64 protein-coding genes, 1 tRNA gene, 1 other RNA gene and 1 riboswitch (1 of these 67 running past the window's edge) are annotated in these 57,671 nt (G+C 28.5%); of the genes, 56 read left to right on the top strand and 10 right to left on the bottom strand.

The annotated features are described in order from the left end of the window. Positions 1–644, bottom strand: partial view of a pirin family protein gene (locus CLPU_RS13250; protein WP_050356154.1) — the 5' portion only. It extends 55 nt beyond the left edge of the window; only the first 644 of its 699 coding nucleotides appear in the window; it begins with the start codon at positions 642–644; the stop codon falls past the left edge of the window. A gap of 247 nt (positions 645–891) precedes the next feature. Between CLPU_RS13250 and CLPU_RS13245 the strand changes: the two genes are divergently transcribed. From CLPU_RS13245 to CLPU_RS13170, 18 genes are all read left to right on the top strand, one after another. Then, positions 892–1,527: an FMN-dependent NADH-azoreductase gene (locus CLPU_RS13245; RefSeq protein ID WP_050356166.1), complete on the top strand. Its 636-nt coding sequence runs from the start codon at positions 892–894 to the stop codon at positions 1,525–1,527. A gap of 194 nt (positions 1,528–1,721) precedes the next feature. Further along, positions 1,722–2,174 (top strand): tRNA adenosine(34) deaminase TadA, encoded by a 453-nt coding sequence (tadA, locus tag CLPU_RS13240; protein WP_050356153.1) that lies wholly within the window; start codon positions 1,722–1,724, stop codon positions 2,172–2,174. Positions 2,175–2,264: 90 nt separating this feature from the next. Further along, a complete protein-coding gene (locus CLPU_RS13235) occupies positions 2,265–3,314 on the top strand; it encodes a hypothetical protein (RefSeq protein WP_050356152.1) in 1,050 nt (349 codons plus the stop codon). A gap of 472 nt (positions 3,315–3,786) precedes the next feature. Further along, positions 3,787–4,623 carry a DUF3100 domain-containing protein gene (locus CLPU_RS13230; RefSeq protein ID WP_050356151.1) on the top strand — a complete coding sequence of 279 codons (837 nt, stop codon included), beginning with the start codon at positions 3,787–3,789 and terminating at the stop codon, positions 4,621–4,623. Next, complete coding sequence (locus CLPU_RS13225) at positions 4,613–5,059, top strand: hypothetical protein (RefSeq protein WP_050356150.1); 447 nt, start codon at positions 4,613–4,615, stop codon at positions 5,057–5,059. Before CLPU_RS13230 ends, CLPU_RS13225 begins: the two co-directional genes overlap by 11 nt. Positions 5,060–5,167: 108 nt before the next feature. Continuing rightward, positions 5,168–6,511, top strand: coding sequence for an amidohydrolase (locus CLPU_RS13220; RefSeq protein ID WP_050356149.1), 1,344 nt, complete (start codon positions 5,168–5,170; stop codon positions 6,509–6,511). 21 nt (positions 6,512–6,532) lie between these two features. Next, entirely contained in the window at positions 6,533–6,961 is a 429-nt protein-coding gene (locus CLPU_RS18070; protein WP_050356148.1) for a sulfite exporter TauE/SafE family protein, read from the top strand. Beyond that, positions 6,940–7,308, top strand: coding sequence for a TSUP family transporter (locus tag CLPU_RS18065; RefSeq protein ID WP_050356147.1), 369 nt, complete (start codon positions 6,940–6,942; stop codon positions 7,306–7,308). Before CLPU_RS18070 ends, CLPU_RS18065 begins: the two co-directional genes overlap by 22 nt. A gap of 400 nt (positions 7,309–7,708) precedes the next feature. Next, entirely contained in the window at positions 7,709–8,404 is a 696-nt protein-coding gene (locus CLPU_RS13205; protein ID WP_050356146.1) for a Crp/Fnr family transcriptional regulator, read from the top strand. Positions 8,405–9,061: 657 nt separating this feature from the next. Continuing rightward, positions 9,062–9,451: a pyrophosphohydrolase domain-containing protein gene (locus tag CLPU_RS13200; RefSeq protein WP_050356145.1), complete on the top strand. Its 390-nt coding sequence runs from the start codon at positions 9,062–9,064 to the stop codon at positions 9,449–9,451. Between the two features lie 135 nt (positions 9,452–9,586). Next, positions 9,587–10,147 (top strand): nitroreductase family protein, encoded by a 561-nt coding sequence (locus tag CLPU_RS13195; protein ID WP_050356144.1) that lies wholly within the window; start codon positions 9,587–9,589, stop codon positions 10,145–10,147. A 410-nt stretch (positions 10,148–10,557) separates the two neighbouring features. Continuing rightward, positions 10,558–11,097, top strand: a complete 540-nt coding sequence (locus CLPU_RS13190; protein ID WP_050356143.1) for a hypothetical protein — start codon at positions 10,558–10,560, stop codon at positions 11,095–11,097. Between the two features lie 159 nt (positions 11,098–11,256). Beyond that, on the top strand, positions 11,257–11,382 hold the full coding sequence (locus CLPU_RS18060) for a hypothetical protein (RefSeq protein WP_268760475.1): 126 nt from the start codon (positions 11,257–11,259) through the stop codon (positions 11,380–11,382). Between the two features lie 403 nt (positions 11,383–11,785). Continuing rightward, the gene (locus CLPU_RS13185; RefSeq protein WP_050356142.1) at positions 11,786–12,283 is read left to right on the top strand and encodes a GNAT family N-acetyltransferase; all 498 of its coding nucleotides are present in this window, start codon (positions 11,786–11,788) and stop codon (positions 12,281–12,283) included. Beyond that, positions 12,280–14,034 (top strand): ABC transporter ATP-binding protein, encoded by a 1,755-nt coding sequence (locus CLPU_RS13180; protein ID WP_050356141.1) that lies wholly within the window; start codon positions 12,280–12,282, stop codon positions 14,032–14,034. The genes CLPU_RS13185 and CLPU_RS13180 overlap by 4 nt, the downstream gene beginning before the upstream one ends. Then, complete coding sequence (locus tag CLPU_RS17325; protein WP_157857735.1) at positions 14,009–14,155, top strand: hypothetical protein; 147 nt, start codon at positions 14,009–14,011, stop codon at positions 14,153–14,155. The genes CLPU_RS13180 and CLPU_RS17325 overlap by 26 nt, the downstream gene beginning before the upstream one ends. Before the next feature lie 182 nt (positions 14,156–14,337). Continuing rightward, positions 14,338–15,681 carry a radical SAM/SPASM domain-containing protein gene (locus CLPU_RS13175; protein WP_050356140.1) on the top strand — a complete coding sequence of 448 codons (1,344 nt, stop codon included), beginning with the start codon at positions 14,338–14,340 and terminating at the stop codon, positions 15,679–15,681. 61 nt (positions 15,682–15,742) lie between these two features. Further along, positions 15,743–16,240 (top strand): hypothetical protein, encoded by a 498-nt coding sequence (locus CLPU_RS13170; protein WP_050356139.1) that lies wholly within the window; start codon positions 15,743–15,745, stop codon positions 16,238–16,240. Positions 16,241–16,520: 280 nt separating this feature from the next. On the opposite strand, the gene CLPU_RS13165 is transcribed toward CLPU_RS13170, so the two are convergent. The 4 genes from CLPU_RS13165 to CLPU_RS13150 form a co-directional block, all read right to left on the bottom strand. Next, positions 16,521–17,642 carry a sodium/glutamate symporter gene (locus CLPU_RS13165; RefSeq protein ID WP_050356138.1) on the bottom strand — a complete coding sequence of 374 codons (1,122 nt, stop codon included), beginning with the start codon at positions 17,640–17,642 and terminating at the stop codon, positions 16,521–16,523. Between the two features lies 1 nt (position 17,643). Further along, positions 17,644–18,162, bottom strand: a complete 519-nt coding sequence (locus CLPU_RS13160) for a C-GCAxxG-C-C family protein (protein ID WP_050356137.1) — start codon at positions 18,160–18,162, stop codon at positions 17,644–17,646. Between the two features lie 223 nt (positions 18,163–18,385). After that, entirely contained in the window at positions 18,386–19,624 is a 1,239-nt protein-coding gene (locus CLPU_RS13155) for an aspartate kinase (protein ID WP_050356136.1), read from the bottom strand. A gap of 19 nt (positions 19,625–19,643) precedes the next feature. Then, entirely contained in the window at positions 19,644–20,936 is a 1,293-nt protein-coding gene (locus CLPU_RS13150) for a homoserine dehydrogenase (RefSeq protein ID WP_050356135.1), read from the bottom strand. A gap of 464 nt (positions 20,937–21,400) precedes the next feature. On the opposite strand from CLPU_RS13150, the gene thrC reads away from it, so the two are divergent. From thrC to lipA, 10 genes are all read left to right on the top strand, one after another. After that, the gene (thrC, locus tag CLPU_RS13145) at positions 21,401–22,888 is read left to right on the top strand and encodes a threonine synthase (RefSeq protein ID WP_050356134.1); all 1,488 of its coding nucleotides are present in this window, start codon (positions 21,401–21,403) and stop codon (positions 22,886–22,888) included. Between the two features lie 10 nt (positions 22,889–22,898). Further along, complete coding sequence (gene thrB, locus CLPU_RS13140) at positions 22,899–23,786, top strand: homoserine kinase (protein WP_050356133.1); 888 nt, start codon at positions 22,899–22,901, stop codon at positions 23,784–23,786. 55 nt (positions 23,787–23,841) lie between these two features. After that, a complete protein-coding gene (locus CLPU_RS13135) occupies positions 23,842–24,279 on the top strand; it encodes an ACT domain-containing protein (RefSeq protein ID WP_050356132.1) in 438 nt (145 codons plus the stop codon). A 114-nt stretch (positions 24,280–24,393) separates the two neighbouring features. Further along, positions 24,394–24,497, top strand: a riboswitch (glycine riboswitch). A gap of 216 nt (positions 24,498–24,713) precedes the next feature. Further along, on the top strand, positions 24,714–25,814 hold the full coding sequence (gene gcvT / locus CLPU_RS13130; RefSeq protein ID WP_050356131.1) for a glycine cleavage system aminomethyltransferase GcvT: 1,101 nt from the start codon (positions 24,714–24,716) through the stop codon (positions 25,812–25,814). An 85-nt stretch (positions 25,815–25,899) separates the two neighbouring features. Next, positions 25,900–26,280: a glycine cleavage system protein GcvH gene (gene gcvH / locus CLPU_RS13125; protein ID WP_050356130.1), complete on the top strand. Its 381-nt coding sequence runs from the start codon at positions 25,900–25,902 to the stop codon at positions 26,278–26,280. A gap of 39 nt (positions 26,281–26,319) precedes the next feature. Further along, the gene (gene gcvPA, locus CLPU_RS13120; protein ID WP_050356129.1) at positions 26,320–27,663 is read left to right on the top strand and encodes an aminomethyl-transferring glycine dehydrogenase subunit GcvPA; all 1,344 of its coding nucleotides are present in this window, start codon (positions 26,320–26,322) and stop codon (positions 27,661–27,663) included. Position 27,664: 1 nt separating this feature from the next. Then, complete coding sequence (gene gcvPB, locus CLPU_RS13115; RefSeq protein WP_050356128.1) at positions 27,665–29,122, top strand: aminomethyl-transferring glycine dehydrogenase subunit GcvPB; 1,458 nt, start codon at positions 27,665–27,667, stop codon at positions 29,120–29,122. A gap of 202 nt (positions 29,123–29,324) precedes the next feature. Further along, positions 29,325–29,513: a hypothetical protein gene (locus tag CLPU_RS13110; RefSeq protein WP_050356127.1), complete on the top strand. Its 189-nt coding sequence runs from the start codon at positions 29,325–29,327 to the stop codon at positions 29,511–29,513. A gap of 145 nt (positions 29,514–29,658) precedes the next feature. Next, the gene (gene lipB / locus CLPU_RS13105; protein WP_050356126.1) at positions 29,659–30,327 is read left to right on the top strand and encodes a lipoyl(octanoyl) transferase LipB; all 669 of its coding nucleotides are present in this window, start codon (positions 29,659–29,661) and stop codon (positions 30,325–30,327) included. 20 nt (positions 30,328–30,347) lie between these two features. Continuing rightward, positions 30,348–31,208, top strand: coding sequence for a lipoyl synthase (lipA, locus tag CLPU_RS13100; protein WP_050356125.1), 861 nt, complete (start codon positions 30,348–30,350; stop codon positions 31,206–31,208). Positions 31,209–31,229: 21 nt separating this feature from the next. Here the strand turns inward: lipA and CLPU_RS13095 are convergent, their stop codons facing one another. Further along, complete coding sequence (locus CLPU_RS13095) at positions 31,230–31,763, bottom strand: permease (protein ID WP_050356124.1); 534 nt, start codon at positions 31,761–31,763, stop codon at positions 31,230–31,232. Then, positions 31,760–32,239, bottom strand: coding sequence for a permease (locus CLPU_RS13090; protein ID WP_050356123.1), 480 nt, complete (start codon positions 32,237–32,239; stop codon positions 31,760–31,762). The genes CLPU_RS13095 and CLPU_RS13090 overlap by 4 nt, the downstream gene beginning before the upstream one ends. 236 nt (positions 32,240–32,475) lie before the next feature. On the opposite strand from CLPU_RS13090, the gene CLPU_RS13085 reads away from it, so the two are divergent. From CLPU_RS13085 to CLPU_RS12970, 25 genes are all read left to right on the top strand, one after another. Next, entirely contained in the window at positions 32,476–33,834 is a 1,359-nt protein-coding gene (locus CLPU_RS13085) for a hypothetical protein (protein ID WP_050356122.1), read from the top strand. Positions 33,835–33,873: 39 nt separating this feature from the next. After that, complete coding sequence (locus tag CLPU_RS13080; protein WP_050356121.1) at positions 33,874–34,566, top strand: response regulator transcription factor; 693 nt, start codon at positions 33,874–33,876, stop codon at positions 34,564–34,566. Next, complete coding sequence (locus CLPU_RS13075; RefSeq protein ID WP_050356120.1) at positions 34,538–35,965, top strand: sensor histidine kinase; 1,428 nt, start codon at positions 34,538–34,540, stop codon at positions 35,963–35,965. Before CLPU_RS13080 ends, CLPU_RS13075 begins: the two co-directional genes overlap by 29 nt. Positions 35,966–36,196: 231 nt before the next feature. Beyond that, complete coding sequence (locus CLPU_RS13070; RefSeq protein ID WP_050356119.1) at positions 36,197–36,769, top strand: biotin transporter BioY; 573 nt, start codon at positions 36,197–36,199, stop codon at positions 36,767–36,769. 26 nt (positions 36,770–36,795) lie between these two features. Next, positions 36,796–37,779, top strand: coding sequence for a biotin synthase BioB (bioB, locus tag CLPU_RS13065; protein WP_050356118.1), 984 nt, complete (start codon positions 36,796–36,798; stop codon positions 37,777–37,779). Between the two features lie 174 nt (positions 37,780–37,953). Next, positions 37,954–38,520 (top strand): CD3072 family TudS-related putative desulfidase, encoded by a 567-nt coding sequence (locus tag CLPU_RS13060; RefSeq protein ID WP_050356117.1) that lies wholly within the window; start codon positions 37,954–37,956, stop codon positions 38,518–38,520. Positions 38,521–38,722: 202 nt separating this feature from the next. Next, positions 38,723–39,556, top strand: coding sequence for a transporter substrate-binding domain-containing protein (locus CLPU_RS13055; protein WP_050356116.1), 834 nt, complete (start codon positions 38,723–38,725; stop codon positions 39,554–39,556). Next, a complete protein-coding gene (locus tag CLPU_RS13050; protein ID WP_050356115.1) occupies positions 39,557–40,222 on the top strand; it encodes an amino acid ABC transporter permease in 666 nt (221 codons plus the stop codon). Then, positions 40,210–40,929, top strand: a complete 720-nt coding sequence (locus CLPU_RS13045; protein WP_200898591.1) for an amino acid ABC transporter ATP-binding protein — start codon at positions 40,210–40,212, stop codon at positions 40,927–40,929. The genes CLPU_RS13050 and CLPU_RS13045 overlap by 13 nt, the downstream gene beginning before the upstream one ends. 127 nt (positions 40,930–41,056) lie before the next feature. After that, a complete protein-coding gene (locus tag CLPU_RS13040) occupies positions 41,057–42,034 on the top strand; it encodes a dipeptidase (protein WP_050356114.1) in 978 nt (325 codons plus the stop codon). 371 nt (positions 42,035–42,405) lie between these two features. Next, the gene (locus tag CLPU_RS13035; protein WP_050356113.1) at positions 42,406–42,636 is read left to right on the top strand and encodes a hypothetical protein; all 231 of its coding nucleotides are present in this window, start codon (positions 42,406–42,408) and stop codon (positions 42,634–42,636) included. Positions 42,637–42,919: 283 nt separating this feature from the next. Beyond that, positions 42,920–43,858 (top strand): phosphate ABC transporter substrate-binding protein, encoded by a 939-nt coding sequence (locus CLPU_RS13030; protein ID WP_050356112.1) that lies wholly within the window; start codon positions 42,920–42,922, stop codon positions 43,856–43,858. Positions 43,859–43,897: 39 nt separating this feature from the next. Further along, the gene (pstC, locus tag CLPU_RS13025; protein WP_050356111.1) at positions 43,898–44,761 is read left to right on the top strand and encodes a phosphate ABC transporter permease subunit PstC; all 864 of its coding nucleotides are present in this window, start codon (positions 43,898–43,900) and stop codon (positions 44,759–44,761) included. Between the two features lie 18 nt (positions 44,762–44,779). Continuing rightward, positions 44,780–45,613 carry a PstA family ABC transporter permease gene (locus CLPU_RS13020; RefSeq protein ID WP_050356110.1) on the top strand — a complete coding sequence of 278 codons (834 nt, stop codon included), beginning with the start codon at positions 44,780–44,782 and terminating at the stop codon, positions 45,611–45,613. A 38-nt stretch (positions 45,614–45,651) separates the two neighbouring features. Next, positions 45,652–46,395 carry a phosphate ABC transporter ATP-binding protein gene (locus CLPU_RS13015; protein ID WP_050356109.1) on the top strand — a complete coding sequence of 248 codons (744 nt, stop codon included), beginning with the start codon at positions 45,652–45,654 and terminating at the stop codon, positions 46,393–46,395. Positions 46,396–46,413: 18 nt separating this feature from the next. Then, positions 46,414–46,884, top strand: coding sequence for an HAD family hydrolase (locus tag CLPU_RS13010; RefSeq protein WP_050356108.1), 471 nt, complete (start codon positions 46,414–46,416; stop codon positions 46,882–46,884). 123 nt (positions 46,885–47,007) lie between these two features. Continuing rightward, positions 47,008–47,100 (top strand) — tRNA-Ser (locus CLPU_RS13005). 12 nt (positions 47,101–47,112) lie between these two features. Continuing rightward, positions 47,113–47,379: signal recognition particle sRNA large type (gene ffs, locus CLPU_RS16795), an RNA gene on the top strand. Positions 47,380–47,522: 143 nt separating this feature from the next. Continuing rightward, the gene (dnaX, locus tag CLPU_RS13000) at positions 47,523–49,232 is read left to right on the top strand and encodes a DNA polymerase III subunit gamma/tau (RefSeq protein WP_050356107.1); all 1,710 of its coding nucleotides are present in this window, start codon (positions 47,523–47,525) and stop codon (positions 49,230–49,232) included. A gap of 42 nt (positions 49,233–49,274) precedes the next feature. Continuing rightward, the gene (locus CLPU_RS12995) at positions 49,275–49,604 is read left to right on the top strand and encodes a YbaB/EbfC family nucleoid-associated protein (RefSeq protein ID WP_050356106.1); all 330 of its coding nucleotides are present in this window, start codon (positions 49,275–49,277) and stop codon (positions 49,602–49,604) included. Positions 49,605–49,648: 44 nt separating this feature from the next. Next, entirely contained in the window at positions 49,649–50,248 is a 600-nt protein-coding gene (recR, locus tag CLPU_RS12990; RefSeq protein WP_050356105.1) for a recombination mediator RecR, read from the top strand. Positions 50,249–50,594: 346 nt separating this feature from the next. Continuing rightward, entirely contained in the window at positions 50,595–51,416 is an 822-nt protein-coding gene (locus tag CLPU_RS12985) for a MerR family transcriptional regulator (RefSeq protein WP_050356104.1), read from the top strand. Positions 51,417–51,589: 173 nt separating this feature from the next. Continuing rightward, positions 51,590–52,054 (top strand): GNAT family N-acetyltransferase, encoded by a 465-nt coding sequence (locus tag CLPU_RS12980; RefSeq protein ID WP_050356103.1) that lies wholly within the window; start codon positions 51,590–51,592, stop codon positions 52,052–52,054. 97 nt (positions 52,055–52,151) lie between these two features. After that, on the top strand, positions 52,152–52,973 hold the full coding sequence (locus CLPU_RS12975; protein WP_050356102.1) for a GNAT family N-acetyltransferase: 822 nt from the start codon (positions 52,152–52,154) through the stop codon (positions 52,971–52,973). 252 nt (positions 52,974–53,225) lie between these two features. After that, the gene (locus CLPU_RS12970; RefSeq protein WP_050356101.1) at positions 53,226–53,645 is read left to right on the top strand and encodes a YjdF family protein; all 420 of its coding nucleotides are present in this window, start codon (positions 53,226–53,228) and stop codon (positions 53,643–53,645) included. A gap of 151 nt (positions 53,646–53,796) precedes the next feature. On the opposite strand, the gene CLPU_RS12965 is transcribed toward CLPU_RS12970, so the two are convergent. Further along, positions 53,797–54,282: a sporulation membrane protein YtrI gene (locus tag CLPU_RS12965; RefSeq protein WP_050356100.1), complete on the bottom strand. Its 486-nt coding sequence runs from the start codon at positions 54,280–54,282 to the stop codon at positions 53,797–53,799. Continuing rightward, positions 54,270–54,605: a YtrH family sporulation protein gene (locus tag CLPU_RS12960; RefSeq protein ID WP_050356099.1), complete on the bottom strand. Its 336-nt coding sequence runs from the start codon at positions 54,603–54,605 to the stop codon at positions 54,270–54,272. Before CLPU_RS12960 ends, CLPU_RS12965 begins: the two co-directional genes overlap by 13 nt. A gap of 500 nt (positions 54,606–55,105) precedes the next feature. Here CLPU_RS12960 and CLPU_RS12955 point away from each other — a divergent pair, with 500 nt between their 5' ends. The 3 genes from CLPU_RS12955 to CLPU_RS12945 all read left to right on the top strand — a co-directional run bounded on the left by CLPU_RS12955 (position 55,106) and on the right by CLPU_RS12945 (position 56,974). Next, positions 55,106–55,375 carry a pro-sigmaK processing inhibitor BofA family protein gene (locus CLPU_RS12955; protein ID WP_050356098.1) on the top strand — a complete coding sequence of 90 codons (270 nt, stop codon included), beginning with the start codon at positions 55,106–55,108 and terminating at the stop codon, positions 55,373–55,375. Positions 55,376–55,396: 21 nt separating this feature from the next. Beyond that, the gene (locus CLPU_RS12950) at positions 55,397–56,059 is read left to right on the top strand and encodes a Yip1 family protein (protein WP_050356097.1); all 663 of its coding nucleotides are present in this window, start codon (positions 55,397–55,399) and stop codon (positions 56,057–56,059) included. 297 nt (positions 56,060–56,356) lie between these two features. Further along, positions 56,357–56,974, top strand: coding sequence for a 50S ribosomal protein L25 (locus CLPU_RS12945; protein WP_050356096.1), 618 nt, complete (start codon positions 56,357–56,359; stop codon positions 56,972–56,974). 31 nt (positions 56,975–57,005) lie between these two features. Here CLPU_RS12945 and CLPU_RS12940 read toward each other — a convergent pair whose 3' ends face one another. After that, positions 57,006–57,200, bottom strand: a complete 195-nt coding sequence (locus tag CLPU_RS12940) for a hypothetical protein (protein WP_050356095.1) — start codon at positions 57,198–57,200, stop codon at positions 57,006–57,008. Between the last annotated feature and the right edge of the window lie 471 nt (positions 57,201–57,671).

Here is a 57,671-nt window from a genome sequence, read left to right as displayed (position 1 = left end):
TGAATATCTTCTTCTATTATCTCCATAGCATCTTTTGAATTCATATCTATATTGTTTATTGTTGAATTACCTTCTATTTGGACTAGATATGCCTGCCTTCCTTTATCTATAGAAAAGTCTATACTTTTACCTGAATCTAATTCTAGTACATAAAAGTTTATATCTTGATTTATCTTTACTGGAGCATTCCCATCTTTACTTGAAATAATATGGAGCCATTTGTTTTCTCTATCTTCCCAGGGAAATATATAATCACCATAGTTTGGTGTGAGATTTTTCTCATTAGGATAAACCCATATTTGTAATAATCTAAGAGGAGTGCTTCCTAGATTATGTTCACTATGATATACTCCTGTTCCAGCACTCATATATTGCACATTTCCTCTTGAAAGAGTTCTTTCGTTATTCATACTATCTTTATGAGTTAGTTCACCATCTATTATATAAGTTACAATTTCCATATCTTTATGTGGGTGAGTATCAAATCCTGTATTTGGTTGAATAAGATCATCATTTATAACTCTTAATACTCCAAAATCTATATTATCTGGATTAAAATATTCTGCAAAAGAAAAATGAAATGTACTTTTTAACCATCCTAAATCACTTTTACCCATATTTCTGCTATCTATTTTATTTAACATAATTATTCCTCCATTAATATTCTATAGTTGTTAAAAATTTTAGTTATTTTATATTTACCCTAGTAATAAAAATAAATACAAAAAATAATAATTAGTAAAAGTTTCACAATAAATTATAAGGGGTATAAAAAAACTGAAAGTCAAATCGGTAAAGTAGAGAATAACAGTTCAAATGTATTATAAAAGTAAGTGTTAAAGCAAATAATATATAATACTAAATTTTATAAAATAGAAGGGAAAGATGAATATGTCAAAAATATTGTATATAACATCAAATCCAAAATCAGTGGAGCAGTCTTATAGTTTAACAGTAGGGGAGGCTTTTTTAGAAGAATATAAGAAATTAAATCCAAATGACGAAATCATAAATTTAGATCTTTATAAGACGTATGTTCCTTATATAGATGAAGACGTTTTTAATGCTTGGGGAAAACTTTCACAAGGTACAGACTTTAATAGCTTAAGTGAAGAAGAAAAGAAAAAAGTGAGTGGAATAGATAAACTTACTGATCAGTTTATAGATGCTGATAAATACGTGTTTGTTACTCCACTATGGAACTTTGGATTTCCTCCTATAATGAAAGCATACATAGATACTATATGCATAGCAAAGAAAACATTTAAGTATACTGAAAATGGACCTGTTGGATTATTACATGGTAGAAAAGCACTTCATATACAAGCTTCAGGAAGTGTATTTTCAGAAGGAGACTATTCACAATTTGAACATGGGAATTCTCATATGAAAACTATATTAAATTTTGTAGGGATTACTGATATAGAAACCATATTAGTTGAAGGAATAGCTCAAATGCCGGATAAGGCAGAAGAAATTAAGAATAATTCTATATTAAAAGCTAAAGAAGTTGCTAGCAGATTTTAAAGTGTTTGATTATGAAAAATATTTGTAGATATTAAAATAAATCGACAATGACTAATAAGCATGTTAAAATATAAAATATTATATTAAACTGATGTTAATAATAGGTATAAAGTTATGCATAACTTTATACCTATTATTATTTAAATATAGTTTTAGTAAGTTTACTATAACTTAATTTGTTAAGGGTGAAAAATATGGATGATTATTATTATATGAGGTTAGCGTTAGATGAAGCTCGTAAGGCAAAAGAAATAGGAGAGGTTCCAGTAGGGGCAATTATAGTTAAAAATGGAGAAGTTATATCTAGAGGATATAATATGAGAGAAACTTTAAAAGATCCTACAGCTCATGCGGAGATTATAGCTATAAAAAAAGCTAGTAATATTTTAGGTGGGTGGAGACTTATAGGATGTACTTTGTATGTTACTATAGAGCCTTGCCCTATGTGTGCAGGTGCTATAGTTAATTCAAGAATTGAAAGATTAGTTATAGGATCTAAAGATTTAAAGATGGGTGGATGTGGTTCAGTTTTAAATATAGTACAAAATGATAAGCTTAATCATAGATTAGATGTAACTTGGAATGTATTGCAAAATCAATGTTCTGATATTATTAAAGATTTTTTTAAAGATTTAAGAAAGAAATAAATATACATTAAAAATTAAGATATATAACATAAATTGTCTATTTGCCTCATATGTATAGAAAGCAAAAGGAGAGAAAGGAATAGGTAATTTATGCTGAATTATAAAAAGTACATAAAAAAAAGATTAACTATTGTTATAATAGTAGCAATAATATTAGCTGTATATGGAATTATGTTCTATAAAGATGAGGGATATCAAATAGGGGCATACATACACACAAGAGATATAAAAGTAGAGGATGTACATACCTTAACTTCTCTAAACTTAGATAAAGACTCTTATGATGAAAGATTTCAAAGGCCTTCCAAAGAAGCTTCTATGAAACTTAAATATGAATTTAAGGATTATAATGAAAGCAAAAATAATGTACCAAAAGGCTATCCTATAAAATACACATCTCCAGTAGATTTAATACAAGCTTACTATTCAATACTAAAAGAGGCATCTAATATGGAAGGGTTTCATGGAGGATGTGGTACAGTAGGATTTGGTGAGATACCTTATCCATTTGCTTATAATCTTCTTAGTAAAGAGACTAAAAAAAATATTTCTTTAAAAGAGTTTAAGGAATCTTTTAAGGGAACAGGTCATACAACATTATTAAAGCTTTTACCTTTAAATGAACTTGATGATACATCTAAAGTACAACATTATATTGTAGAAATAGAAACTATAACTGGTAAACCTATTAAAGATAATATAAAGAAAAGAACACCTACATATTTTTCATACTATTATGGAATTGTGACTACTAAATATGATGAAAAGGAAGGATGGAAAATACAGTCCATAGACTACATACCAGAAGACTTCTTATGTGCACCATATCATAGATGGCAATGGGATAGTAAACTATTTGTAGAAACCGTTTATAAAGATTTATATTCAATAGTTGATGAAATAATTAATATAGAACAAGATGGAGACTATATAAAGATTTATGCTAAAGGTGGAAATAATGAATATAGATTTGACTTTATAAGATTAACTAATGGAGAAGATATATTATTACATGAATATATGAAATCTAATGAGAATTGGGAAGAAGTTGATCTATTAAAGAATGATCATAAAAAGTTTAAATTAAGTTATCATAATTTTAAACTAGAGAAACAAAAAAAGAACGGTACAAAAAAGTAGCTATTTCTAATTAGAAATAGCTACTTTTTTATTTTTGAGATGATATTGAAGCTTAAGGTATTAGCTTAAAGCTAGTATTATTCAAATTAAATATAAATAAAATCAACAAAGAATGCATTATAGAGCTTTAGGAGAAAAAACAGTAGTTATAAAAAAGATTATTAAATAGACTATTTTTAATTTTTTAAGAAGTTACACATAAAATTTTTCTGAAAAGGGACATATGTCCTTTTAAAATAAGGTTTTACTACGGTAATATATGACTACAGAGTTATTAGTCTTGAAGCAATAACAAGCGAGACAAAGGTTAGTTAATTAAAAAAATATGAATGACGATTTAAATTATACCGTATAAAAGGAGGGAGAATACAAAGAATTATCATCTGAAAAAGAGATCTTGTAGAAAATAAAATGAATTAAGTAAAGTTTTATTATTTGGGAAAAGGTTTTCAAAAAATGGGGGGATTGAAAAATGGAAGAGTATAAGTATAGCTCAATAAAAGAAAGATTAAAAAAAGAATACAGAATTTATATTGCTGCTTTTTTAATTATTGTTATATCAGATCTTATTGGTCAGCATAAAATTCCCATAGGACCTGGAGTATTAGTGATTTTCCCTATATTTTACGGTCTGATAGGAGGAACTCTTCTTGGACCAGATCTTTTAAAATTTTTTAAAAAAGAAGAATCAGAGGCAGCGTCACCTCTAGTTTTAGTGGCTATAGCACCTTTCATAGTAAAGTTAGGGATCATGGCAGGTGGGAATTTAAGTCAACTGGCATCTATGGGTCCAGCTTTACTATTACAGGAACTTGGAAACTTAGGAACTATATTTATTAGTTTGCCTTTAGCTATGATGCTAGGATTAAAAAGGGAAGCAGTTGGTGCAACACATTCTATTAATCGGGAAACAAATTTAGCTTTAATAAGCAATGTATATGGACCAGATTCTGATGAAATGAGGGGTACATTATCTATATATATAATTGGTGGTGCTTTGGGAACAATATTCTTTGGATTTTTAGCTACATTGGTTGCTTCAATAGGATTATTTCATCCATTTGCCCTTGCAATGGCATCAGGGGCTGGTTCTGGAATCATGATGGCTTCTGCAGCAACAAGCTTATCTCATATTTATCCAGAATATGCTGATAAGATAGTTATGTTAGCAGGTGCAAGTAATACGTTAACAGGAATAACTGGTATTTATGCATCACTATTTTTAGCACTTCCATTAGCAAATAAGTTGTATTCTATATTAGATCCGGTAATAAATAAAAAAAGGGAGGAAGAAACTTATGAGAAATAGAGAGTGGATTGTACTATTCATATTTGTTGCAGTTTCAATAGCTACTTCAAATGCTATAGGATATAAAACTCCTATTGGGAAATCGTTACCAGGGATTCTAATATTATGTGGAATTGCATTTGTAGCTGTTATTTTAGATAAAGTTTTACCTATTAAACTTCCTATGATTATGTATTGTTCAATTTTGGGACTGATAATTGCATCTCCTATATCACCAGTAGCCAAGATAGTTATAGAAAGTACAGCTAAAATTGATTTTGCTGCACCACTATCAATAGTAGGAGCTTTTGCAGGTATTTCAATGGGAAAAAACTATAAAGACTTTACTAAACAAGGTTGGAAAATGGTGATTATTGCTTTAGTAGTATTTACAGGAATATTTATAGGCTCAGCAACTGTAGGACATATTATATTAAAATTGACAAAAGCAATTTAGCTTATATTTTATTTTACACAAGATGAATTTCTAAAAAACATAATATACCATAGTTTATGTAGTTAAGTAGCAGATTAGTTTTATTAAGCGATGAGGAGGAAAAATTAAATGCATAAAATAAATAGCGATATGATTATCAGAAATTGTTCGATTTTAACCGAAGATTATAAAATAGCTGAAAATAAATCAATTGTTATAAATGACTCACGAATATTAGATATTGATGATATAGAGATAATAGATGAAAAATATAAAGCAGAAGAAATACTAGAAGGTAAGAAGAAATTATTTATGCCAGGAATGGTTGATGCTCATACACATACTTGCCAACAGTTATTACGTGGCAGAATTATGGATGAGTATCCTATGATATGGAAGCGTATTATGGTTCCATATGAAAGTAGTCTTAATGAAAAAGATATTTCTATAAGTGCACAATTAAGTTGTCTAGAAATGATAAAGTCAGGAACTACCTCTTTTATAGATGCTGGTGGAACTTACATGCATAAGGTAGGGGAGGCTGTCATTGAGTCTGGGCTAAGGGCTGCAATTACATGTTCAACTATGAATAAAGATGATTCTATTCCTAAAAATATGATTTCTACTGAAAAAGAAGCGATGGAAAGGAATGCTAACCTCTACAAGAATTTTCATGGTAAAGGAAACGGAAGATTAGAAGTGTGGTTTTCTCTTCGTACACTGATAAGTTGCTCTCCTAGTTTGATTATGAAGGCTTTTGAAAATGCATATGAGTTTAATACTGGAATTCATGTACACATGAATGAATATCCTAATGAAATTAACTATTGTCTTGAAAATTATCAGAAAAGACCAATTGAATATTTAGAATCATTGGGAATTTTAGGACCCAATTTTTTAAGCGCACACAGCATTTTGCTTTCTGAGAATGAAATTGATATTTTAAGGAAATATGATGTTAAAGTTGTTCACTGCCCAATTAGTAATTTAGGAAAAGGAGTTCCAAAAACTTCAAGATTATTACAATCAGGAGTATCTATTAGTCTTGGTACTGATGGAACAGCACATGCAGGCTTAAGTTTATTCAATGAAATCAAGGTATTTAGGTCAGCTATGCATATAAATTTAGGTGTACCTATATGTGATCCAGTTGTTATGCCAGCTAGAAAACTACTAGAAATGGCAACTTTAGGAGGAGCTAAAGCTATGCTTCATGGAGATAGCTTAGGGACATTACAAATAGGCAAAAAAGCAGATTTGATTTCTATAGACTTAGACCAACCTCATATTATGCCAACTCATAATATGGTAAATACTTTGGTTGAAGTTGTTAATAGCAATGATGTAAAGGATATGATTGTTAATGGAAAATTGATAATGAAAAATAGAGAAGTTTTAACATTAGATGAAGAAAGAATAATGCATATGAGTAAATCTGCATTAAAAGGTATTACAGATAGAGCAGGAATTTAAGCAAATGGTGGTGCAATATAATTGATCACATTATACAAGATTTTTATTATAATATTATCTAATTTAATAGTAGGAACTTTGATTGGAATTTCAGGAATTGCTGGTTTCTTGCTTCCTTTAATATACGTAGGCATAGTCAATATACCTTTAAGAGACGCATTTGCTTTAAGTTTTTTATCTTTTCTAGTAGGAGGAATATTTGGAACATATTCATATTGGAAATTGGGTAATATTGATTTAAAATTTGCAAAATTAATTAGTGTAGGAAGTATAGTAGGGGCAATAGTAGGTGTTAGGCTAAATATGCTAATACCAGTAGATATTGCAAAGCTAATGTTATATATAGTTGTTTTACTATCTGGTATTTTTATATTATTAAAGAAGAATAATAATCACCATAATATGAAAAAAATAAAAAGTCTAGAGTCTTGGAGAATCCATTATTTGTAATTATTATTGGCTTCGTTACAGCTACAATATGTTCTTTAACAGGCTCAGGGGGACCTATATTAGTCGTACCTATATTAGTAAATCTAGGAATGAATATAAAAGTTGCAGTTGGTATAAGTTTGTTTAATTCTATAATTATAGCATTACCATCCTCTTTAGGTTATTTATCACAATCAAATTTTAAAGGAATGATAATTTTTGTAATTATTAGCTTAACTGCACATGTTATAGGTATCTTAATTGGAGCTAAAATTTCAAATAAAATAAACTTAAATATTTTGACAAAGATAGTTTCTATTGTATCAATATCTTCATCTCTTTATATGTTAATATTAGCATTAATTTAAATTGTTATGATATTTAAGAGCAGCAATTTGTAAACAAAGGCATGGCAATAAGCAAACATAGATTATAGTTAGATAAAAACGAACTTTTGGTTAGATATTTTATCCAAATATCAATTGCCTAATATTTACCTTATCTGCCATAAGAAATTTTAGATTTTATATATCTCTAATACGATACTTATTGAGCTCTAGCACATGTTATTATAATATCTTGATTTCCCAATGGTCATCAATGTTAAATTAACATAATAGCTAGAGCTTTTTTAATAATTTTTACTAGCATAACAAATTAATATTTAACGAAAATACATAGGAATAGTTTTTTAGAATTATATTAATTTTTATATAATGGTTATTTTGTTACAGTATTTTAAGTGCTAATTTATGGGGAGGTGTTTCTATGGAGCTTCATGAACTTATGAACCAAAACCCTAATTTAGAAAAAATTCTAAAAAATATGCCAGAAACAATTAAAAATAGATGCGTAGTAAAAACAGTCCCTGCCAAAAGTATTATACAAAAAAAAGATGATGATTTAGATTTCTTTTCAATAATTTGTAAAGGAGAAGTAAGAATAATAAATGAGTTTGAGAATGGAAACATATATGTAATTGAAAAAAATAAAGCCATTGATTTTATTGGAGAGGTTACTGCTTTATCTGATAAGAAAAAAACATCAGTTACAACTGAAGCAGTAACAACTTGTACTATTATCCAATTACCAATAACAGATTTTTTTAAATGGATAGAGTTAGACAATAATTTTTTGTTAATAATTTCAAAACGAGTTGCAAATAAACTGTATAATTCATCTTACGTTAGAGGTGTAGAATTATTTTATTCAGCTAGTCACTTAATAATTGATTTTCTAATTAATTATGTAGATCAAAATACAAACAAAAAAGACCAAATAATTGTAGCTTTAACACGCCAAGAAATTTCAGAAAAACTTGGAGTTACTATAAGAACTGTTAATAGAGCTATTAAGAAACTTAAAGATGAAAATCTAATTTCTATTAATAAAGGTAAGATTTATATTAATAACAATCAATATGAGCAATTAGCTAAAGCAATGGACGATAGAAAATATTTATGATATTTAGTTTCTAGTACCAAAATCTACTTAGTTAGCTTCTAATAAGCTTTTTAAGCTCTTTGATAAACTTATACACATTTTTAATTAGTTCTTTTTTAGTTTTATTTTCTATTATTTTCTTTATTAGTATCTAAAGTTTCTTTTCTTTCTTCTATAAGAAAATCCTACATATAGGTTTATTTATTTCTACCTCGTTATATTTAGATAAAAATTTTTTACATCATAGATGAGTACAAATTAAAGATATATCATTGATATTTCTATCTTTTTCTTATATTCGCTACTTTAGATATCTTAAAAATATTTTCTTTTTTTAACCGATTCTATTATAATTTTATTATTTATTAAATAAGTAGAGTTAGGTATATCTAGCTCTACTTATTTTGTTTAAAGAATTTTTATCTATGAAATGTCCTTTATTTATAGTATTGTATCGCTTAGAAAAATAATAAAAAGATAAATTTATTATGTAGTATATTTTAACATTAGTTTTAGACGATATTTCTAATCTAAAAAATATATGTAGGATAACTAGTGCAACAAATTAATTTAATGTAAAATATAATATATAGTTTTTAAATTAATATGAATTTATGATTATATAAATATAAGAACTTAATTAAGTATTTAGAACAGATGAGACTAGAGGTGATATTTATGAGCGATAATAAATGGTGGGATATGGTTAGAGACTTTCAAAAAGTATTTGGACATCCATATGAAGATAGTCCTAAGCTTTTACCTGAAGAGAGAGTTGAGAAAAGATATGATTGGATGCTTGAAGAGATAAATGAATTTAAAGAAGCAGAAGATATATATGAGCAAGCTGATGCAATGATAGACTTAATGTATTTTGCTTTAGGTACACTAGTTGAGATGGGAGTAAGACCTAATAAAATATTTGATATAGTACATCAAGCTAATATGGACAAACTATGGGAAGATGGAAAACCAAGAGCAAATGAATATGGAAAAACTATAAAGCCCCCACATTGGGAAGATCCATATCCTAAGTTAAAAGAAGAAATTGATAGTCAATTGAAATAAGAAAAAATAAAAAATCCTTTAATTTAATCTAATTATCAATAAAATAGATTAAGTTAAAGGATTTTAACTTTAATTCTTTTAATGGATAATAATAAAAAAAATTATGTGCATAATATCATTAAGGAGTGTGATATTGTGCAATTTTATGAAGTTATTGAGAATAGAAGCAGTGTTAAAAAATTTAAAGAAAAACCTATTGATAAGGACAGTTTAGCAAGAATAATAAATGCATCTATGATGTCACCATCTTGGAGGAACCATACTTCATATAGGATTATATTAGTAGATGATAAAAATACTAAAGAAAAGCTAGCAAGTACACTGTTAAATGACACTAATGATATGGCTATAGCTGTAAAAGAAGCACCTATCGTAGCTGTAGTTATAGGTAATCCTTCGGATTCAGGAACTATAGAGGGAAAAGAATATTATCTTGTAGATGCTGCTATTGCTATGGAGCATTTAGTATTAGCTGCAACAAGTGAAGGATATGGAACTTGCTGGCTAGGCTCTATGGACGAGAATAAGATAAAGGAAGCACTATCTGTGCCAAATGAATATAAGGTAGTAGCTATGACTCCAATAGGAGAAGTTGAAGAATATAAGCCGACTAACCCTAAAAAAGATGTTAGAGAACATATATTTTTAAATAGTTGGGGAAAAGCATATACAGAAAATGATGAGTTGCTACATTAAATAAAGTGAATTAACTAGTAAATAAATGTATTATAAAGCTTGAGGTAAAAAGCCTTTAAGCCATTAAAAGACTAATGGTTTAAAGGCTTTTTACTTTAAATTAAAAAACGAAAAAACGACCAGTTAAAAACCAATATATGGAAAATAACAGCTTGACTTTCGGAATGTGTATTGGTAATATATGGTTAACAATACTTTTTATGGTTTAAGGACAATACTAGTAACAGATTAAATGTTTAGCTATATAGATAGATAAGACTATTATAAAGAATTTAAGTTTTATGTACTTAATTTAACAAAGATAATTAAATTTTTTTATGATAACGTTATCATATCAATGTAAAAATAATAGGCTAATTAATTATTTAGAGTAGAACTATAACTATTAAAAAGGGGTTAAAAAATAATTAATGATTAATTTAAAATTAGATTCAAATAAGTTTATAAGTAAAATATATAGCGAAACATTGATAGAAGAACTAAATAAGATATTTGAATTATTTAACTTTGACAAGAGTATATATATTAAATTCTTCAGAGATAAGAGTGAAATAGAAAAAATACTAGGACATTCTGTACCTACTTGGATTAAAGGAGTGGCTATAGATAACTATGTATACATATTAGAATATAATGATATGAGTTATAAAAATAAAAGAGAGTTTGAAAAGGTAATAATACATGAGATAGTACATATAGTCGTAGATTTTAGTATAAGGGGAAGCTATCCACAATGGTTAAATGAGGGATTAGCTGTAGTATTGGCTAAGCAACATGAAAATATGCAATATACAAAAATACTAGACTTGGATGTAAAGAATTTAGGATATAATGATGATTTTTACTATGAAAAATGTTGCGCTGCTACAATGAAATACATAGATAAATATGGTATAAAAAGTTTTATAAAAAAACTAATTGATGATGAAATTAAATTTGATAGCCAATAGATATATTTCTAATAGGGGGTAATTTTATGAGGATAATAGTTAAACCAATAAAAACGTGGAAAGATATGTATTGTTTATGTATTAGGCAATGTGATAAAGATTGTGTAAGATTAGGGGGAATATAACCGACTATATTATTTTAGATTAAGGGGGATGATTATGAAATTAATAGTAGGTCCTAAGGATGTAAGAAATAAAATTTGCTTAATAAGACTTATTTGTAGAGAACGATGTGGTAGTGTTTGTTTGATAGATATGATTGAACCTTGTGAGAACTTCTGGTAGGCATATTTCAATAAGCATTTAATGACTATGATAGTTATAAATTAAAATTTTTATTAATAAAAGTTTTAATTTGACTATATATTTTTTACAGAAAGGAGGCGCTAATTATGAAGACAATAGTTAATCCGGTAAAGAAAAATGCTAAAGGTTACTGTATAGAGTGTTGGTGGGATTGCTCTAGCAAGTGTGGAAAACAGAGTACTCCTTGTACAAACTTTTGGTAAAAATAACTACATAGGAGGTAAGCAAATTGAAAATTATAGTAAAAAAAATGGATAACACTTACAGGTATTGTTTTTGTGGATCTAGATGTCAAAAAGACTGTATTTGGAACTAACATAAAGTTAGACTTAATAGACTTGAATTTTATCAAGTCTATTAAGTCTAAAAAGGAGAGAGTAATTTGAACTATATTGTAAGAAGAGCTACAGAACAAGATATTAAAAGTATATCTAAACTATTTAGAAAGCTCGGTATAGATCAAATGAGTAAGGATCAATATTTTAACGAAGACTTGAATAATATAGAAGTTTCTGAAGAAGAAATCAGTAGCTCACTAAATGATCCAAGATGCATAATATATGTAGCTGAAGCAGATAAAGAGATAATAGGATATATAGAAGGATGGTTAAGAGATAAAGATTTTTACTTTTTTATAGATGACTATGCTTATATTCTCCATATATATGTAGATGAAGAATATAGAAGTTATGGAGTTCTTCATAGCTTACATAAATGCGTTGAGGATTGGGCTAAAGAAAATAACTTAAAATATGTACAAGCTGATGTATTTGAACATAATAAGAAAGTTCAAAAAATAATAGAGTATTTAGGATACTCTACATATAGAAGAAGATACGTTAAAGACATCTTTTCCCCATCTAAGGAGGAAAAACTTTGACAAAATCACTTAAAGATATATTAAATCTGTTGAAGCCTTATTTACGTAAAGAATTGTTAGGATTATTTTTTACAATACTATATGCTATCGGTTCTTTTTTATCCCCATTAGCTTCCAAGTACTTAATAGATAACGTTATACAAGTAAAAAATATAACTAATTTATATTTTGGTATTATGGTATTTTTTGTAATTAGTTTTATACAACCAATAGTAGGATTTTTTAAAGATGTAATATTCTTAAATATATCCGAGAATATTACTTATGATATAAGAAATGATGTATTTAATTCTGTTTTAAACTCTCCGATAGATTTTTTTTCAAAAAATAAAAAAGGTGAAATTGTTTCTAGAATAATTAATGATTGTCAAATATTAGGCGAGTTTATAACGAATTTTCTAGTTGTATATATAAAAAATATTTTATCAATAATAGTTATCTTAATAGGAATGTTTTATTTGTCACCTAAAATTACAGGTGTAACTATAATATTTCTGATATTTGCAAGTTTGTTAATTGTTTTAATGGGAAAAGTGTTTAGACGCTTATCATTAATAAGACAAAAAAATTATGATAAATTATGTGTGAAAGTCAATCAAATGATTGACCTAATTGAAACAATAAAAAGTTTTGTTATAGAGAAAAAGATTAAAGATAATTTTCAAGATATAAATAAAAAAAATAAAAAAGATAATATTAAAATCCAAAAAATTCATATTATAATAAATAATTTAATTAATAGTGTAGTTATTATAGTCTTATGTTTTATATATGGATTTGGAACAATTGAAGTTAGTAAAAATAACTTAACTATAGGAACAGTAGTTGCATTAGGTGTATATTTTCAAATGATTATTCAACCAATATTTGAAGTTATAAATAATCATATTAGCTTAGAAAAAATAGTTCCTGTTTTAAATAGAATAAATGAATTTACTAATATTAAGTTAGAGGATTTTGAAAATGATATAAATCACAAGGTAGTTATATATAATGACATTGATATACAAGATGTAAGTTTTAGCTATAATGATAGTTGGAATTTAGAGTATATAAATATGCATATTCAGAAAGGAAACTTAATTGGAATATTAGGACAAGCAGGTTCAGGAAAAAGTACGTTAGTTAACATTATCTTAGGCTTTTATGAGCCTAAAAAAGGAACCATTTTATTAGATGGAATTAGCACTAATGATTTAGGTAAGCATAGTGTAAGACAAGCTATAGGATATGTACCACAAAATATACAATTATTTAATGATTCTATAAGAGAAAATATACGATGTTACAATGACAAGATAGATGATGAAGATATTATGCAAGTATGTAAAAAGACTGGAATTCATGAATTTATTATGAGCCTAGATAAAGGATATGACACTATTATAAATGAAAAAATAAATATATCAGGTGGACAAAAGCAGATGATAGCTATTTCTAGGGCATTAGCTAAAGATCCAAGTATATTAATATTTGATGAACCAACATCAGCTTTAGATCCTAAGAATGAAAAAGAAATAACAAGCTTGATAAGTAGTCTAAGGGGAAAATATACGTTGATAATAATAACTCATAATATATCGACAGTATATAATGCAGACAATATTTTTGTGTTAGACAAAGGGAAAGTTTTAGAAAATGGAACACATGATGAATTAATTAGTAAAAATGGTATGTATAAAAAAATGTTTCAATATTCAAAAAAATTGAAAGGGGAGAAGCGTAATGAAGCTATTAGTAAAGCCACATAAATATGTAGGCAGCATGTGTGTTTGTATAGATAAATGTGGAAGTAACTGTGGAACTTATTGGGGATCTTGCGTTCCAAATTGCCCAGGTTATACTTGTTCTAGATATGCTATAGCAGCTTAAAAGGAGGATAGATTACATGAGGATTATCATAAAAGCCAATAATAATATAAAGTCATATTGTTATTGTATGTCAGTCTGTGATAGAAAGTGCAGTAAATTCTATGTTTAGCTTTAGCTATTTTAGTCCTATACTGATTTAAGTATAGGATTAAGCATTTTGAGGATATAAGGGGGAAATCTAAATGAAAAAATCAGATTATAATTTTATTTGGGAAGTAAGAAATGGTAAGAAAATAGCTTTCAATAGTATGACCTGCGCGTTAGCAGAAATCGAAGATGATTTTACAGAAATTTTAGATAGTATCGAAAATATAAGGTATGAAAAATTGGATGAGAATAGGAAAGAATTAGTAGATAATATGAAGGATAATGGATTTTTAGTAGATAGAGATTTCAATGAATCAAAATTACTAAAATTCAGGCATTTAACAGGAAAGTTTAATCAATCTGGATTAGGATTAACTATTGCTCCTACTTTAAATTGTAACTTTAAGTGTGTTTATTGTTATGAAACTCCTAAGCAAAATAAAATGTCATTAGAAAATCAAGAAAATTTAATTAAATTTGTAGAAAGTTATATAAATACAATAGAACATTTAAGTATTACATGGTATGGTGGAGAACCTTTATTATATAAAGACATAATATATAATTTATCAGAGAAGTTAATAAAGATGTGTGAAACGAATAATGTTACTTATAGTGCATATATTATAACTAATGGATATTTAGTAGATGAAGATGTAGTAGATAATTTTAAAAAATATAAAATTACAGGAGCGCAACTTACTGTAGACGGTCCAGAGGAAATACATAATAAAAGAAGAATATTAAAATCAGGTAATAAAGATAACTTCCAAAAGGTTTTTAATTCCATAAAAATGTTGGAGGAAAATGGTATTAATGTAGGTGTAAGAGTAAATGTAGATAAAAGTAACATAAGTTATGTCCAAGAATTAATTGATATTTTCAAAGAAAATAATATGATAAAATCCAATATTCACTTTGGACAGGTTACTCCATACACTGAATCTTGTAAATCTATTAGCCATTCATGTTATGATACTGAGGAATTCTCGGATGTACTGATGGAGTTACAAGATAAGCTAAACTCTAATGGATTTAAGGCCATGGGATATCCTTATTATCCAGGAATAAAGGCTAACTATTGTTGCTCAGATCAAATAAATAGCTTTGTTATAGATCCTGAAGGATATATGTATAAGTGTTGGAATGAAGTAGGTGAAATTTCAAAATCCATTGGAAATATAAATAATTTAGAAAATCAAAAAATAAGTAATGATAATTTAGAGTACATGACATGGACTCCATTTGAATCGGAGGAATGCTCTGAATGTAAATTATTACCTGTATGTATGGGAGGATGTCCATACTTTAGAGTTAACAATATTCAAAGTCAATGTGAGCGTTGGAAATTTAATCTTGAAGAAATTTTAAAGTATACATATGACTCATATTTAGATGACTCTGAAAGATTTGAAAAAGCATTTGCAGATATACAGTAGGTTTATAAAATAGTATAATGAATATACTAATATTAAGCTGATAGTGTATGGAGGTGAATACTTGAAAATTAGTATAAAATCTTTATCTATAATACTTGTTCTAGTAGCTGTCTTTGGAATTATTTATTTTTTAAAATTTGGTAACAATACTAAACTTATAAATAAGCAAGATTCTATACTTACAAGTAAAGAAGATAAATTTTCTATTAAAGAGTTTAAAACTGATGATAATAATGACGGAGAAGAAATAAGCTTTATAAAATTTAAGGGAGTAAAAACATTAAATGAAATTCGTGCTAATAAAGATAGTGTATTAGAGATAATAAGTGATTTTACTTTATCAAGAGGAGAGATTGATTGGGGATTAGTTGATTCAGATTATAATGTAGTTAATAGTATTAATAATGAATCAAAAGAGTCTAGAAAGTTTAAAATAGAGAAAAACAGAACATATTTTCTTAGGATTTATTCCAAAAATGCCGAGGGAGGTAAAGGGAAGATAAAAATAAATAGTAATGATGAAGTAGAAGTAATACATAAAGAAACATTTTGGGATTAAATATTAAAGTGCAAAAAACTAGAGTATACACAACCTTTTGTGTCATACTCTAGTTTTTTATTTTAAAATATATTATTTAATAAATAAAATTATAGAAAATCATCTATTTCTAGTGCTAAATAAACAAACTTTTAGAAATGATGATTAATATGACTTATATTACGTATGTATAATAAAAAAAGCAATCTATCAATCTATAGATATAGACTGATAGACTGAAGAATAGCGAAATATTTTGTAATTAAAGTTAGCTGTTTAACGTAACATTATTTTTAAAAATTTAGAAAAACAAGTTTATAACAATAGGATTAAATATAGTAATTAACCACATACCTACTGTAGGAACTATTAAAAGAACCAGAGGCATTGCTCCTTTTCTTTCAAAAGAATATTGAAGAAAAGCCATAGTGCTAGCTGGAACTCCTATACTAAATCCTAATAGACCTGATGATACAAATGCTGCTAGATCACTCTTACCGTACATTTTATATACTATGAAATATGAAAAGATCATTAGCCACAATATTTGAAGTAAAATAATAACTACATTTAAAAGATCTAACGATTTTAGAGCTATAAAACTCATTGAAGAAAAAACAGTTACTAATAGCATAGATAGACTAAATCCACCTATAAGATTAACATGAGGTAGCTGTATTTCACATATTTCAAATTGGTCACATAAAAATCTTATTATTAGTCCAGCTAAAAAAGCTCCACCAGCAGGATTTATGAATTTTCCGTATCCTAGCTGATCAGGTACAAAAGCTAGTCCAATAGAAACTGAAAAAAGTACAGCATACTTTAGTAAGTCCTTATTCGAGAAACTAGGAGCAGGTGGCTTTAAAGTAGTTGAAAAATCGTTTTTACTTTCTATTATCTTGAAGAAAATTCCACCTATAAGTGTACCTAATATAATGCAAAGTACAGATATACCCGAAAGCTGAGATAAAAAGATATCGTTTTCACCAGGCACTAAGGAAGTAGCTACTGCTTGTAAGGAGCTATCACCCATCAGGCTTAAAGAACTATGAAGGATTAGATCTCCTTTAGCAAGATTAAATATTTTTCCTATACCGATAATAAATACATTTTGAAATATAGCAACGAATATTGTTATTCCTAAAAATAATAGTTGCTTCATAAAACCTTTTTTGAAAAGATCTTTACTAATACGTAAACCTATAGATGCAAAGAATCCAGCTACAAATATAGGTAACAGAGAAAAATCAGTTTTTATATTAAAAAGATTAATTAGGACAGATAATATAATTCCGCCTATAAGTGGAGCTGGAACATAATATTTCTTAAAAATTGATACTTTACTTTGAATTAAAACTCCGATAAATAAAAATACAATTAATAATGCTGTACTTTGAGGAAGATTTAATGTAATATTCATATTATCCCTCCGATCCTCCACAATCAGATGATGAGCATGCACATTCTGCTAGTGCTTCTTGTATTTTACTAGAGATTTGTTCATCTTCTAAAAGCTTTTCAGCAATCCAAGCAGCTACTTCACCTGTAATTTCTACACAATGTTTTTTTCTTTCAGGACTTCCAAACTCACCATGTCCCTTAACTAAAACTCTACAACAAGTACTTTTATAAATACTTCTTATATGGTCGTGTAATTGAGCTGATATAGGGAACATCTCGTCCTTCATAGGATCACCATACTTTCTACCATAAGCCATACCTAAAGCCATAGCGCCTCCACTTACTGCACCACATAAACATCCTGATTTTCCTAGTCCAACAGGGAATGCAGAAGCTAACTTAGTTATATTTTCTGGAAAAGGCCATCCTAAGAGTTCATTTATAGCGTGAACAACAGCTTCCGAACAAAAGAACTCACCTCTGTCATAATAACCTTCAGCCTTGGATCTTACGTCGCTAATTATTTGCTTTTTATCCATAAAAAACTCCCCCTCTAATCAAGTTTTTTCTTATATTCATGTAAAATGATAACAGAGGTAACAAGTGATTACAAATAGATAAAATTAATAGATAGAATAAAGTAAATAGATATCGACTATAGGAATAAAATGTAAATTTATAAAATTAAGAGATGAGGGGGACATACTGTTGTTTTTCATCTTAATAAAAATAGCATTTATCTATATAGATAAATGCTATTTTTTAAACAGCTTTATTTTCCTCAATAGGATTGTTATTACAAAACTTTTCATGCAAAGCGTTAAGTGCGTTTATACCATTGTCTTCATTTATTATACAAGAAATCTTAATTTCTGATGTACTTATCATTTGAATATTTATACCTAGGTCATAAAGGGTTTGAAAGAAAGAAGAAGCAATATCTGCACTACCAGCTATACCAGTACCTACTATAGATACTTTAACAACTGATTCATCACATAGAACTTCCTTAGCACCAATTTCGTCACTAATTTTCTTTGTAACTTCTAGTGCTTCATGAAGTTCATCTATTTTTACTGTAAATGTTATATCATTAACATGCGCACGATTTACATTTTGAATTATCATATCAAAATAAATATTATTACTAGCTAGAGCGGAGAATATTTTAAAAGCTATTCCTGGTTTATCAGGTACTTCAATAACAGATATCTTAGCTATGTTTTTATCTAAAGCTACTCCACTTACTATTGTATTTTCCATAGCATTCACCTCCACAACTTCCGTTCCCGGGTTATTACTAAGACTAGATCTAACTATAAGAGTCATATTATATTTTCTAGCAAGTTCTACCGATCTTGGATGAAGAACACCAGCACCAAGACTAGCTAATTCTAGCATTTCATCATATGAAACTTTGCTAATTTGCCTAGCTGTAGGCACTAATCTTGGATCAGTTGTGTATACACCATCTACATCTGTATATATCTCGCATTTATTCGCATTTATAGCTACAGATAATGCTACAGCAGAGGTGTCAGAGCCACCTCTACCTAAAGTAGTAATATCGCCGTTCTCGTTAGCCCCCTGAAATCCTGCAACTATAACTATCTTATTTTCTTCTAATTCTTTTTTAATCCTATTGCTATTAATTTTTTCTATACGAGCATTTTTATGATTACTAGTAGTTAATATCCCACACTGAGGACCAGTAAGAGAAATTGCTTCATGTCCTAAAGACTGTATAGCCATTGCTAAAAGAGATATAGAAATTTGCTCCCCAGTTGATAAAAGCATATCTAATTCTCTATTAGACGGATTAGGATTTATTTGTTTAGCTTTTTCAACGAGTTCATCAGTAGTATCTCCCATAGCTGAAACTACTACAACAACCTTATTTCCTTTATTTTTAGTAGCTATAACTCTATTGGCAACATTAAAAATTCTTTCTATATTACCTACAGATGTTCCACCATACTTTTGCACAACTATGCTTTCCATTAAAATTCCCCCTAAATTTCTACATAGCGAAAGAGTCTGTATTACCAAAATCTATATCGTGAATTGAAGAAATATTGTTACTTTCAATTCTTAAATATGAATAGCTGTTTTGTGGTAAATCTAGATCATTCATAATCGCTTCCATTTGATCAGATGAAATTTGTTCAGTTATTAGAACAAGATCTTTGTCAGATTCTATAACTTTAAACTCTAAGCCAGATTTATTAAGATTATTAACTATCTTAGGAATCTCATTAACGTTATTAGGGGAAACTCTCATATAATAGTTACCTTTAAATAATTTAGTTCCTCCTGATTTAATAGAGTCATTACAAATATATTCATATTCTTTATAGCTTTCATTTATTATATCTATAATATCAGTAACTACAGCATTAGCAGTAGGGTCTTTACCTGCACCTTGACCGTAGAATTGTAGTTCTCCAACAGTACATCCTTCAACAGAAACTATATTGAATGCATCTTTAACAGAGGCAAATGGAGCAGATTCATCTACAAGTATAGGTTCTACAGATGCAGAGAACTCATTTCCATCTATAGTAGCACTACCTATTAGTTTTGCTACAAGTCCCATTAACTTAAAGTTCTTAATATCTAAAGGAGATATAGAAGTTATACCACGACACATTACATCACTTATACTAGCATTAGTATTAAATGCTAAAGAAGCTAATATAGATATTTTTCTAGCTGCATCATATCCTTCTACATCATCAGTTGGATCGGCTTCTGCATATCCTAATTTATGAGCAAGGTCTAAAGCTTCATCAAAACTTAAATTTTCATCACACATTTTAGATAAAATGAAGTTTGTAGTACCATTTAATATTCCTTTGATATTATCAACATCATTAATTTTTATAGCTTCTTTTAATCCTTTAATAACAGGAATACCACCGCCAACACTAGCTTCAAATAAAAGACCTTTGTTATTCTCTTTAGCTAAATTATGAAGTTCATCTATATGAAGAGAAATTACTGCTTTATTAGCTGTTACAACATGTTTGCCGTTTTTTAATGATTTAGATATATAGCTATATGCTTTATCTATACCACCCATAACTTCTACTATTATATCTATATTAGGATCATTTATAATTTCATCAGCATTTTCAGTAAGAATACTTTGATCTATATTTAAACCTCTATCCTTATTTTTATCCCTAACAAGAATTTTTGATATTTCTATGTTTTTCCCAGTAGCTTTTTTTAACTTATCTTTTTTATCTCTTATGATTTCATATACTCCTGAGCCTACAGTTCCTAAGCCAAGCAATCCTATTTTAATCATAATACCGCTCTCCCCTTTTAACCATTATTTTTATAATAATCTCACTAACAATACCCGTAAGTTGATTTTTTATTTTAACTTAGATATATTAAACGTGTAGTCGAATAAAAAACACTTGTATTCCAATGAAAAACATTATATCATATAAATATGATTAATAAAATAGATTGTTCAAAATATTTTTATAAATTTTTATATTTTTTGCTAATTTTATAAAATTAAGTGAAAATAGATAGACTTATAAAAGGCTAGGATACTGATTATAAGAGAATTGAAAGTAACTTAAACTTAGAGCAATAATATAAAAATTTATTTAAAAAAATTATAAGCAGTAATAAAAAACTTATTATAAATAAAGGGATTTTAGTCCTTTTTAATTAAATATTTTAATATAATATAAATTTGTAAAATGACGATATTTTAGCTTTAGTTTTTGAAGCATTAAACCTTAGGGGGGGAATAAAATGAGTTTATACTATAGAAGTACAAGAGGAGATAAGAAAATAGTTTCTAGTTTAGAAGCTATAGTAAAGGGGATAGCAGATGATGGAGGGTTATATGTACCTTCTCATTTTCCTAATATAGATAAAACATTGTCAGAACTTTTAGAGATGAGCTATAATGATTTAGCTTTTTATATAATAAATAAATTTTTTCCAGAGTTTGATAAAGAAGAGCTTTTGGAATGTGTAAACGGAGCCTATGATGATAAATTTGATACACAACTTATAGCTCCAGTAGAAAGTAAAGGTGACACTCATTTTCTAGAACTTTATCATGGACCTACTTTGGCTTTTAAAGATATGGCATTATCAATACTTCCTTATCTATTAAAAACTTCAATGAAAAAGTTAAATCATTCAAAAGAAGTTGTTATATTAACAGCAACTTCTGGAGATACAGGAAAAGCTGCATTAGAAGGATTTAAAGATGTTGAAGGAACAAAGATAATAGTGTTCTATCCAGAAAAGGGTGTAAGTGAAGTACAAAAAAGACAAATGATAACTCAAGAAGGAAGTAATACGTATGTTGTAGGTATAAAAGGAAACTTTGATGATGCTCAAAATGGAGTGAAAGAAGCATTTAACAATATAGATTTTAATAAAGAGCTAGAAAATAAAGGGTTTGATCTTTCATCAGCTAATTCAATAAATATAGGAAGATTAGTGCCTCAAGTTGTTTATTATTTCTATGGATATCTAAATTTAGTTAAAAAATCAGCAATAAAAAAAGGAGAAAAAATAAATGTAGTTGTTCCAACTGGAAACTTCGGAAATATATTAGCAGCATATTATGCTAAAAAAATGGGATTACCTATAAATAAATTTATATGTGCTTCTAATGAAAATAACGTACTTTGTGACTTTATAAATACAGGAAAATACGATAGGAAAAGAGAACTTAAACTTACTGTATCCCCTTCAATGGATATATTAATTTCAAGTAATCTTGAAAGATTTTTATATGAAATAAGTAATAACAATGATGGAATAGTAAAAGAAATGATGAATAGATTAACTGAAGAAGGAATTTATACTATTTCTGAAGAAATGAGAGAAAAGCTATCTGATTTTTATGGTAACTTTGCAACTGAAGAAGAAACTTATGAAGCAATTAAGAAAGTATATGAAGATACTAAATATATCATTGATACTCATACAGCAGTTGCATATTCTGTATATGAAAAATATGTTAAAGAAATAGGAGATAAGACTCAAACTTTAATAGCATCTACAGCTAGTCCGTTTAAGTTTACAAGAAGTGTTTGTGATGCGTTAGGACTAGAAACTGATGATTATAATGATTTTCAACTTATTTATAAATTATCTGAAAAAGGTAACTTAAATATTCCTCTACCAATAAAAGGGTTAGAAAATAAAGAAATATTACACGACAGAGTTTGTGATAAAGATGAAATAAAAGAAAGTATAAAAAATTTATTAGGAATATAGGTGATAAGTAATGATAGAAATAATGATACCTGCTACAAGTGCTAATATAGGACCTGGGTTTGATTGTCTTGGTATTGCTTTGAACATATATAATAAGTTTTATATAGAAGAAATAGAAGAAGGATTAATAATAGAAGGATGCGAAGAAAAATATGCAGGTGAAGAGAATCTAGTATATACTTCAATGCAGAAATGCTTTGAAAAAACAGGATATAAACCTAAAGGCATAAAAATAACTATGGATACTCAAGTGCCTGTTTCAAGAGGACTAGGAAGTAGTTCTACTTGTATACTAGGTGGAATAATAGGAGCAAATGAACTTTCAGGTGGAATATTAAAAGATCATGAAATACTTGAACTAGCTACTGAGATAGAAGGACATCCTGATAATGTAGCTCCAGCGTTATTTGGTGGACTAGTAGTTTCTATATATGAGGACAATCAAGTATTTTATAGTAAAATGAAACTAGCAAGTGGTATTAAATTCTATGCCTTAATACCTGACTTTAAGCTTTCAACTAAAGTGTCAAGATCTGTACTTCCTACAGTAGTTCCTCATGGAGATGCCGTATTTAATGTAGGGAGAGTAGCTCTTATGATGGGTGCACTTGTTAATGGAGAATTTGACTTACTTAAAGTTGCAAGTAAAGATAAATTACATCAACAATATAGAGGGTCATTAATAGATGGATATGATATAATACTAGATGGGTGTGAAAAGCTAGGATGTAAAGGCGTATTTTTAAGTGGTTCAGGTCCTACTATATTAGTAGCAGTAGATGAAAAAGATGTTTCACAAAAAAGAGAAATACAAAAATTATTAGATTCTACAGGAAACAAGTGGGATATAAAAGAATTAAATATTGATGATAGAGGTTATGTAGTTAATAAATTATAAAAAAAGTAAGTAGATTTGTATTTATCTATAGAAAACATTAATAAGGGTGATAAATATGGATAGTAAGTACTTGGTTATAGATAAAAACATACTGCCAGATGTATTTGAAAAGGTTATAATTGCTAAGGAGCTATTAAGAACAGGGCAAATTAAAGAAATAACTGAGGCTGTAAAAAACGTAGGAATAAGTAGAAGTACATTTTATAAGTATAAGGATCATGTATTTACTTTAGAAGAGAGATCAGGTGGAAAAAAGGTTACATTGTCTTTCTTGTTAAGTCATTTACAAGGGGTACTATCAAATGTACTACAATTAATATCTAATAATGGTGGAAATGTGCTTACTATTAATCAAGATATACCTATAAACGGTATTGCAAATGTTAGTATTACATTTGAAGAAGATAATTTAAAAAAGAGTATAGAAGAACTTATAGATGAAATAAAAGATACTGAAGGTGTGAAGAAGCTAGTATTGGTATCTATGGAATAAAATGGAGCTACGATAAATAAGTTAATAAAATATCAATCATTGAAAATCTAAAAGAAATATTGTAATATTTAGGCTGAGGGTAAATATTAGAAATTAAAACTAAACATAGAACAGATGACTATAGCGTGAGATATCTTTTGAAAGGATAGCCGAAGAAGCAATATGAAAAGAGCCAAATTTCTATAGAAACTTTCAGGCAAAAGGAGCGTTATATGATGGGACTCTGAAGAGATCGACTTTTCGACACCGAAGGAGAAATACACAAAGAGTGTAGAAGCTCTCAGGTTAGTAAACAGAGGAATATAACGGCACTTATTTGTGATGTCTTTATATTCCTTTTTTTAATATATTTTTAATATATTTATTGTTATTATAAAGAAACTAGGGTAAATAGGTAATGAAAACTTTTTATACAATGAAAAGGAGGATTTAATATGTCAGAATCAAGAAAAACAGCTCTTTATAACATGCACCAAAAATATGGTGGAAAAGTAGTAGACTATGCTGGATGGGCACTTTCAGTACAATTTGAAGGCTTAAATCCAGAACATGAAAATGTAAGAACTAAAGTTGGTTTATTTGATGTTTCACACATGGGTGAAGTAGAAATCAAAGGAAACCAAGCTACTGAATGTGTTCAATACTTAATTACAAATGATGTAGAAGCTATAGTTGATGGACAAATAGTTTATACATTCATGTGTAATGAAAATGGTGGAGTTGTTGATGACCTTTTAGCATACAGATACTCAAAAGACCATTACTTACTAGTAATAAATGCTTCTAATATCGAAAAAGACGTTAAATGGATATTAGAAAACACAAAACAATTTGATGTAGAAATCAAAAATATTTCAGATGATGTATCACAAGTAGCTATTCAAGGACCATTAGCTCAAAAAGTTTTACAAAAAGTAACTGATACAAACTTAGATGAAATCGAATTCTTCCATTTAAAGAGAGATGTGAATGTTGCAGGTGCTAAATGTTTAGTATCAAGAACAGGATATACTGGAGAAGATGGATTCGAAATTTACTTTGATAACAAAGATGCTGAAACAATTTGGGAAGCATTAATGGAAAATGGTAAAGAAGAAGGAATAAAACCTATAGGACTAGGAGCAAGAGATACATTAAGATTTGAAGCTACATTACCTCTTTACGGAAATGAACTTTCAGCAGATATAACTCCACTAGAAGCTGGATATGGTATGTTTGTTAAGTTAAAGAAAGAAAGTGACTTTATAGGTAAAGCAGCTTTAGCTAAACAAAAAGAAGAAGGATTAAAAAGAAAAATCGTAGGATTCGAATTGATAGGAAGAGGAATCCCAAGACATGGATACGAAGTAGAAGTAGATGGCAAAAAAATTGGTGTAGTAACAACTGGATATGCTGCTCCTACAGTTAAGAAAAACATAGGAAATGCATTAGTTGATATAGAGTACACAGAATTAGGAACTGAATTCGATGTAGTTATAAGAAATAAGCCAGTTAAAGCAAAAGTTATAAGCAAAAGATTCTTAAGCAAAAAATAAACTATATAAAGTTTACTAATATAAAACAATCTGTTAAAATAATTTTGAAATTAAAAATAAAGAGTATTTAAGGAGGAATTTTAAAATGAGTAAAATAGTAGAAGGATTATTATATTCAGAAGATCATGAGTGGATTAAAGTAGAAGGAAATGAAGCTTACATTGGAGTTACTGACCATGCTCAACATCAATTAGGGGAAATCGTTTATGTTGAATTACCAGCTGTTGATGATGAATTAAACGCTGGAGACGTATTTGGAGTTATCGAATCAGTTAAAGCTGCTTCAGATTCATACTTACCAGTATCAGGTAAAATAGTAGCTGTAAATGAAGACTTAGAAGATAATCCAGGATTAGTTAATGAAGATCCATATGCTAACTGGGTAGTAAAAGTTGAATTATCAGATAGCTCAGAACTTGATAAATTAATGGATGCTAAACAATACGAAGAATTCTGTAACGAATAATAAAAAGTCACAAAATCCTACAATAAAGGGGGAAATGTAATGCATAGGTATATACCTAATAATGATGGCACTAGAAAAGAAATGCTTGAAAGCGTTGGTGCTAGCTCTATAGAAGACCTATTTAAAGATATACCTAGTGATCTTAGACTAGGAAGAGACCTAAATTTACCTAAAGCTTTATCTGAACTAGAAGTTCGTAAGCACATGGGACAATTAGCGGCTAAAAACAAAAATATAGAAGAATTACCTTGCTTTTTAGGAGCAGGAGCTTATGACCACTATATCCCAGGAATAATAAAACACTTAATTTCTAGATCAGAGTTTTATACAGCTTACACACCATATCAACCAGAAGTAAGTCAAGGTACTTTACAAGTAATATTTGAATATCAAACAATGATTACTGAATTAACTGGTATGGATGTAACAAACGCTTCTATGTATGATGGTCCAACAGCATGTGGAGAAGCTGCTGTATTAGCTTGTGAAAACACAAGACGTCAGTCTGTAATTGTTTCAAAAACAGTTAACCCAGAAACTAGAAAGGTACTTAAAAGTTATCTAAAAGCTAGAAGCTTAGAATTAATAGAAGTAGATGCTGTAGATGGTGTTACAGATGTTGAAAAATTAAAATCTTTAGTTACTAAAGAAACAGCTGGTGTTATTGTTCAAAGCCCTAACTTCTTTGGTATCATAGAAGATGTTACAGAAGTAGAAAAAATTGTTCATGAAAATAAAGCTAACTTAATCATGTACGTTGATCCAATTTCTTTAGGAATATTAAAAAGTCCTGGAGAGCTAGGAGCTGACATAGTTGTTGGTGAAGGACAATCTTTAGGAAATAGCTTAAGCTATGGTGGACCACATCTAGGATTCTTCGCTACTACTAAAAAATTAGTTAGAAAGATTCCAGGTAGAATTGTTGGTCAAACAGAAGATGCTGATGGAAATAGAGCTTTCGTATTGACTCTTCAAGCAAGAGAGCAACATATAAGAAGATATAAAGCTACTTCAAATATTTGTTCAAACCAAGGATTAAATACATTAGTGGCTACTATATATTTAACTGCAATGGGTAAAGAGGGACTTAAAGAAGTTGCATTACAAAGCATGCAAAAAGCTCACTATGCATTCAATGAATTAACTAAGAGTGGTAAATTCAAACCATTATTCCCTAATAAACCATTCTTCAAAGAATTTGCGCTAACAAGTGATATTGATAGCTCAAAAGTAAATGAAGAATTATTAAAAAATAATATCCTTGGTGGATACGAGCTAGGTAAAGATTATGAAGAACATAAAAATGGTCTTCTACTATGTGTTACTGAAAAAAGAACTAAAGAAGAAATTGACACATTAGCTCGTGTTATGGAGGTGTTATAGCATGAGATCTAACTATAATAAATTGATATTTGAGGTTTCAAAAGAAGGTCGTAAAGGATATAGCCTTCCAAAATTAGATGTGAATGAAGTTAGTGTAAGTGAGCTTATTCCTAGCGAATTTTTAAGAGAGAAAGAAGCTGACTTACCACAAGTAAGTGAAGTAGAAGTTATAAGACACTTTACTAATCTTTCACATAAAAACTATGGTGTTGATACTGGTTTCTATCCATTAGGATCATGTACAATGAAGTACAATCCTAAATTAAATGAAGATATGGCTTCTTTAAGTGGATTCACTAATATCCATCCATATCAACCAGAAGAAACAGTTCAAGGTGCATTAGAATTAATGTATAATCTTGATGCACAACTTTCAGAAATCTCAGGATTTTCTAGAGTAACTCTTCAACCAGCTGCTGGTGCTCATGGTGAGTATACAGGATTATTAATAATCAAAGCTTATCATGAAAAAAGAGGAGATAGTAAAAGAACTAAAATCATAGTTCCAGATTCAGCTCATGGTACGAATCCATCAAGTGCTTATGTTGCAGGGTTTGAGGTAGTTGAAGTTGAATCAAATGCAGATGGTTCTGTTAATATAGATAGCTTAAAAGAAGTATTAAGTGATGAAATAGCAGGTTTAATGCTTACAAATCCAAGTACTCTTGGATTATTTGAACAAAACATTAAGCTTATAGCTGATTTAGTTCATGAAGCTGGTGGATTACTATACTACGATGGAGCTAACATGAACGCTATAATGAGTAAAGTAAGACCTGGAGACATGGGATTTGACGTAATGCACTTTAACGTGCATAAAACACTTTCAACACCTCATGGTGGAGGTGGACCAGGAGCAGGTCCAGTTGGTGTGAGAGAAGACTTAGTTGAATTCTTACCAGTACCGGTTATTGAGAAAAAAGATGATAAATTCATCCTAGACTATGATAGACCAAATTCAATAGGAAAAATAAAAGGTTTCTATGGACAATTTGGTGTACTAGTTAGAACTTATTCATATATCCTATCTATGGGATCAGAAGGATTAAAAGAAGTAAGTGAAGTTGCAGTATTAAATGCAAACTATATGATGAATAAACTTAAAGAAAACTATAGCTTACCAATAGATCAAGTATGTAAGCATGAGTTCGTATTAGGTGGAATTAAAGATAAGTCTACAGGAATTACAACTCTTGATATAGCTAAGAGATTATTAGATTTCGGATATCATCCACCAACAGTTTACTTCCCATTAATAGTTAATGAAGCTATAATGGTTGAGCCAACTGAAACAGAAAGTAAAGAAACTCTAGATGAGTTTATAAATGCTATGAATAGAATAGCTGAAGAAGCTAAACAAGATCCTGAGCTTCTAAAAAATGCACCTTATGACACTCCTGTTAGAAGAATAAATGAAGGTAAGGCTGCTAGGGATTTAATACTAAAATATGAAAAATAGAAAATAATTTATAAATATATATAGAAAAAACAAATATAATGATATAATGATATAGAGAAAAATTATAGAGGTATACTTTTAGGAGGTAATACTAATGTTTGCACATGATGGTAATGTGGAAAAGGCATTAACAGATAGCTTAGTTGCATCTATTGCCGAAAGAAAAGCTAATATTTGTGAGACTTGAGACGCTGCGGCTGTAATGGCACTCGCCTGGGGCGTTAAGGAAGAAGTTGAACCTCAATATGCTTCTGCTGTATCAGAACATATAGAAAAGATTCAAGGAACAGAAATAGAGTTAGAGAGTGGAGAAAAAGCTAAAATACTAAAAGGTGGAGTTAAAGAAAGAAACGGACAGGCAACTTTAATTTACAGATACCAATTAGTATAATTTGCTTTAAGTTTTAACTTGTGTAACAACGGAGATATTTTGTGTAACAACGATCTATAATATATTTTATTGCCTATACCCCCCGCAGTCTATATGAGTTTGACTTATATAGTAGGGGGGTATTTACATTTAAGGAGATGAACATATGACGAAACTAAATGTACTGAACTTAGGGCAATGTAGTTATGAGGAAGCTTTAGATATACAACTTGACCTCCTAAAAAAAAGACAAGATAAAGAAATAGAAGATACACTAATATTAGTAGAGCATTTTCCAGTTATAACATTAGGTAAAAATGCTGTTGAGGAAAATATTTTAGTATCAGAAGAATATTTGAAATCACAAAATGCCGATATAGTTAAAATAGGTAGAGGTGGAGATGTAACATATCATGGACCTGGTCAAATTGTAGGATATCCTATAGTTAATATAAAGGATTTAAAACTAGGAATAAAAGATTTTGTATATAAGCTAGAGGAATTATTTATACAATTATTAAAAAATGAATATAATATAGATGCTTTCAGAGATGACATAAATAACGGAGTATGGATAAAAAATAGTAAGATAACAGCCATAGGCCTTACAGTTAAGCGTTGGGTAACTATGCATGGATTTGCATTTAATGTAAATACAAATTTAGATCATTTTAATTGGATAGTGCCTTGTGGAATACAAGGTAGAGATGTAATTTCCCTAGAAAAGCTACTAGATCATAATGTAGATTTTCAGCGTGTGAATGATCAAGTTTTGAAATATTTTTGCAAAATATTTGGGTATGATAGCTTTGAAGAAATAAGTTTATATAAATAATTAGAGTGGGGGAAACATATATGCCAACAATCAAAAGAAAACCTGAATGGCTTAGAATTAAGAAAAGAGAAGGCCAAAATATGGGATATGTTAATGATTTATTAAAAAAATTCTCCTTAAATACAGTTTGTGAAGCTGCAAACTGTCCTAATAGAGTAGAGTGCTATAGTAAAAAAACTGCTACATTTATGATATTAGGTAAAGAGTGTTCACGTAATTGTAGATTTTGTAATGTTACACATAAAAAATTAGAGCCACTAGATCCTAAAGAACCTGAAAACGTAGCAAAGGCTACAGTTGATTTAGGGTTAAAACATGTAGTAATAACTTCTGTTACAAGAGATGATTTACCAGATGGTGGAGCAAGTCACTTTGCAGAAACAATAAAAGCCATAAGAAGGATAAAGAAGGATATAATCATAGAAGTATTAATTCCAGATCTTTTAGGAGACATTGATGCATTAAAAATAGTTGTAGATGCAAAGCCAGAAATACTAAATCACAACATAGAAACAGTTCCAAGATTATATCCAGACGTAAGACCAATGGCAATATATCAAAGATCATTAGACGTACTAAAAAATGTAAAAGTATTAGATCCAACTGTATTAACTAAATCAGGAATAATGGTAGGATTAGGAGAGAAAGAAGACGAAGTTATAGAAGTATTCAAAGACTTAAGACAAGTTGATTGTGACTTCTTGACAGTAGGACAATACTTACAACCTTCAGAAAAACACTATCAATTAAAAGAGTATGTTACTCCTGAGACATTTGAAATGTATAAAGAAGAAGCTACTAAGCTAGGATTTAAGTTTGTCGCATCTAGCCCATTAGTAAGAAGTTCATATAAAGCAGCAGACATGTTTGCATCAAAATAATAAGGAAAGGGTCTATTACATTTAGTTTGTAGTAGACTCTTTATTATATATATTTTTTATTTCATCTTCGGATAAATATTTTTCAACTAATATAGATAAAACCAAATATACAAATAAGCTGGTTGTTATATGAAGAAAAGTAAATGTTCCTCCTAGTGATGTATATTCATAGACCATCATAGGAACTTTACAATTTGCCCATACACCTATAAAAAAGATAATATAAGAAAGTTTTACACCTTTTTTAATAAACATATGAGCTATAGGAAAAGACACATATAAAGGTCCAGCAGCTAATGAACCTAGAGTTAATATACATAATAGCCCTTTTATACCAGAATCCTTCCCCATATATTTTACCATAGTTTCTTTTGGAACCCATACATCCAATAAACCCATTAATATGAATATAGGAGGAACCAATGAAAGAAAAGTTTTAATATTTGAAAAAGAAAAATATATAGTATTTACTCCTACAGTTGAGTTGATGTTGTATATTACGATTATCAATACTATAAAAACTATCAACCATTTATATTTTCTTATTATATTCATATAAGGAACCACCACACTATAATTACAAAGACAATACATGAAATTAAACCTATTAAATTTCTTATAATAGAAAATTTATTATCGAAATACTTACTTTCTAAAGGAAAAGTAACTATACCTATTCCCATTAATGTTGATATAAGTCCTGCAACTTGAGGGTATCCTGCACCCCTTTGTAATAAACTAGCACCGAGAGGGAGAGATATAAAGTTTGGGATATAAGATATAGATCCAATAACTATAGAAAGAAGAACACCTTTTAATCCAGATTTTGTACCAATCAATTTTGTTATAATATTAGGATCTATGATTGATAAAAATATGCTTACAAACATTATCATAGGTAGTATAGTTGGAAGTAAATTTAAAAAAGATTCAAGAGAAATATTTAAAGCTTTTTTAGTTTTGTTTTTATCTTTTATAAAAGATAAGAACAAAAGGAATAAAGAGATAATATATAGGATTATGCTAGACATAGCGTTACACCTCTTGAAAAATAATGATATTTTACATAAATATACAATATATGGATTTATCTAATTATTTGTATTATAGTATAATTAGATTTAGAATATGTTAACTATTTTTACAAGAGATAAGTAAAAAGAGATATTGTCAGAAATAATGTAATATCATAGTAATTTTTTTGTAACCAATTTCTTTAGACTATATTATAAGATAAATACTGACTGCTTATTTAAAGTCAAGGAAGGTGATAACCATAAAAAGAAAACTAAAATTAATCATAATAATATCCATGTTATCTATACTTCCAGCTTGTTCGTTTAAAGCATCACCAGAAGGCTTAATGAAAGTACCAAAGTTCTCACAAGAGAATCAAGAAATAAAATCTGTAATACAAAAAATACTACCTAAAACAGCTAAACTGACAGCCCCCTATAATAAAGAAGAACTAAGTGCTATAAAATTTATTGATTTAGATGGGGATAATGAAGATGAAGTAGTAGCATTTTATAAATTGAGTGTAGATAAAGACTCTTTGAGAGCATTAGTACTTAAAAAAGAAAATGGTGCATGGATACCTAAAGGTGAAATGAAAGAGTCGGGAAAAGAATTTGATGAAGTTATGTTTAAAGATATAACAGGAAATGGAAGACCAGAAATAATAATAAGTTCTATGGGGGGAGAATATAAAAATAAGGGTGTAAGTATGTACTCCTATAGTGATGATAACATAGTAGAGATATTTGAAACCGCTTATGAAGAAATGATTATAGCAGATTTAGACAATGATGAACTACCTGAAATAGTAACTTTGAAAAAAAGTGATGATAGATTGTCAGCGGATTTATATAAATATACATCTGAAGAAAGTACAATAGAGTTCATAAATGAGACTATTGTTGATAGTCCTACAACTATTAAGTCTATTAAAGTAGGGAAAGCATCTAAAGATAAGACAGGAATTTTTATTCAAACTTCATATGAGCATTATGGTGCAACAGCTTTATTAGTCATGGAACATGGACAACTAGTAAATGCTTTTTATGATGACGAAATTGGACTTGTGGAAAAAACAACTTCTCCATATGCAATGGATCCACAAGATATAGATAATGATGGAATAATAGAGATACCAATAAGACAATATACTGCTGAAAAAACAGAGGATGTTTTTGAACGTAACTCTATGGTTACCCATTGGAATAAATGGGATGGAGGAAGAGATCTAATACTTGTAAAAAGAGTATATTATAATGATGACTTAAAAATAAGTTTTGATTTTCCTTCAAATTGGGATAAAAACATTACTGTTAGATGTTATGAGGAAAGTGATGAGAACAATCACACTAGTAAATTGATATCGTTCCAGTATCTTAATTCATATGAATATATAAAATATAATTTATTAACCATATATGAGTATAATAAAGCAGATATTGATGCAGATAAGATTAATAAACTTAAAAAGAATAAGTATGTAAAGATTGGTGAAAGTGCTCAAAAAGTTTACTTTGCTACCTTAGGAAGTACTAATCATAGTACTGAATTTAATGAAAAGCTAATAACAATTGATGAAGTGAAGAAAAACTTTAAAATATTGAAATAGTAGTTTATATTTTAATATTCTAGAAATGGAGGAATTAGAATGGCTAGAGTTCTTGTTTTAGAAGATGAGGATGATATAAGAGCTTTTATTGTAATAAACTTAAAAAGAGCTGGATATGAAGTATTACAAGCAGGTACTGGTGAAGAAGCTCTTGAAATAGTAAATAATTCAAATGATATAGATATGGCTGTTTTAGATGTAATGCTACCTGGTATTGATGGCTTTGAAGTATGTAGGAAGATAAGAGAAAAAGACCGAAACATGGGAATCATAATGCTTACAGCTAAATCTCAAGAATTAGATAAAATAAGTGGACTTACAATGGGAGCAGATGACTATATGATAAAGCCTTTTAGCCCTATGGAGTTAGTGGCTAGAATAGATGCTTTAGCTAGGAGAGTAGAAATGCTTAATGGAGGAAAACAAAAAAATCTAGTTTCTGGTCCATTTAGAATAGACACAGCTGCTAGAGTTGTACTAAAGAATGAAGTGGAAATAGACTTGACACAAATAGAATACTCCATTATGAAATTGTTCATAGAAAATGAAGAGCAATCATTAACTAGAGAAGAAATCTTAAATAGTGTTTGGGGTGAAAACTATTTTGGAGATCCTAAGATTGTTGATGTAAATATAAGAAGATTAAGACGTAAAATAGAGGACGATCCGTCAAATCCAAAGTATATAAAGACAATATGGGGATATGGATACAGATGGAGAAAGGAAGAGTAGTGTGCAAGGGATTAAAAAAAGGTGGGTTTATAACTATATTATAATAGTATCTGCTGTATTATTAATAGTAGAAGGAGCTTTTGTAATATTAATAAAGAACTACTATTATGGAAATATAACTCAAAATCTTTCAAACACTACTACTACAGCTGCAGACTTCTATAATAGATATTTAAGTGGCAAACAAGATACGTTACATGATATTGCACAACAAATTATCCAAGGTTTTTCTAAAGATTATTCAGAACTTCAAGTTTTGGATACTAAAGGTAATATAATTATGAGTTCAAGTGGATTTTTATTTAAAGATAAGGTAGACTCTCAGGATTATATTAAGTCATTAAAAGGACAAGTATCTACTTGGACTGGTAAAGATAAAAATACAAAAGAAAATATAATGATAGTATCAAGCCCTATAATGCAAGAAAAAGATAAGATAGTTGGTGTGGTGAGAAATATAACATCACTGGAGGAGGTAAATAAAGTTATTAGAAAACTTTTTACGGCTTCCTTTTTTACTATTTTAATTATACTACTAATTATGTTAAGTTTAAGTATACTATTTAGTAGATCTATAATAAATCCTCTAAATGAAATTAATGGTGTTGCTCAAAAAATGGCTAAGGGACAATTTTCAGAGCGGATAGAAAAACATTACAATGATGAAATAGGGGAACTTGCAGATACCCTTAACTATATGGCAGGGGAGATTGTAAATAGTACAAGGCTTAAAAATGACTTTATATCTTCTATATCACATGAGTTAAGGACTCCGCTAACATCTATAAAAGGATGGAGTGAAACTATACTAACTGGAGGTCTTAAAGATAAAGAAGAGGCAGAGTTAGGACTTAAAATAATAATAAAAGAAACAACTAGACTCTCACAAATGGTTGAGGAATTATTAGATTTTTCAAAAATAGAGAGTGGAAGAATAGTTCTTCATTTAGAAAAAATAAATGTTAAAGATGACTTAGAAGATGTGATCCATATATGTAAGTTAAGAGCCTTGAAAGATGGAGTAATTTTAGAATACAGTTCTGAAGAAGATATACCATTTATAATGGCAGATAAAAATAGATTAAGACAAGTATTTATAAATATAATAGATAATGCTGTGAAATTTACAGATAAAGGTAAACATGTATTTGTAAATATATATTGTGATGATAAAAATACCTATATAAAAATAAAAGACGAAGGAACAGGTATCTCTCCAGAAGATTTATCCCAAGTAAAGGAGAAATTCTTTAAGGGAACTAGTAAGAAGTCAGGAAGTGGAATAGGACTTGCTGTAAGTGACGAGATAATTAAACTTCATAATGGAAGTTTAACTATAGATAGTGAACTTGGAGAAGGAACTACTGTATTGATAACACTTCCACAACATAGTGAGTAAGAGCTACAAATTTTGATTTTGTAGCTCTTTTATTTATTTAAAATACTTTCAGAGAAATGACCCTCTCAAATATATTTTGAAAAATATTGTTAACCATATAAAAAAATAAGTTGACAATTAAAAATGTGTAATATAAAATATCATTAAATTTATATTATATAATTTGTTCTCATTATTTTTAAATATTTAAAAATAATTAATGTTTCAAATAAAAGTTAAGGAGGGTTTGATGTGAAAATTAAAACAAAAGATATGATATTAGTATCTATGTTTGCAGCATTAACAGCAATAGGTGCATATTTGCAAATACCTACACAACCAATACCGTTTACCTTTCAGTTTTTCTTTTGCGCATTTTCAGGGTTAATTTTAGGTTCAAGAAGAGGAATAATGTCTCAAATATTGTACATTATTATTGGACTAGCTGGGCTACCAATATTTGCTGGAGGTAAAGGTGGAATTCAACATATATTTAGTCCTACATTTGGATACTTAATAGGATTTATGTTATGTTCATACATCATAGGAAAGTTAACTGAGAAACAAGGAGAGATTAAATTTGTAAGATTATTAACATCCGTAGTTATTGGAATTATTGTTGTATATATTATAGGAGTACCATATCTTTATATGATAATGAATATAGTTATGAAAAATCCTATGAGTATGAGTACTGCTATCAAAACAGGATTTACTATATTTATTATACAAGATTTAATTAAATGTGTAGTTATATCACTTATAGGAGTTAAAATCGTTCCTATTTTAAGAAAAAGTGGAATGTTAGAAAAAAATGTTTCTTAAAGATTAAGTCAAGGGAGTTAAGTGGCATGATTAGTTATATAGAAAAATTAACAAATGAAATATTAAATGGAAGAAAAATTACTTATGAAGAAGCTTTGAATCTTATAAATATAGATAACAATGATCTAGGAATATTAAATGTATTGTTTGAAAATGCAAATAAAATAAGAGATAAATTTAATGGTAAGAAAGCTGATTTATGTACGATAATGAATGCAAAGTCAGGAAAGTGTTCTGAGAACTGTACATTTTGTGCACAATCAAGTCATTATAATACAGGGGTAGAAGAGTATCCTTTAGTGAGTTATGATGATGCTTATAAAAGAGCTAAAGAGATGGAAGCGAAAGGTGCACATAGATTTTCTTTAGTTACAAGTGGAAGAGGTATGACAGATAAAGAACTAGAGGATATTATAGATATATACAAAAGACTAAAAGAAAATACTACTATAAACCTTTGTACATCACTTGGAATAATATCTTACGAACAGGCTAAAAAGCTTGTAGAAGCTGGAGTGACTATGTATCATCATAATGTGGAAACTAGTAGTGACTATTATAAAAATGTGTGTACTACGCATAGTTATGATGAAAGAATAGAGACTATAAGAAATGTTAAAAAAGCTGGCATGGAAGTATGTTGTGGTGGAATTATAGGAATGGGTGAAAGTATAGAAGATAGAATAAAAATGGCATTTGAAATAAGAGAACTAGAGGTTGAATCTATACCAATAAACATTCTTAATCCCATAAAGGGAACCCCCCTTGAGAATAATGAATCTTTAGAACCTATGGAAATATTAAAAACTATGGCAGTATATAGATTCATAATACCAAAGTCATATATAAGATATGCTGGTGGAAGAATGCTTCTAGAAGATACTCAAAATATAGGATTAAGGGCAGGAGTCAATGCACTATTAGTAGGAAATTATCTTACTACTATAGGAAATGACATAGATCAAGATAAAAAAATGGTTGAAGAAGAAGGTTTAGAAATTATATATTAAATAGATTAAGACATAAGATGTAATTCATCTTATGTTTTTTTATATAAATATAAAAAACTTAAAATTTATAATAAAATATTATACAAAACCTTTGTAATAATGTTATTGTATTGATTTTTAATTTTTAATATTGTAAATTTAAAGTAACTTAAATCTTTATTAGAGGTGATTAATATGAAAAAAGAAAAGAGAATAGTACTACTATCACATTGTATATTAAATATTAATTCTAAAGTTGAAGGATTGGATGAATATCCATCACATATAAATAATTTATTAAAATATTTTATTGATAATAATATAGGTATGTTACAACTTCCCTGTCCAGAAACAATAGTTTATGGAATTAAAAGATGGGGACATGTAAAAGAACAATTTAATACACAATTTTTCAGGAAACAATGTAAAGAAATGCTTGAACCTATAGTATATCAAGTATCGGACTATATTAATAATGGATATGAAATAGTAGGTGTAATAGGAATAGACGGAAGTCCAAGTTGTGGAGTAAACAAAACTTGCTCTGGAAACTGGGGTGGTGAGTTTATAGATATTGATGATACAAAAAAGAAAATAGAGAATTTAGTAATGATAGAAGAAAAAGGAGTATATATAGAAGTGCTAGAGGAGTTACTTAATTTACACAAAATAAATATACCATTTTATGCCGTTGATGAAAGTAATGGGGAAAAGTCTATATTGGAATTAATAAGCATTCTTAGCAAAAACATAAGCTTATAGATAAATCCTAAATATTTAAATTTCAGCATTTAAGCCTTTAATAATACACTTTCAAGAAAACAAAATAGATAGAGTTTAAAGTGCTGCATAAATAAAACCTATATAATACCAAAAACGTATAGATAAAACTTATTTGATTTACTTATTAATATTAGATATTCTATTTTTGGTATAAAAACGTTTTCTTGAAGGAGGAAGAAAAGTGAAAAAATTAATGTATGCTTTATTATTAGCTTTATTGTCTATAACATTTATTGCTTGTTCTAATAATACACAAAATACATCTAGCAAAAATGAAGGAAGTAAAGAAACAACGAATAAAGATATTTCTTGGGAAAAGATTAAAGAAAAAGGCGAACTAGTAGTTGGTATGTGTCCAGAATACCCACCATTTTCTTCAAGGAATGATAAAAATGAAATAGAAGGGTTTGATGCTGATTTTGCAAAATCACTCGGACAAGCTTTGGGAGTAAAAGTTACTTTAAAAGATACAGCTTGGGAAGGATTGATAGCTGGATTAAATAAAGGAGATCATGATTTAGTAATATCATGTATTTCTCCTGAAGAGGCAACATCTGCTTCTGAAAATGTAAATATGAGTGATAAGTATTATGACTTAAGTGAGATAATTGTAGTAAGAAATGATAATAAAGATATAAAATCAAAAGAAGATTTAAAAGATAAAAAAATAGGAGTTCAAGCTAACTCTACAAGTGAAGTTGCCGCAGACAGTCTTAAGGATAAAGGAATAAAAGTAAAAGAAGTTAAGAAATATAATAGAAATTCTGAAACTTTTATGGAACTTAAAAATGGAAGAATAGATGCTGTTGTTGTAGGATATGCATATGCAGTTACACAAGTTAAAGGAAATAAAGATTTAAAGGTTATAAATGACCCTATAAAATCAGTTGAAATAGTAACTGTTATGCAAAAAGGTGCAGATGAACTTACTAATAAGATTAATGAAGGTATAAAAAAAGTGAAAGAAAATGGAGCTTATGATAAGGCATTTAAAAAATGGTTGGAGTTGAATTAAATGAAAAGTCTGGATTTTAGCTTTATAGTACCATATTTGCCACAACTTATTGAAGCTGCAGGAGTTACATTAAAAATAGGAGTGCTAGCTTTCATGCTAGCACTTTGTATTTCATTAATAGTTGGAGCATTAAGAGTTAGTAATATTCCTAAAGTTTTTAAGGTATTTTTAAGTGCATATGTTGAAATATTTAGGGGTACACCTTTATTAGTTCAGCTTTTCGTTATATATTATGGACTACCACCATTTGGGATAAGCATGGAAAGTTATACTGCTGCTATAATAGGATTAGCACTTAACTGTGGGGCATATATGTCTGAAATTGTTAGAGCATCAATTATGTCTGTAGATAGAGGACAGTATGAGGCTGCTTATTCTCTAGGATACAATAGAATCTCTACTATTATCTATATTATATTACCTCAAGCTTTAAGAATAGCTGTACCTCCATTTATGAACTATTTTTCTACTATACTTAAAGATACATCTCTTATTTCTGTAATATCAATAGCTGAAGTTACTAGAATAGGAAATCAAATATATGCAAGGACGTTAAGACCTTTTGAAATATATATTACACTAGGTGTGTTTTACTTTGTGATGACGTATTTAGTTACTTTGCTATCTAAGGTACTAGAAAGGAGAACTAGCTTATGGAGCCAATAGTTCAAGTTAGAAATATATATAAAGATTATAATAAAACTGAAGTTTTAAAAGGAATTTCTTTTGATATTTTTAAAGGTGAAATTGTTTCTATTATTGGTTCAAGTGGTTCTGGTAAGAGTACTTTAATAAGATGTATAAATGGACTTGAAAAAATAAAAAATGGAGAAATTATTGTAGATAAAAAAGTTGTAGGTGATTCTAGATCTGTCATAGGAAAAGTAGGAATGGTATTTCAAGATTTTAACTTATTTCCTCACTATACAGTTCTAGAAAACATAGTTAATCCTTGTAAAGTTATAAGGAAAATGAATACTGATGAAGCAAAAGAGTTGGCTATGAGTCTTTTAAAGAAAGTAAAATTAGAAGACAAGATAAATGAATATCCTAAAAATCTTTCTGGAGGGCAACAACAAAGAGTAGCTATTGCTAGAGCCTTATCTATGGAGCCTGAAGTTATATTATTTGATGAACCAACATCATCTTTAGATCCAGAGCTTGCATATGAAGTTTTTAACACCATGAAATCACTAGCTAAAGAAGGGTTTACAATGGTAATAGTTACACATCAGATCAATATGGTTACTAATTTTTCAAATAGGGTAATTTTCCTTGAAAATGGTAAGATATCTTTTGATGGAAGTCCTAAAGAATTAATGGAAACGGATAATGAAAGAGTAAAGCAATTTATAAAGATGATTGCTTTATAAAAAATATATTAACTTAAAAAAAGATACGAAGATACAGATTTATTTTATGTATCTTCTTTTTTTATGATATATATACCTACATTTATATATAATATTATATAAATATGAATTGATAGGAGGGCATAACATGATATTTGATGGTCATGCTGATATATGGACAGATGTTAATGTAAAAAGAAAAAAAGGATTTAAGGATATTTTCAAAAGTATGCATTTAGAGAGATTTAAAAAAGGAAATATAAATGGAGGTATATTTATAGTATGGCCAGAGCCTCCCTACAATGAGAATACTAAAAATAGAGTTATACATATGATAGAAAACATGTCTACAGAAATCATGGAAAATCAAGATTTAATTCACATAGTAAAACAAGGTTGTGATCTAGATAAAGGAATTAGACAAGGAAAGATGACTGTAATTATAGGACTTGAAGGACTCAGTTATATAGGAAAAAATGTAGACTTAATAGATACTCTTTATATGTTAGGAGCTAGGCATGCATCTCTTACATGGAATGAAGAAAATGAGTTAGCAACAGGTATAGACGGAGATCCTAATAGAGGTCTTACCAAGCATGGTATAAATGTCATAAGAAAAATGGAAAGGTTAGGTATGATAATAGATGTATCTCATGCAAATGAAAAAACATTTTGGGATATATATGAAAATACAAGTAAACCGTTCATTGCATCTCATTCAAATTGCAAAACACTTTGTAACGTGCCAAGGAATATTACAGATAGACAACTAAGAGCTATAGGAAAAAGAAAAGGAATAGTGGGATTAAATGTATATAGAGAATTTGTTCATGAAGATAAAAATAAGCAAAATTTAAAATACCTAATCAACCATATAGATCATATGGTTGATACTATTGGAATAGATAGTGTTGCATTTGGATTTGACTTTTGTGAATATTTAGAAGACGATAGTTCAGGAGAGTTTTCAAAAAATCCTACTGAAATAAATACAATAGGAGTAGAAGATGCTTCACAAGTGGGAAATATAATAAATGAATTAATAAGAAGAGGGTACACAACAGAAGATATTGAAAAGATAAGCTATAAAAACTTTTTTAGAGTTATAAAAACCATACTAAAATAAAAAAGAACTCAGAGATATATCTCTGAGTTTTGAGGTGATACAACGCTTTTGTATAAACTTTAAGCGTCTATATCTTATAATAAGATTATTAACTTGCTCTAAGAAAAGTATTCTTTTTATATAGATTATATTGATAGGATTTTTATAAATAATCTATATATTAACACTGGTAGGAGTACATACAATAGTAGCAAGTATATAAATATAATATGTAGTTTACTTAATATAGTGATAAATCTATTAACAAAATTTATTTAATAGATAATAATTTTTAAATTAATTAAGTTTTACTTTGTTGGAATAATAAACCTCTATTATGGGAAAGATTTATTTAGAAAGATAGTAAAATACATAGGAGGTTGTTATTTAATATGGATAATAATAGTGCACAAAATACTTTAAGATCTTATTTACAAGAGTTCAAAGAAGATAATAGTAAGGAAAGTATCAATAATTTAGTATCAGCTATGGATTCTATACCAAACGCTGATAGCAAAACTAGAGATTTAATAGTTGATGCAAAAGCAGTTCTTTATGGAGACAAAAGAAATAAGAACGAAATAGTAGAGAAGATAGAAGAGATAATTAATAAAATAAGTTAAAAAGGTTAAACATAACTAAAGATAAAGGTTCATAATAAACAAAAAGAAAAACATAATAAATTTACTTAGTGAATACAAATGATAAAGTTTAGAGATAAGTGAGGATAGATCCAAACCATAGAAGGATTTATCCTTTTTTATTTTTTGTATATTCATATAACAAGAAAACCTATACATATGATACATTGTATAGAAAATATCTATTAATAGAAAACTTTGTCAAATTTTATAATTTATTTGATAATATAGAATTGATATATAACAATAGTGGGGTGATAATATTATGAAAAGGTTTTTTAGCATTTTTATTTCAGTTTTTTTAAGCTTAAGTTTAGTTTTAACTGGATGTAGTAAGGATAATAAGGATCAGTCTAATGAAGCTAAAGATAATGTACAAACTAGCTCAGAAGATGTGAAAAAGTTTGAACCAAGTATAACATTTAATGGATCGTCAACACTTGCACCAGTTATATCTGCTATATCTACAGATTTTATAGAAGATAATACAACTTGGAATAAAGTAGATGATAAATTTCCAGAAGAAAATATAGCTATATATGTATCAGCAGGAGGATCAGGTGCAGGAATTAAAGCTGTTATAGATGGAACTAGCGATTTTGGTATGGTTGCTAGAGAAATAAAGGAAGAAGAAAAGAAAAAAATAAAAGATATAAAAGAAGTAAAAATAGGAATAGATGCATTAACTATAGCTGTAAATCCAGAAAATCCTTTACATAAAGTTAAAAATGATCTTAGTAAAGATGAAATAAAAAAAATATTTGCAGGTGAGTATAAATATTGGGACGAAGTGGACAAGTCTCTTCCACATACAGAAATAGTTGTAGTGACTAGGGACTTAAGTGGAGGTGCCCATGAAGTATTCCAAAAGAATATAATGGGAGATACTCAAGTAAGACAAGATGCTATTCAGTCACCTTCAATGGGAGCATTAGTTTCTAAAATTATGGAAAATAAAAATACTATGGGATATGCTTCTTTTGGTATGGTTAATCAGAATGAAGGTAAATTAATACCATTAAAAGTAGATGGAGTTGAGCCTACTAAAGAAAGCATTTTAGATGGATCATATATAATATCCAGACCTCTTATTGTAGTTAAAAAAGGAGAACTTACACCAACACAACAACATTTTATAGATACAGTTATGTCAGAAGAAGGATTAAAGATTATAGAAGAAATGGGATTTGTTCCAGTAAAATAGGTTCAGAAGGCTATCCTCTGAACTTTTTAAGGTGATAAAATGAGAAAAATACAAGAGAGAATATTCATAATTACAATAAAGACTTTAACTTTTATATCTATATTACTACTTGGTTTCATAATTTTTTTCATATTTAAAGAAAGCTTTACGTTTTTTAAAAATCACTCTATAGCAAAATTTTTATTGGGTAAATCATGGGCTCCTACTCTTCAAGAACCTAAGTTTTCTATATTACCTATGATACTATCTACTCTTTATGTTGCTTTTATAGCTACTTTAATCGCACTACCTATAGGAATCGGTAGTGCACTATTTTTGTCTACTTATTTAAATAAGAATAAAAAAAGATATATAAGATTACTTGTAGAGGTATTAGCAGGAATTCCTTCTGTAGTTTATGGGTTTATTGGACTAGTTGTTTTAGTTAAACTATTTGAAACGAAATTATCGTTATCATCTGGTGAGAGTGTTTTAACAGGAGGAATACTATTATCTATAATGATATTACCTTATATAATTTCTATATGTGATGAATCAATAGAAAGAATATATGATAAATACTTAATTTCTTCAAATGCTCTAGGAGTATCTAAAGCTTACATGATTAGGAAAATAGTTTTAAAGGAATGTAGAAGGAGTATATTAGCAGGAGTAGTACTTGCATTAGGCAGGGCTATGGGAGAAACTATGGCTGTTATGATGGTTATAGGTAACTCACCTATAATGCCAAGGTTATTAGGAAAATGTCAAACTATACCTTCATTAATTGCACTAGAAATGGGGATGACAGAAGTAGGAAGTATGCATTACCATGCACTTTTTGCATCAGGATTTGTTCTCATGGTTTTAATTTTAATTATAAATATTGCACTACATTATATTAAAAAATCTATAGGTTATTAATTTATAGGATGGGGTTCTATGAGAGAGAAAAAGAAGGATTTATTAATTAGAATATGGCTTGGTGTAAGTATAGTTAGTTCTACTTTCTTAGTGTTATATATTTTAGGATACATATTTAAAAATGGATTTGAGGCTATTAGTTTGGACTTTATATTTAATAGTCCAAAAGGCATACCAATAGGTGCTGAAGGAGGAATATTTCCAGCTATTGTTGGAAGCATTATTTTAACTATATTTGCATCTTTATTTGCTTCTATTTTAGGAATATCAACAGCAATATATAATACTTTTTATTGTAAAAATGAAAAAAGAAAAAGCTTTATTTGTATGATAGTACAATGTATATCTGGAATACCTTCCATAGTGTTAGGCCTATTTGGATATACATTATTAGTCCTTTACTTAGACTTTGGAAGATCTGTTTTATCAGCAGGAATAACCTTAGGTATTATGATATTTCCTTTTATTGAAGTAAGGATAGAAAAGATATTACAAGAAACTGATAGTAACATTATCAGTTCATCTTATGCTTTGGGAGTATCTAAAGAGTATACTATTTTAAAGTTAGTATTACCTCTATGTAAAAGTGAAATAGTTTCTTGTGTATTACTAGCAGGTGGATTGGCTATAGGGGCTACAGCTCCTATAATACTTACTGGAGCAGTAATATCTGCACCAGTGCCTAATTCAATTTTTTCTCCTGTGATGGCTCTACCTTTTCACCTATATATACTTGTGAATGAAAGTTTATCGTTAAAAAATGCTTATGGAACATCACTTATAATGATTATATTACTTTTATTAATAAACTTTTTATCTATATTTATTGTTTCAAGAAGAAGCAGTAAATAAAATAGTGAATATAAAAAATAAAGGAATGATAGCTAATTATGAGTATATTAACTATAGAAAAATTATCTGTATATTATGAAAAAAAGAATATATTGAAAGAGATAAGTATGAATATTCATAAACATAAGATTACATCTATAATAGGACCATCTGGATGTGGAAAATCTACTTTACTTTTATCTTTAAATCTTATGATAGAAAATTTAGGTGGAAAAATAGAAGGAGAAGTTAAATTTAATGAAAAAGATATATTAGATATTCCTAAAGAGGAATTAAGAAAAAAGGTAGGAATAGTTTTTCAGAAACCTACTCCTTTTCCATTATCTATATATAAGAATCTAACTTATGCACCTATATATTATGGAATAAAAGATAAAGCTACTTTAGATAAAATAGCAAAAGATAAGCTAAAAATATGTAATCTTTATGATGAGATACACGAAGACATGAATATGTCAGCTCTTAATCTATCAGGAGGTCAGCAACAAAGATTATGTATTGCTAGAACACTTACAGTAGAACCTGAGGTTATACTTTTAGATGAGCCCTGCTCAGCACTAGATATTAAAAATACTGAAAATATTGAAACGATGCTAACAAATTTATCTGAAAGATATACTATAGTAATTGTCACACATAATCTATCTCAAGCCAAGAGAATATCAGACTATACAGCTTTTATGCTAAATGGAGAGCTAATAGAATTTGGAACAACTAAAGAAATATTTGAAAATCCTAGAGATAAAAGAACTAAAGAATATATAGAAGGAATATATGGTTAAAGTATAAGGAGGATTTTTATGTTAAAGTATAATATACCAGGTAGAAAAGATATAGAAATAGAAAACATAGTATTTGACTATAATGGAACAATAGCTGTAGATGGAAAAGTTAGAGAAGAAATTAAAGAGTTAATATTAAAATTAAAGAACTACGTTAAGGTACATATATTAACAGCTGATACATATGGTACAGTAACAAAAGAGTGTGAAAGTCTAGGTATTAATGTTATGACTTTTCCAAGTGATAAAGCTGGTGAATCAAAACGTAATATAGTTATAGGTCTAAATAAGGATAAGACAATATGTGTAGGAAATGGATTTAATGATATACAAATGGCTAAAGAATCAGCAATATCTATAGCTGTAATAGGAGAAGAAGGATGTTGTGGTCAACTTTTATTTAGTTCAGATATAGTCGTTAACTCTATAGAGGATGCTATAAATATTATTTTAAACAAAAATAGAGTTAAAGCTACTTTAAGAGGATGATTTAGAGTTATTAGGAAAAAATTAGATGGTTTGTACACATTGACACATGTCTACTTTTGAGTTATAATGAAAATCTAATTGACTATATATTATAAAAAAAGCACTATTGACTATAAAAAACACGGAGAGATGGCTGAGTCTGGCTGAAGGCGCTCGCCTGGAACGCGAGTAGGCGATAACATCGTCTCGTGGGTTCAAATCCCACTTTCTCCGCCAGTATAAAGTTTGCCATGCTAGATGGGGAGGTAGCGGTGCCCTGTAACCTGCAATCCGCTATAGCAGGATTGAATTCCTAGCTGAGGCATGATTATTGTAGGGTCTGCCCTAGACAAGTGGCGTTGACGATCGGGTCCTACGCAACAGGAGCCCATGAACTCCGTCAGATCCGGAAGGAAGCAGCGGTAAGTGGTTACTTCTTGTGTGCCGTAGGGTTGCCTGGTTTGAGTTAACTATTTAGGTAACGCTTATGGGATCATGTCGAAGCTAGGTGCATGGCTGAAATTTTTAAAAAAGCTATGAATTATTCATAGCTTTTTTGTTATACATGATTTATTTTTATGATTTAGTCTATAATATGGTAGAACTATATACATTTTGATATAATATAGATATTATGACTCTTTTTGAAAGGTGATTTCATGGCTTATCAAGCACTTTATAGAAAGTTCAGACCTAAAGTATTCGATGATGTTTTAGGTCAGGAACATATAACAACCACGCTTAAAAATCAAATATTAAATAATAACGTGGCTCATGCATATCTTTTTTCTGGAATTAGGGGAACTGGTAAGACTTCTACAGCAAAGATATTTTCAAGAGCTATTAACTGTGTAAATAATAAAGATGGTAACCCTTGCAATGAATGTGAAATATGTAAAGGTATATTAAGTGACACTGTAATGGATGTAGTTGAAATAGATGCAGCTTCTAATAACAGTGTAGAAGATATAAGAGAGCTCAGAGAAAATTCCAAGTACCCACCATCTAAAAGTAAACTCAAGGTTTATATAGTGGACGAGGTTCATATGTTATCAAAAGGTGCTTTTAATGCACTCCTTAAAACATTGGAAGAACCACCAAAGCATCTTGTATTTATATTGGCTACGACAGAACCTCAAAAGCTTCCAGCTACTATATTATCAAGATGTCAGAGATTTGATTTTAAAAGAATAACGTCTTATGATATAGTAGAAAATATGAAAAAGATATGTGAAGATTTGGATATAACTATAGAGGATAGGGCCTTAAATCTTATAGCAAGAAATTCAGATGGAGCTATGAGGGATGCACTAAGTATACTAGATCAATGTATATCTTTCTCTTCAAAAGAAGTAAGTTACGATTATGTGTTATCTGTACTAGGTGCTGTTAATAACGAATTAATATTCGAACTTACTAATAATATAATTGAGAAAAACATAGATAATATATTAGATAATATTCATAATATAGTTCAGAGTGGAAAAGATATAAACCAGTTTATAAAAGATTTGATATTACACTTTAGGAACTTAATGATTGTAAAGAGCTCTAGTAATACTGAAAGCACTATTAACGAAAATATGGATATAGTAGAAGAATTAAAGGCTCAATCTGATAAAATAAATTTAGGAACTATAATAAGTTATTTAAACATATTATCAGAAGCAGAGACACAAAGTAAATGGTCTTCACAGCCTAGAATAATACTAGAAGTTAGTATTATGAAAATGATAAATGTAATACCAGAAGCTACTGTAGAAGATCTCCTAAAAAGAATAGATGATTTAGAAAGTAAAATTAAAAATGGTAATTTTATAAATAATGTATCTGTTAATACTAGTAAAACTAATAATATAGATGTAGGTATTAAAGAAAGACAACCTGGTAAAAGTTATAACGAAAAAGAAGAACTAATAGAAAAAACTGAAAAAGTATCACAGAATGATATTAAACAAGATAATAATGAACTCGAAGAAGATGTTAGAATACCTAATACTGATATATCTTTTGACTATGTATCAAAAGAATGGAGTAATATTTTAAAGAAAGTAAAAACAGAAAAGATAGGACTTCATGCTCTTATAATGGAAGGTAAGCCAGCTAATCTAAAAAATGGTGTTCTTACAATAGCTTTTGATGAAGGATTCGGATTTCATAAAGATGCTGTAGATAAAAAAGAAAACAAAGAGTCAATAGAAAAAATAATAAGTGATTACTTAAATTCTAAAATAGAACTTAAACTTATAATGGCAAGTGAAATAGTAAATGTACAGCAAGAAAAAATAAAATCTGAAGATAATAGTAAGGAATTAATAGAAGAAGTAATAGATATATTTGGAGAAGAAGTAGTAGAAGTTGAGGATTAACTAAAAAATAAATATTTAAATATATTAAGGAGGCTGATAATAATGAAATTTCCTGGTATGGGTGGCAACATGGGTAATATGATGAAACAAGTTCAAAAAATGCAAAAGAAGATGGTGGAACTTCAAGCAGAACTAGAAGAAAAAGAAGTAGAAACAAGTGCTGGTGGTGGAGCAGTTACTGTTAAAGCTAATGGTAAAAAAGAAATTGTTTCAATTGTTATAGATAAAGATGTAGTAGATCCAGATGATGTTGAAATGTTACAAGATTTAATTCTTGCTGCAACAAATGAAGCGTTAAGAAAAGCAGAGGAAATGGTTTCAGGAGAAATGCAAAAATTAACTGGTGGGATGAACTTACCAGGATTATTCTAGAGCTAAAGTTTTTAGCTCTTCTTTTTTATTGGAGGATGATGTTTGTGGAATACTTTGCTTATCCAGTAGCAAATTTAATAGAAGAATTTTCTAAGCTTCCTGGAATCGGAAAAAAAACAGCTCAGAGATTAGCTTTTCATGTATTAAATATGAGTCCGAATGATGCACAAGGATTAGCAAGTGCAATAGTAGAAGCTAAAAAAAATATAAGATACTGTAGTGTATGTAGTAACTTAACAGATAAAGATCCATGTTCTATATGTGAAAGTAAGAGAAGAGATGAAACTTATATCTGTGTTGTGGAAGATCCGAGAGATGTTATTGCAATAGAAAAAACTAAAGAGTTTAATGGTCTATACCATGTACTACATGGAACTATATCTCCTATGGAAGGGATAGGACCTGAAGATATAAAAATTAAAGAGTTATTACAAAGAGCATATGAGGGAAATGTAAAAGAAGTTATATTGGCTACTAATCCAACTATTGAAGGAGAAGCTACTTCAATGTATATTTCAAAATTACTAAAGCCTATGGGAATAAAAACTACAAGATTAGCTTACGGAATACCTGTAGGAGGAGATTTAGAGTATGCGGATGAAGTTACATTGTCAAAAGCATTAGAAGGAAGAAGAGAAATATAGTATTTATAAGAAACTGTATAAAGTGAATAAACTTCTATTATTTTATGAGAAATTGTATTATTGAAAATAAATCTGAATAGAAAACATGGTTATAGAAGAATAAAATCTTCTTTAAACCATGTTTTTTTATTTCTTCACTTAACTTTTTACTTGAATCTAGTAAAGTCAGTAAATTTATAAGTTGAATTGTGCTAAAAGAGTAAAAGTATATTATAAAAAAGTTTTTCACAACTATATATAGAATTTCTTATAATGAATATTTTTAAAAAATTCTATTGACTCTCCTGTTAGGGGAGGGCTTACCATTTATTTGATGGCTTAAAATATGTGGATATAGGTGATTAAAATGTTTAAAATTGGAGATTTTGCAAGATTAAATAAAGTGACAGTCAAAACGCTAAGACATTATGACGGTCTTGGATTGTTACAGCCTGAAAAAATTGATTCTTTTACAGGATATCGATACTACTCTGCGAGTCAGATGCCGAGACTAAACCGTATACTTTCGTTAAAGGATATTGGATTTTCTCTAGACGAGATTGCTTTGATATTAAATAAGAATATGGATTTGGAGCAAATACGGACTCTATTGGAATTGAAACATTTAGAAATCCTAGACAGAGTAAAGAATGAACAAGCAAGACTTAGTCGTATTGAAACTTTCATTAAAATGTATAAACAGGAGGAATATATCATGAAATATGATATTGTGTTAAAAGAAATTGAACCTGTGAGAGTCGCAGCACTAAGAGATACTATTCCAACCTATAGTGAACAAGGACATTTGTGGGAAGAGCTGGCAGGACATATAGAAAAGCACGGTGCTAAGATAGTTCCACCATGTATGATTATATACCATGATATAGGATATAAGGAAGAGTGTGTTGATGCTGAAGTAGTTGAACCAATTGATGGAGACTTGCCTGATACTAAGAGAATCAAGATTAAAAAGCTTGAGAGTGTAAAAGAAATGGCATGTGTCATTCATAAAGGATCATATCAAACTCTTCATATGGCTTATAATGCCATTTCCAAATGGATTGAAGAGAATAAGTATGAAATCATTGGGCCTCAGAGGGAATTATACCTAAAGGGAGAGTGGATAACTTCAGATCAGGATGAATTCATAACTGAAATTCAGTTTCCAGTACGAAAAATAAATGGATAAGACTGTATTGATGATATGGAAGAAAAATACGATAATATTTAAAAAGTAAGTAAATTTGATCCTAGATATAAGAGTAGATAATTATAATTCTAAGAAAGACATTCTTGTTCTTATTTGACATGCTACATATGTTGGTTAGTAGTAAAATATTTTAAATTTAGAGGGGATTATATATGGACAATTTTGAATTTACAAATGGGAATATAGAATTACTTGATTTAGTACAACCTTTATGGGAAAAATTGAATAAACATCATAAAATTAACTCCAATTATTTTTCTGATAAGTTCAAAAATCTGAATTTTGAAGTTAGAAAGAACCAGTTTATTAACGACAAGAATTTAAAGCTCAAAGTAGATTTAATTAAAGATAAGGAAAAAGATTTATATATAGGTTATTGCATTAGTACAATAAATAAGGACTTAATTGGAGAAGTTGATTCTCTTTTTATTGAGAAAGAATATCGTAAGTATGGTTTAGGTGATAAATTAATGAATAGGGCATTAGAATGGTTAAATATCAATAAAGTAAAAACAAAAATAATAGGAGTAGCAGAAGGAAACGAAAGTGTATTAGAATTTTACAAAAAATATGGTTTTTATAAAAGAAGGGTAATTTTAGAGCAGATAAATGAATAGACTTTATTGCAAAATCCTACATAAAGGTTATGACCCTTCGGAGTCATCCTTGCGAGTGATTCTGAGAGATTTTTTATATTTCTAGGGGGTGGTATTGATGATTAGATTACTTACACAGGCTGATGAAAAGATGATTTTAGAATATCTCAAAAGAAATGAGATTGCAACATCATTTTTATATGCCAATATTATTGAATTTGGTATTGATAATATAAGAGACACAAGAAGATGTGCAGATTACTATGGATTTTTCGACGGAGAAGTGCTAAAAGGCATTTTACCTTTCTATAATCTTGGAAGTTGTATACCTCACTACGAGGATGATGAAGCTATACCTTTATTTGCAGAACTAATGAAGGATAGAAAATTTGAATTTTTACTTGGCATGAGTAAAGTTATAAAACCATTATACGAAAAAATTAAAGGTCATAAAGAAATTTGGGAATATGATGAAAGCTATTATTTTATAAACAAAGCTTTCAAACCTTTCATATTGGATGAAATAAACTTTATAAATGTAAATGAAATAAATAGTGAAGATATAGTTGATTTTATTGTAGATGCACGTGCTAATGGATTTAATCAGACTGTAACAAGAGAAGATATTAGGGAAACATTAGCGCAAAGAGGGAAAGAAGAAGAATTTATTATTGCAGAAAAGAATAATAAAATGGTAGCACAAGCATGTGTACAGGTATATACTCATAGAACTAACCAGATTGGTAGTGTCTATACAATTAAAGAAGAAAGAGGTAAGGGGTATTGTAAAGCAATTGTATCTCAAATGTGTACTAGAATTATTGCGAGAGGTAAGGTACCAACTCTTTCTGTTAAAAAGAATAACATACCTGCCGTTAAGGCCTATACTACATTAGGGTTTGAATATTATGATGATTATTTAATAGTGAGACTTAATTAAAAGAAATAGAAAATGACTTAATAGATAAAAGTTATTTTTATTGGTCTAGAAGTATTAGAGTAAGAGTGAGAAAGCTAAGTGATTAAAAAAGGTGACTTGTTGACAGCATAAAGCTGTACATGATAAATTTTAGATAGAGATAAAAACACAGTTTCGGTTGGTAGTCCGAACCTATCTATAATAAAAGATAGCAGTAACCTGCCCTCCTGGGTTGTCCATTCTCAGTTAAGAAGTTAATTAGGAGGGATACAATTGAATAAAATCAAGTCAAAACTTACTGTATATTTTGATAGCCCGTTTTGGAGTTGTATAGTAGAGGTTGAAGACTCAGATATTTATAAGGTATCAAAAACAGTCTTTGGTTCAGAGCCTAAAGATTATGAAGTATACGAATGGATTCTTAAAGAGTATTATAATCTAAAATTTAGTTCCAATAAGTCATCTTCTGAATTTAAAGAGAAAAGAATAAATCCAAAAAGGCTACAAAGACAAGTAAGAAAAGAAATTAATAATCAAAGTATAGGAACAAAAGCTCAGGAAGCAATCAAAGAATCTTTGAAAGCTAGTAAGTTAGAACGGAAAAAATATAAAAAATTGCGTAAAGAAGAACAAAAAGAACTGAAATTCCAACTAAAACAGCAAAAAAAGAAAGAGAAGCATAAGGGACATTAGTTCCCTAAAGGTGAAGTATATAATTAGGTATTATCTTTTACTATAAATGAAAATTAACTATTTTTTTAATGCTTAGTACAAAACAGAATATTAAAAACATGGCTTAAAAGAAAAAATATTATTCATGCCATGTTTTTTATTTTACTTTTCTTTATTCTTCTAATTTTGTTTCTACCCAAATTTCTAGTATATCTGTTAGGAATATCTTACTAACTTTTAACTTGTACTCTTTTTCACCTATTTTCATGATCCTCTTATCAATAATTGCATCTATAATATCTACATTAATAGTTGTTACTTCTTTTCCAAGAAGTTTAATATATTTTTCTTTAATAGACTTTTCTAAAGAAATCTTATCAATTTCATCATTTTTATTATTTTTTTCATCTTTATGAATTAAGACAATCTTTATATCTTTAAGGATTAATTTTTGACTATTTATAGATTCTTCTAACTTTTTCAAACGAATTTCCTTATCTTCTATGACTGATTCAAGATATTGAATGTTTCTAATATACTGATCTATTCTATAGCTTACCAAAGCACTTGATATAGAAACACCAAGAAGTATTCCAACTATTATGCCAGTTGTTATGGAGAAAAAAAGTTTAAAACTTGTTTTTTTTATTCTATCCATAAATTACCACACTTTTCAAGTAATTTTATTACGAAATAGCCCAAATTTGAGCCAACTAAAGCAGACATAATAAATGCTATTTGTTTAATTATAGATCTAATTTCCCCCTTAAGAAGACCTTGTTCTATTATTTGAAAAGAAGAAAAAGTTCCTCCTAGTCCTACTGCTACTGCCCATATTTTTATAGAGCTAGATACATCAAGCATAGTTTTAAAAGGGGGATGATTGTTAATTAGTGCTCCTATACCTGCAAAGAAACTAGCTCCAATAACTACTCCAAAAGCAATTAAGAATGTATATAAAAGATTACTAAAAAAGATCATAGTGCAAGTCACCTTACCTCTGGTTTTAATTTTTTATAAAGTATGATATTTTAAAGATATTATCGTTTTACAATTTTATACTATATTAATATATTCTATCGTTATATTTAATAGAATTGTTTTATAGATAAAGATTCTTTAATATCATTCTTGATTAGATAATGAAGGAGAATAAATTAGTATGTAAAATATTATAATTTATTACGACATATTATAAATTAGCACATACTTATGGTAGAGTAGAGCAATTGAGGGATAATATATTATTCAATTTCGACATTATGATAGAATAGTAAGACTAAACTTTTAAGGAGGAGAAAATATATATATTGTACAGTAGGGGTATATGTATTAATATAGTTTTATGAAGATATGTTAACACATATAATGGTGTAAAATAATATGGTTAAGACATATTTTAAATATTGAAATTATATATTTAGAATAAACGAACACAGATTAAACTAATATGAATAATATTTATAAAGAGGTGAACTTATATGGCAGGAGTAGAACTTAGCGGAATAATTGCTTTTGGAGTAGGACTTGTTCTTTTATATCTTATAGGTTGGCTATTGGTTATACCAATTAAAATTATATTTAAACTTATTGTTAATGGAATAATAGGAGGTATAATTTTATTTGTAATTAATATTGTTGGTAGCGTAGTAGGAATATCTTTAGGTATAAACCCTGTGACTGCACTTGTAACAGGATTTTTAGGCGTTCCAGGGGTGATTCTATTATTGATATTAAAATATCTAATTTAGTAATAATTAAGGAGGGAAAAAATGAAATTTTTAAACAAATTTATAGGTATGATTTATAGACCTAAAGAAGTATTAAGAGAAGTTAATGAAAAACCTTCAATACTGGAATCATTAATTCTAATTGTAGTAATTCCTTTAATCTATTCATTATTTTTCTTAAATGAAAAAATACTTTTGAATACCATAAATGGTACTGGGGATATGTCTCAAGACGTAATAGATATGGTAGATATGAGAGGATTCTTTACTCTATTTATGATTTTTGCAATTATGTTTCTTTCTCCAATAGGTCATTTCATTACTACATCAATATACCACTTATTAGCAGAGTTCTTTGGTTACGAGGGGAAAGGTAAGAACTTATTTGTAACATTAGCATATGCAGGAGTTCCATCACTTATTTTAGGTTGTATTCACTTAGTAGCTATGTATTTCAATAATCAAATATTAGGACTTATAATAAGTATTGCATCTATGATATGGAGTATTGTTCTATCGATATTTGCTATAGGTGAAACTTATAAAATGGGTGGAGGAAAATCTTGTTTACTATACTTTATTCCTGTAATAATTATATGCGCTTTTATAGGTCTATTTATAGGAATAATTGCAACAGTAGCAATTACTATGTTTGATCCATCTAGTTTAGAGATGATAAGAAGTGGAATATTAATGAATATGTAATTTGCTTAATAATAAGTTATTTACAGATATAAGAATTACCATATATAAAAATGATTACTATGAATATAAAACTATATAAAACCTAAAAACTTTTAGCTTGTTGAATACTTATTATATCAAGTAAGTATCAACAAGCTAATATTATTTAAATATCAAAAAAATACTTACTACATAAAAATTACAGTAGAATTAAGAAAACAACCAGCCATCTTGTTTTTTCTATTACTCTAAATCTTTCTATGTTTAAAATCTTTAACAATGGACATACTTAAGTTTAGAAAGAAGGAGGTATGGGAAATGAATCAAAGTATGATGAGTTGTGCTATGAGAAGTGAGGTAGGAAGTAGACAGTCTAATAGGACTAGGAATAGAGGATTTATTCCAGCTATATTATATGGAAGAAACTTTTCTAATTATCCTATAGAAATAGACTCTAAAGAGTTAAGTAACATAGTAAGAGATTATGGGGAGAACGCCCTAGTAAGTTTATCTATAGAAGGTAATATGTATACTGCTATGATAAAAGATATACAAAGGGATGCGTTTGAAAAGGATATAATTCATATTGATTTACAACAGGTAGATAGTACGGAAAAGATTCAAACATCTGTACCTGTTTTATTGACCGGGAAAGAATATACTGTTAGTAGTGGAATTATTCAACAACAGATGGATAAGTTAGATGTGGAATGTTATCCTAATGAAATACCTAAGTTTGTATCTGTGGATGTATCGCAGTTAGGAATAGGTGAATCTATTAGAGTTTCAGATGTGGAAATAGGTGAAGAACTTACAGTACTAAATGGCAGAGAAGATGTAATAGCTTCGCTTTCTTCAGGTAAGATGGAGTCTGCTGAAAAATATTCAGATGAAATAACTCCAGAAGATATCCCTAAAGAGATTGAGGGAAAATAAAACACGGTGTTTATATAACATCGTGTTTTAACTACTTTAGTATAGTCAAACTTGAACTTCTAGATTTTGATCTATTAGAATTTATGCTTGTACTACGTTTAGAGTCAGTATTATTTCCACCTGATTTTTTAGAACCTTTAATTAAAGTATTCATTAAATCTGATATTATGAAACTTTGAAATAGCAGTACAGGAATCAGAAATATAACTAGTATTATAAAGTTCATTTAATCATCTCCATTTCAGATTAAAACTTATATAAAATATATAACTACTAAATACTTATACATCATATTATACCAATTAATGTACTTCAATTCCATGACATATTTTGTAGCATTGCAATGTCAGTTGTCATATTTAGAAGAAAAGAAAAAATACTATTATTAAATAATAATTGAATATATTAATATATTATAGTAAATTAACGTTTATCTCTTAAAATGTACATAACTGAAAATTGATATAAAAAACCAAAAAAATTTTTAAATAATAAAAAAGTATTGACAAGTATATAAAAAATATGATAAAGTAAAAAAGTCGCTGCAAGACGACAGAGAAAAATGAAAAATAAAAAAGTTCTTGACAAAGAACGACAAAAATGATAAACTTATTAAGCGAGTTTGAACTTTGAAAATTGAACAGTGAAAAGCCAGTTAATTCCTAGAATAACTGAAATAAATAAAACTCAACTTTAG

Source organism: Gottschalkia purinilytica (genome assembly GCF_001190785.1).
Lineage (GTDB): Bacteria > Bacillota > Clostridia > Tissierellales > Gottschalkiaceae > Gottschalkia_A > Gottschalkia_A purinilytica.
This window is presented reverse-complemented; position numbering and strand designations above follow the sequence as displayed.

What these genes read in the sequence shown, in the direction of transcription:
- CLPU_RS13245 (WP_050356166.1), top strand. Translation starts at nt 892, where the DNA reads ATGTCAAAAATATTGTATATAACATCAAATCCAAAATCAGTGGAGCAG.
- tadA (WP_050356153.1), top strand. Translation starts at nt 1,722, where the DNA reads ATGGATGATTATTATTATATGAGGTTAGCGTTAGATGAAGCTCGTAAG.
- CLPU_RS13235 (WP_050356152.1), top strand. Translation starts at nt 2,265, where the DNA reads ATGCTGAATTATAAAAAGTACATAAAAAAAAGATTAACTATTGTTATA.
- CLPU_RS13230 (WP_050356151.1), top strand. Translation starts at nt 3,787, where the DNA reads ATGGAAGAGTATAAGTATAGCTCAATAAAAGAAAGATTAAAAAAAGAA.
- CLPU_RS13225 (WP_050356150.1), top strand. Translation starts at nt 4,613, where the DNA reads ATGAGAAATAGAGAGTGGATTGTACTATTCATATTTGTTGCAGTTTCA.
- CLPU_RS13220 (WP_050356149.1), top strand. Translation starts at nt 5,168, where the DNA reads ATGCATAAAATAAATAGCGATATGATTATCAGAAATTGTTCGATTTTA.
- CLPU_RS13205 (WP_050356146.1), top strand. Translation starts at nt 7,709, where the DNA reads ATGGAGCTTCATGAACTTATGAACCAAAACCCTAATTTAGAAAAAATT.
- CLPU_RS13200 (WP_050356145.1), top strand. Translation starts at nt 9,062, where the DNA reads ATGAGCGATAATAAATGGTGGGATATGGTTAGAGACTTTCAAAAAGTA.
- CLPU_RS13190 (WP_050356143.1), top strand. Translation starts at nt 10,558, where the DNA reads ATGATTAATTTAAAATTAGATTCAAATAAGTTTATAAGTAAAATATAT.
- CLPU_RS18060 (WP_268760475.1), top strand. Translation starts at nt 11,257, where the DNA reads ATGAAATTAATAGTAGGTCCTAAGGATGTAAGAAATAAAATTTGCTTA.
- CLPU_RS17325 (WP_157857735.1), top strand. Translation starts at nt 14,009, where the DNA reads ATGAAGCTATTAGTAAAGCCACATAAATATGTAGGCAGCATGTGTGTT.
- CLPU_RS13175 (WP_050356140.1), top strand. Translation starts at nt 14,338, where the DNA reads ATGAAAAAATCAGATTATAATTTTATTTGGGAAGTAAGAAATGGTAAG.
- CLPU_RS13165 (WP_050356138.1), bottom strand. Translation starts at nt 17,642, where the DNA reads ATGAATATTACATTAAATCTTCCTCAAAGTACAGCATTATTAATTGTA.
- CLPU_RS13160 (WP_050356137.1), bottom strand. Translation starts at nt 18,162, where the DNA reads ATGGATAAAAAGCAAATAATTAGCGACGTAAGATCCAAGGCTGAAGGT.
- CLPU_RS13155 (WP_050356136.1), bottom strand. Translation starts at nt 19,624, where the DNA reads ATGGAAAGCATAGTTGTGCAAAAGTATGGTGGAACATCTGTAGGTAAT.
- CLPU_RS13150 (WP_050356135.1), bottom strand. Translation starts at nt 20,936, where the DNA reads ATGATTAAAATAGGATTGCTTGGCTTAGGAACTGTAGGCTCAGGAGTA.
- thrC (WP_050356134.1), top strand. Translation starts at nt 21,401, where the DNA reads ATGAGTTTATACTATAGAAGTACAAGAGGAGATAAGAAAATAGTTTCT.
- thrB (WP_050356133.1), top strand. Translation starts at nt 22,899, where the DNA reads ATGATAGAAATAATGATACCTGCTACAAGTGCTAATATAGGACCTGGG.
- CLPU_RS13135 (WP_050356132.1), top strand. Translation starts at nt 23,842, where the DNA reads ATGGATAGTAAGTACTTGGTTATAGATAAAAACATACTGCCAGATGTA.
- gcvT (WP_050356131.1), top strand. Translation starts at nt 24,714, where the DNA reads ATGTCAGAATCAAGAAAAACAGCTCTTTATAACATGCACCAAAAATAT.
- gcvH (WP_050356130.1), top strand. Translation starts at nt 25,900, where the DNA reads ATGAGTAAAATAGTAGAAGGATTATTATATTCAGAAGATCATGAGTGG.
- gcvPA (WP_050356129.1), top strand. Translation starts at nt 26,320, where the DNA reads ATGCATAGGTATATACCTAATAATGATGGCACTAGAAAAGAAATGCTT.
- gcvPB (WP_050356128.1), top strand. Translation starts at nt 27,665, where the DNA reads ATGAGATCTAACTATAATAAATTGATATTTGAGGTTTCAAAAGAAGGT.
- CLPU_RS13110 (WP_050356127.1), top strand. Translation starts at nt 29,325, where the DNA reads ATGGCACTCGCCTGGGGCGTTAAGGAAGAAGTTGAACCTCAATATGCT.
- lipB (WP_050356126.1), top strand. Translation starts at nt 29,659, where the DNA reads ATGACGAAACTAAATGTACTGAACTTAGGGCAATGTAGTTATGAGGAA.
- lipA (WP_050356125.1), top strand. Translation starts at nt 30,348, where the DNA reads ATGCCAACAATCAAAAGAAAACCTGAATGGCTTAGAATTAAGAAAAGA.
- CLPU_RS13095 (WP_050356124.1), bottom strand. Translation starts at nt 31,763, where the DNA reads ATGAATATAATAAGAAAATATAAATGGTTGATAGTTTTTATAGTATTG.
- CLPU_RS13090 (WP_050356123.1), bottom strand. Translation starts at nt 32,239, where the DNA reads ATGTCTAGCATAATCCTATATATTATCTCTTTATTCCTTTTGTTCTTA.
- CLPU_RS13080 (WP_050356121.1), top strand. Translation starts at nt 33,874, where the DNA reads ATGGCTAGAGTTCTTGTTTTAGAAGATGAGGATGATATAAGAGCTTTT.
- CLPU_RS13075 (WP_050356120.1), top strand. Translation starts at nt 34,538, where the DNA reads ATGGATACAGATGGAGAAAGGAAGAGTAGTGTGCAAGGGATTAAAAAA.
- bioB (WP_050356118.1), top strand. Translation starts at nt 36,796, where the DNA reads ATGATTAGTTATATAGAAAAATTAACAAATGAAATATTAAATGGAAGA.
- CLPU_RS13060 (WP_050356117.1), top strand. Translation starts at nt 37,954, where the DNA reads ATGAAAAAAGAAAAGAGAATAGTACTACTATCACATTGTATATTAAAT.
- CLPU_RS13050 (WP_050356115.1), top strand. Translation starts at nt 39,557, where the DNA reads ATGAAAAGTCTGGATTTTAGCTTTATAGTACCATATTTGCCACAACTT.
- CLPU_RS13045 (WP_200898591.1), top strand. Translation starts at nt 40,210, where the DNA reads ATGGAGCCAATAGTTCAAGTTAGAAATATATATAAAGATTATAATAAA.
- CLPU_RS13040 (WP_050356114.1), top strand. Translation starts at nt 41,057, where the DNA reads ATGATATTTGATGGTCATGCTGATATATGGACAGATGTTAATGTAAAA.
- CLPU_RS13035 (WP_050356113.1), top strand. Translation starts at nt 42,406, where the DNA reads ATGGATAATAATAGTGCACAAAATACTTTAAGATCTTATTTACAAGAG.
- CLPU_RS13030 (WP_050356112.1), top strand. Translation starts at nt 42,920, where the DNA reads ATGAAAAGGTTTTTTAGCATTTTTATTTCAGTTTTTTTAAGCTTAAGT.
- pstC (WP_050356111.1), top strand. Translation starts at nt 43,898, where the DNA reads ATGAGAAAAATACAAGAGAGAATATTCATAATTACAATAAAGACTTTA.
- CLPU_RS13020 (WP_050356110.1), top strand. Translation starts at nt 44,780, where the DNA reads ATGAGAGAGAAAAAGAAGGATTTATTAATTAGAATATGGCTTGGTGTA.
- CLPU_RS13015 (WP_050356109.1), top strand. Translation starts at nt 45,652, where the DNA reads ATGAGTATATTAACTATAGAAAAATTATCTGTATATTATGAAAAAAAG.
- CLPU_RS13010 (WP_050356108.1), top strand. Translation starts at nt 46,414, where the DNA reads ATGTTAAAGTATAATATACCAGGTAGAAAAGATATAGAAATAGAAAAC.
- dnaX (WP_050356107.1), top strand. Translation starts at nt 47,523, where the DNA reads ATGGCTTATCAAGCACTTTATAGAAAGTTCAGACCTAAAGTATTCGAT.
- CLPU_RS12995 (WP_050356106.1), top strand. Translation starts at nt 49,275, where the DNA reads ATGAAATTTCCTGGTATGGGTGGCAACATGGGTAATATGATGAAACAA.
- CLPU_RS12985 (WP_050356104.1), top strand. Translation starts at nt 50,595, where the DNA reads ATGTTTAAAATTGGAGATTTTGCAAGATTAAATAAAGTGACAGTCAAA.
- CLPU_RS12980 (WP_050356103.1), top strand. Translation starts at nt 51,590, where the DNA reads ATGGACAATTTTGAATTTACAAATGGGAATATAGAATTACTTGATTTA.
- CLPU_RS12975 (WP_050356102.1), top strand. Translation starts at nt 52,152, where the DNA reads ATGATTAGATTACTTACACAGGCTGATGAAAAGATGATTTTAGAATAT.
- CLPU_RS12965 (WP_050356100.1), bottom strand. Translation starts at nt 54,282, where the DNA reads ATGGATAGAATAAAAAAAACAAGTTTTAAACTTTTTTTCTCCATAACA.
- CLPU_RS12960 (WP_050356099.1), bottom strand. Translation starts at nt 54,605, where the DNA reads ATGATCTTTTTTAGTAATCTTTTATATACATTCTTAATTGCTTTTGGA.
- CLPU_RS12955 (WP_050356098.1), top strand. Translation starts at nt 55,106, where the DNA reads ATGGCAGGAGTAGAACTTAGCGGAATAATTGCTTTTGGAGTAGGACTT.
- CLPU_RS12950 (WP_050356097.1), top strand. Translation starts at nt 55,397, where the DNA reads ATGAAATTTTTAAACAAATTTATAGGTATGATTTATAGACCTAAAGAA.
- CLPU_RS12945 (WP_050356096.1), top strand. Translation starts at nt 56,357, where the DNA reads ATGAATCAAAGTATGATGAGTTGTGCTATGAGAAGTGAGGTAGGAAGT.
- CLPU_RS12940 (WP_050356095.1), bottom strand. Translation starts at nt 57,200, where the DNA reads ATGAACTTTATAATACTAGTTATATTTCTGATTCCTGTACTGCTATTT.